The organism is Flavobacterium psychrolimnae, from assembly GCF_003312425.1.
Classification (GTDB): domain Bacteria; phylum Bacteroidota; class Bacteroidia; order Flavobacteriales; family Flavobacteriaceae; genus Flavobacterium; species Flavobacterium psychrolimnae.
In genome coordinates this window covers 230685-288355 of record NZ_QNUX01000001.1, presented here as the reverse complement: position 1 = coordinate 288355, position 57671 = coordinate 230685, and the positions used below count along the sequence as shown (strand labels likewise).

At 33.2% G+C, this 57671-nt stretch carries 64 protein-coding genes and 3 tRNA genes (2 of these 67 cut by a window edge); 33 read left to right on the top strand and 34 right to left on the bottom strand.

Annotated elements, in window-relative coordinates; all coding sequences use genetic code 11:
* The 4 genes from DR980_RS01305 to DR980_RS01290 all read left to right on the top strand — a co-directional run.
* Positions 1-54: the final stretch of an aldo/keto reductase gene (locus DR980_RS01305; protein ID WP_113633453.1), read on the top strand. 984 nt of this gene lie to the left of the window's left edge; the window shows 54 of its 1038 coding nt (coding positions 985-1038); the start codon falls outside the window, past its left edge; its stop codon occupies positions 52-54.
* A gap of 54 nt (positions 55-108) precedes the next feature.
* On the top strand, positions 109-1023 hold the full coding sequence (locus DR980_RS01300; protein ID WP_113633452.1) for a helix-turn-helix domain-containing protein: 915 nt from the start codon (positions 109-111) through the stop codon (positions 1021-1023).
* 184 nt (positions 1024-1207) lie between these two features.
* Complete coding sequence (locus tag DR980_RS01295) at positions 1208-1603, top strand: ribosomal maturation YjgA family protein (RefSeq protein WP_113633451.1); 396 nt, start codon at positions 1208-1210, stop codon at positions 1601-1603.
* A gap of 88 nt (positions 1604-1691) precedes the next feature.
* Positions 1692-2111: a DoxX family protein gene (locus tag DR980_RS01290; protein ID WP_113633450.1), complete on the top strand. Its 420-nt coding sequence runs from the start codon at positions 1692-1694 to the stop codon at positions 2109-2111.
* 66 nt (positions 2112-2177) lie between these two features.
* Here DR980_RS01290 and DR980_RS01285 read toward each other — a convergent pair whose 3' ends face one another.
* Positions 2178-3026, bottom strand: a complete 849-nt coding sequence (locus tag DR980_RS01285) for an alpha/beta hydrolase (RefSeq protein WP_113633632.1) — start codon at positions 3024-3026, stop codon at positions 2178-2180.
* A 211-nt stretch (positions 3027-3237) separates the two neighbouring features.
* Between DR980_RS01285 and DR980_RS01280 the strand changes: the two genes are divergently transcribed.
* Positions 3238-3675 (top strand): DoxX family protein, encoded by a 438-nt coding sequence (locus tag DR980_RS01280; RefSeq protein WP_113633449.1) that lies wholly within the window; start codon positions 3238-3240, stop codon positions 3673-3675.
* A 105-nt stretch (positions 3676-3780) separates the two neighbouring features.
* Here the strand turns inward: DR980_RS01280 and DR980_RS01275 are convergent, their stop codons facing one another.
* The gene (locus DR980_RS01275) at positions 3781-4158 is read right to left on the bottom strand and encodes a hypothetical protein (protein WP_113633448.1); all 378 of its coding nucleotides are present in this window, start codon (positions 4156-4158) and stop codon (positions 3781-3783) included.
* A 372-nt stretch (positions 4159-4530) separates the two neighbouring features.
* Between DR980_RS01275 and DR980_RS01270 the strand changes: the two genes are divergently transcribed.
* The 6 genes from DR980_RS01270 to DR980_RS01245 all read left to right on the top strand — a co-directional run bounded on the left by DR980_RS01270 (position 4531) and on the right by DR980_RS01245 (position 7646).
* On the top strand, positions 4531-5100 hold the full coding sequence (locus tag DR980_RS01270) for a Crp/Fnr family transcriptional regulator (RefSeq protein ID WP_113633447.1): 570 nt from the start codon (positions 4531-4533) through the stop codon (positions 5098-5100).
* Between the two features lie 62 nt (positions 5101-5162).
* Positions 5163-5702, top strand: coding sequence for a heme-binding protein (locus DR980_RS01265; RefSeq protein ID WP_113633446.1), 540 nt, complete (start codon positions 5163-5165; stop codon positions 5700-5702).
* An 18-nt stretch (positions 5703-5720) separates the two neighbouring features.
* On the top strand, positions 5721-6128 hold the full coding sequence (gene uraH, locus DR980_RS01260; protein WP_113633445.1) for a hydroxyisourate hydrolase: 408 nt from the start codon (positions 5721-5723) through the stop codon (positions 6126-6128).
* 161 nt (positions 6129-6289) lie between these two features.
* Positions 6290-6574, top strand: a complete 285-nt coding sequence (locus DR980_RS01255) for a rhodanese-like domain-containing protein (protein ID WP_113633444.1) — start codon at positions 6290-6292, stop codon at positions 6572-6574.
* 1 nt (position 6575) lies between these two features.
* A complete protein-coding gene (locus DR980_RS01250; RefSeq protein ID WP_113633443.1) occupies positions 6576-6896 on the top strand; it encodes a rhodanese-like domain-containing protein in 321 nt (106 codons plus the stop codon).
* A 174-nt stretch (positions 6897-7070) separates the two neighbouring features.
* Entirely contained in the window at positions 7071-7646 is a 576-nt protein-coding gene (locus DR980_RS01245; RefSeq protein WP_113633442.1) for a YciE/YciF ferroxidase family protein, read from the top strand.
* Positions 7647-7778: 132 nt separating this feature from the next.
* Here the strand turns inward: DR980_RS01245 and DR980_RS01240 are convergent, their stop codons facing one another.
* The 3 genes from DR980_RS01240 to DR980_RS01230 form a co-directional block, all read right to left on the bottom strand.
* Positions 7779-8873 carry an alkene reductase gene (locus DR980_RS01240; protein WP_113633441.1) on the bottom strand — a complete coding sequence of 365 codons (1095 nt, stop codon included), beginning with the start codon at positions 8871-8873 and terminating at the stop codon, positions 7779-7781.
* Positions 8874-8899: 26 nt separating this feature from the next.
* On the bottom strand, positions 8900-9400 hold the full coding sequence (locus DR980_RS01235; protein WP_113633440.1) for a hypothetical protein: 501 nt from the start codon (positions 9398-9400) through the stop codon (positions 8900-8902).
* Positions 9401-9486: 86 nt separating this feature from the next.
* Positions 9487-10074, bottom strand: coding sequence for a Crp/Fnr family transcriptional regulator (locus tag DR980_RS01230; protein ID WP_113633439.1), 588 nt, complete (start codon positions 10072-10074; stop codon positions 9487-9489).
* 150 nt (positions 10075-10224) lie between these two features.
* Here DR980_RS01230 and DR980_RS01225 point away from each other — a divergent pair, with 150 nt between their 5' ends.
* Positions 10225-11076: a transketolase gene (locus DR980_RS01225; RefSeq protein ID WP_113633438.1), complete on the top strand. Its 852-nt coding sequence runs from the start codon at positions 10225-10227 to the stop codon at positions 11074-11076.
* 115 nt (positions 11077-11191) lie between these two features.
* Entirely contained in the window at positions 11192-12145 is a 954-nt protein-coding gene (locus DR980_RS01220) for a transketolase family protein (RefSeq protein WP_113633437.1), read from the top strand.
* Between the two features lie 65 nt (positions 12146-12210).
* Here DR980_RS01220 and DR980_RS01215 read toward each other — a convergent pair whose 3' ends face one another.
* Complete coding sequence (locus DR980_RS01215; protein WP_113633631.1) at positions 12211-13212, bottom strand: FKBP-type peptidyl-prolyl cis-trans isomerase; 1002 nt, start codon at positions 13210-13212, stop codon at positions 12211-12213.
* 79 nt (positions 13213-13291) lie between these two features.
* Between DR980_RS01215 and DR980_RS01210 the strand changes: the two genes are divergently transcribed.
* Both DR980_RS01210 and DR980_RS01205 read left to right on the top strand, forming a co-directional pair.
* The gene (locus tag DR980_RS01210) at positions 13292-13681 is read left to right on the top strand and encodes an RNA-binding S4 domain-containing protein (RefSeq protein WP_113633436.1); all 390 of its coding nucleotides are present in this window, start codon (positions 13292-13294) and stop codon (positions 13679-13681) included.
* A gap of 69 nt (positions 13682-13750) precedes the next feature.
* On the top strand, positions 13751-14251 hold the full coding sequence (locus DR980_RS01205; protein ID WP_113633435.1) for a phosphoribosyltransferase domain-containing protein: 501 nt from the start codon (positions 13751-13753) through the stop codon (positions 14249-14251).
* Here the strand turns inward: DR980_RS01205 and DR980_RS01200 are convergent.
* Positions 14243-14761 carry a shikimate kinase gene (locus DR980_RS01200; protein ID WP_113633434.1) on the bottom strand — a complete coding sequence of 173 codons (519 nt, stop codon included), beginning with the start codon at positions 14759-14761 and terminating at the stop codon, positions 14243-14245. The genes DR980_RS01205 and DR980_RS01200 overlap by 9 nt on opposite strands.
* Positions 14762-14887: 126 nt before the next feature.
* Between DR980_RS01200 and DR980_RS01195 the strand changes: the two genes are divergently transcribed.
* The 3 genes from DR980_RS01195 to DR980_RS01185 all read left to right on the top strand — a co-directional run bounded on the left by DR980_RS01195 (position 14888) and on the right by DR980_RS01185 (position 15197).
* Positions 14888-14960, top strand: a tRNA-Lys gene (locus tag DR980_RS01195).
* A gap of 39 nt (positions 14961-14999) precedes the next feature.
* A tRNA-Lys gene (locus tag DR980_RS01190) sits at positions 15000-15072 on the top strand.
* A 42-nt stretch (positions 15073-15114) separates the two neighbouring features.
* Positions 15115-15197: transfer RNA gene (locus DR980_RS01185), tRNA-Leu, on the top strand.
* A gap of 478 nt (positions 15198-15675) precedes the next feature.
* Here DR980_RS01185 and DR980_RS16295 read toward each other — a convergent pair.
* The 5 genes from DR980_RS16295 to DR980_RS01170 all read right to left on the bottom strand — a co-directional run bounded on the left by DR980_RS16295 (position 15676) and on the right by DR980_RS01170 (position 18366).
* Entirely contained in the window at positions 15676-15822 is a 147-nt protein-coding gene (locus DR980_RS16295) for a hypothetical protein (protein ID WP_167400521.1), read from the bottom strand.
* Between the two features lie 11 nt (positions 15823-15833).
* Positions 15834-16007, bottom strand: a complete 174-nt coding sequence (locus tag DR980_RS16290; RefSeq protein ID WP_167400520.1) for a hypothetical protein — start codon at positions 16005-16007, stop codon at positions 15834-15836.
* A 90-nt stretch (positions 16008-16097) separates the two neighbouring features.
* Entirely contained in the window at positions 16098-17000 is a 903-nt protein-coding gene (locus DR980_RS01180) for a DUF6371 domain-containing protein (RefSeq protein WP_113633433.1), read from the bottom strand.
* A gap of 61 nt (positions 17001-17061) precedes the next feature.
* The gene (locus DR980_RS01175; RefSeq protein ID WP_113633432.1) at positions 17062-18096 is read right to left on the bottom strand and encodes an AAA family ATPase; all 1035 of its coding nucleotides are present in this window, start codon (positions 18094-18096) and stop codon (positions 17062-17064) included.
* A 3-nt stretch (positions 18097-18099) separates the two neighbouring features.
* Positions 18100-18366 (bottom strand): helix-turn-helix domain-containing protein, encoded by a 267-nt coding sequence (locus DR980_RS01170; RefSeq protein ID WP_244199231.1) that lies wholly within the window; start codon positions 18364-18366, stop codon positions 18100-18102.
* A 403-nt stretch (positions 18367-18769) separates the two neighbouring features.
* On the opposite strand from DR980_RS01170, the gene DR980_RS01165 reads away from it, so the two are divergent.
* The 7 genes from DR980_RS01165 (at position 18770) to DR980_RS01140 (ending at position 26665) form a co-directional block, all read left to right on the top strand.
* Complete coding sequence (locus DR980_RS01165) at positions 18770-19237, top strand: hypothetical protein (protein WP_146779207.1); 468 nt, start codon at positions 18770-18772, stop codon at positions 19235-19237.
* Between the two features lie 7 nt (positions 19238-19244).
* A complete protein-coding gene (locus tag DR980_RS01160; protein ID WP_113633429.1) occupies positions 19245-19448 on the top strand; it encodes a hypothetical protein in 204 nt (67 codons plus the stop codon).
* Entirely contained in the window at positions 19441-19596 is a 156-nt protein-coding gene (locus tag DR980_RS16285) for a hypothetical protein (RefSeq protein ID WP_167400519.1), read from the top strand. The genes DR980_RS01160 and DR980_RS16285 overlap by 8 nt, the downstream gene beginning before the upstream one ends.
* A gap of 353 nt (positions 19597-19949) precedes the next feature.
* A complete protein-coding gene (locus DR980_RS01155) occupies positions 19950-22751 on the top strand; it encodes a class I SAM-dependent DNA methyltransferase (RefSeq protein ID WP_113633428.1) in 2802 nt (933 codons plus the stop codon).
* Positions 22752-22753: 2 nt separating this feature from the next.
* A complete protein-coding gene (locus tag DR980_RS01150; protein ID WP_113633427.1) occupies positions 22754-24709 on the top strand; it encodes a DEAD/DEAH box helicase in 1956 nt (651 codons plus the stop codon).
* A complete protein-coding gene (locus tag DR980_RS01145; RefSeq protein ID WP_113633426.1) occupies positions 24702-25904 on the top strand; it encodes a GIY-YIG nuclease family protein in 1203 nt (400 codons plus the stop codon). Before DR980_RS01150 ends, DR980_RS01145 begins: the two co-directional genes overlap by 8 nt.
* A gap of 251 nt (positions 25905-26155) precedes the next feature.
* On the top strand, positions 26156-26665 hold the full coding sequence (locus DR980_RS01140) for a tyrosine-type recombinase/integrase (RefSeq protein ID WP_208630781.1): 510 nt from the start codon (positions 26156-26158) through the stop codon (positions 26663-26665).
* A 77-nt stretch (positions 26666-26742) separates the two neighbouring features.
* Here the strand turns inward: DR980_RS01140 and DR980_RS01135 are convergent, their stop codons facing one another.
* Both DR980_RS01135 and DR980_RS01130 read right to left on the bottom strand, forming a co-directional pair.
* Positions 26743-27465, bottom strand: a complete 723-nt coding sequence (locus DR980_RS01135) for a hypothetical protein (protein WP_113633424.1) — start codon at positions 27463-27465, stop codon at positions 26743-26745.
* A gap of 21 nt (positions 27466-27486) precedes the next feature.
* Entirely contained in the window at positions 27487-28746 is a 1260-nt protein-coding gene (locus tag DR980_RS01130) for a phage integrase SAM-like domain-containing protein (RefSeq protein WP_113633423.1), read from the bottom strand.
* Between the two features lie 632 nt (positions 28747-29378).
* Between DR980_RS01130 and DR980_RS01125 the strand changes: the two genes are divergently transcribed.
* From DR980_RS01125 to DR980_RS01110, 3 genes are all read left to right on the top strand, one after another.
* On the top strand, positions 29379-29771 hold the full coding sequence (locus tag DR980_RS01125) for a hypothetical protein (RefSeq protein WP_113633422.1): 393 nt from the start codon (positions 29379-29381) through the stop codon (positions 29769-29771).
* A gap of 643 nt (positions 29772-30414) precedes the next feature.
* Positions 30415-31206, top strand: a complete 792-nt coding sequence (locus DR980_RS01115) for a sensor histidine kinase (protein WP_113633420.1) — start codon at positions 30415-30417, stop codon at positions 31204-31206.
* A 3-nt stretch (positions 31207-31209) separates the two neighbouring features.
* Positions 31210-31878 carry a response regulator transcription factor gene (locus DR980_RS01110; RefSeq protein WP_113633419.1) on the top strand — a complete coding sequence of 223 codons (669 nt, stop codon included), beginning with the start codon at positions 31210-31212 and terminating at the stop codon, positions 31876-31878.
* Between the two features lie 64 nt (positions 31879-31942).
* Here the strand turns inward: DR980_RS01110 and DR980_RS01105 are convergent, their stop codons facing one another.
* Positions 31943-32599 carry a DUF547 domain-containing protein gene (locus DR980_RS01105; protein ID WP_167400518.1) on the bottom strand — a complete coding sequence of 219 codons (657 nt, stop codon included), beginning with the start codon at positions 32597-32599 and terminating at the stop codon, positions 31943-31945.
* 35 nt (positions 32600-32634) lie between these two features.
* Positions 32635-32775 (bottom strand): hypothetical protein, encoded by a 141-nt coding sequence (locus DR980_RS16280; RefSeq protein WP_167400517.1) that lies wholly within the window; start codon positions 32773-32775, stop codon positions 32635-32637.
* 168 nt (positions 32776-32943) lie between these two features.
* Here DR980_RS16280 and DR980_RS01100 point away from each other — a divergent pair, with 168 nt between their 5' ends.
* Positions 32944-34203, top strand: a complete 1260-nt coding sequence (locus DR980_RS01100; protein WP_113633417.1) for an asparagine synthetase B — start codon at positions 32944-32946, stop codon at positions 34201-34203.
* Positions 34204-34330: 127 nt separating this feature from the next.
* Here DR980_RS01100 and cphA read toward each other — a convergent pair whose 3' ends face one another.
* Positions 34331-36955: a cyanophycin synthetase gene (gene cphA / locus DR980_RS01095; protein WP_113633416.1), complete on the bottom strand. Its 2625-nt coding sequence runs from the start codon at positions 36953-36955 to the stop codon at positions 34331-34333.
* Positions 36956-37226: 271 nt separating this feature from the next.
* Here cphA and DR980_RS01090 point away from each other — a divergent pair, with 271 nt between their 5' ends.
* Positions 37227-38099, top strand: coding sequence for a cyanophycinase (locus DR980_RS01090; RefSeq protein WP_113633630.1), 873 nt, complete (start codon positions 37227-37229; stop codon positions 38097-38099).
* Between the two features lie 57 nt (positions 38100-38156).
* Positions 38157-38999, top strand: a complete 843-nt coding sequence (locus DR980_RS01085) for an isoaspartyl peptidase/L-asparaginase (RefSeq protein WP_113633415.1) — start codon at positions 38157-38159, stop codon at positions 38997-38999.
* 1 nt (position 39000) lies between these two features.
* On the opposite strand, the gene DR980_RS01080 is transcribed toward DR980_RS01085, so the two are convergent.
* From DR980_RS01080 to DR980_RS01020, 12 genes are all read right to left on the bottom strand, one after another.
* Positions 39001-39813 carry an endonuclease/exonuclease/phosphatase family protein gene (locus DR980_RS01080; RefSeq protein ID WP_167400516.1) on the bottom strand — a complete coding sequence of 271 codons (813 nt, stop codon included), beginning with the start codon at positions 39811-39813 and terminating at the stop codon, positions 39001-39003.
* A gap of 134 nt (positions 39814-39947) precedes the next feature.
* Positions 39948-40397 (bottom strand): hypothetical protein, encoded by a 450-nt coding sequence (locus DR980_RS01075; protein WP_113633414.1) that lies wholly within the window; start codon positions 40395-40397, stop codon positions 39948-39950.
* 580 nt (positions 40398-40977) lie between these two features.
* Positions 40978-41265 (bottom strand): hypothetical protein, encoded by a 288-nt coding sequence (locus DR980_RS01065; protein WP_113633412.1) that lies wholly within the window; start codon positions 41263-41265, stop codon positions 40978-40980.
* A 234-nt stretch (positions 41266-41499) separates the two neighbouring features.
* Positions 41500-41784, bottom strand: coding sequence for a hypothetical protein (locus tag DR980_RS01060; RefSeq protein ID WP_113633411.1), 285 nt, complete (start codon positions 41782-41784; stop codon positions 41500-41502).
* Positions 41785-41992: 208 nt separating this feature from the next.
* Complete coding sequence (locus tag DR980_RS01055; protein WP_113633410.1) at positions 41993-42661, bottom strand: DNA-binding transcriptional response regulator; 669 nt, start codon at positions 42659-42661, stop codon at positions 41993-41995.
* Positions 42662-42672: 11 nt separating this feature from the next.
* The gene (locus tag DR980_RS01050; RefSeq protein WP_113633409.1) at positions 42673-44391 is read right to left on the bottom strand and encodes a tetratricopeptide repeat-containing sensor histidine kinase; all 1719 of its coding nucleotides are present in this window, start codon (positions 44389-44391) and stop codon (positions 42673-42675) included.
* A 153-nt stretch (positions 44392-44544) separates the two neighbouring features.
* Positions 44545-44889: a 50S ribosomal protein L20 gene (gene rplT / locus DR980_RS01045; RefSeq protein WP_035633036.1), complete on the bottom strand. Its 345-nt coding sequence runs from the start codon at positions 44887-44889 to the stop codon at positions 44545-44547.
* A gap of 172 nt (positions 44890-45061) precedes the next feature.
* Positions 45062-45259 (bottom strand): 50S ribosomal protein L35, encoded by a 198-nt coding sequence (gene rpmI, locus DR980_RS01040; RefSeq protein WP_022827375.1) that lies wholly within the window; start codon positions 45257-45259, stop codon positions 45062-45064.
* A gap of 99 nt (positions 45260-45358) precedes the next feature.
* On the bottom strand, positions 45359-45916 hold the full coding sequence (gene infC, locus DR980_RS01035; RefSeq protein ID WP_379852977.1) for a translation initiation factor IF-3: 558 nt from the start codon (positions 45914-45916) through the stop codon (positions 45359-45361).
* 16 nt (positions 45917-45932) lie between these two features.
* The gene (gene thrS / locus DR980_RS01030; RefSeq protein WP_113633408.1) at positions 45933-47879 is read right to left on the bottom strand and encodes a threonine--tRNA ligase; all 1947 of its coding nucleotides are present in this window, start codon (positions 47877-47879) and stop codon (positions 45933-45935) included.
* A 236-nt stretch (positions 47880-48115) separates the two neighbouring features.
* Positions 48116-48748 carry a hypothetical protein gene (locus DR980_RS01025; protein WP_113633407.1) on the bottom strand — a complete coding sequence of 211 codons (633 nt, stop codon included), beginning with the start codon at positions 48746-48748 and terminating at the stop codon, positions 48116-48118.
* The gene (locus tag DR980_RS01020; protein ID WP_091171887.1) at positions 48745-49248 is read right to left on the bottom strand and encodes an RNA polymerase sigma factor; all 504 of its coding nucleotides are present in this window, start codon (positions 49246-49248) and stop codon (positions 48745-48747) included. Before DR980_RS01020 ends, DR980_RS01025 begins: the two co-directional genes overlap by 4 nt.
* 353 nt (positions 49249-49601) lie before the next feature.
* Between DR980_RS01020 and DR980_RS01015 the strand changes: the two genes are divergently transcribed.
* Entirely contained in the window at positions 49602-50906 is a 1305-nt protein-coding gene (locus DR980_RS01015) for an NAD(P)/FAD-dependent oxidoreductase (RefSeq protein WP_113633406.1), read from the top strand.
* Positions 50907-51128: 222 nt separating this feature from the next.
* Here the strand turns inward: DR980_RS01015 and DR980_RS01010 are convergent, their stop codons facing one another.
* Complete coding sequence (locus DR980_RS01010) at positions 51129-52190, bottom strand: DUF3810 domain-containing protein (protein ID WP_113633405.1); 1062 nt, start codon at positions 52188-52190, stop codon at positions 51129-51131.
* A 109-nt stretch (positions 52191-52299) separates the two neighbouring features.
* Here DR980_RS01010 and DR980_RS01005 point away from each other — a divergent pair, with 109 nt between their 5' ends.
* On the top strand, positions 52300-53763 hold the full coding sequence (locus DR980_RS01005) for an aminoacyl-histidine dipeptidase (RefSeq protein WP_113633404.1): 1464 nt from the start codon (positions 52300-52302) through the stop codon (positions 53761-53763).
* A 284-nt stretch (positions 53764-54047) separates the two neighbouring features.
* Here DR980_RS01005 and DR980_RS00995 read toward each other — a convergent pair whose 3' ends face one another.
* The 4 genes from DR980_RS00995 to DR980_RS00980 all read right to left on the bottom strand — a co-directional run.
* On the bottom strand, positions 54048-54386 hold the full coding sequence (locus DR980_RS00995) for a DHCW motif cupin fold protein (RefSeq protein ID WP_113633403.1): 339 nt from the start codon (positions 54384-54386) through the stop codon (positions 54048-54050).
* Between the two features lie 133 nt (positions 54387-54519).
* Positions 54520-55287, bottom strand: coding sequence for a carboxypeptidase-like regulatory domain-containing protein (locus DR980_RS00990; protein ID WP_113633402.1), 768 nt, complete (start codon positions 55285-55287; stop codon positions 54520-54522).
* Positions 55288-55375: 88 nt separating this feature from the next.
* Positions 55376-57319 (bottom strand): DEAD/DEAH box helicase, encoded by a 1944-nt coding sequence (locus tag DR980_RS00985; RefSeq protein WP_113633401.1) that lies wholly within the window; start codon positions 57317-57319, stop codon positions 55376-55378.
* Between the two features lie 201 nt (positions 57320-57520).
* A protein-coding gene (locus DR980_RS00980) for a non-canonical purine NTP diphosphatase (protein WP_113633400.1) crosses the window boundary here: on the bottom strand, positions 57521-57671 show its 3' end. It continues 428 nt past the right edge of the window; only the last 151 of its 579 coding nucleotides appear in the window; its start codon lies off the right edge, out of view; it ends in the stop codon at positions 57521-57523.

Below are 57671 nucleotides of genomic sequence, written 5' to 3'. Positions count from 1 at the left end.
TTGGAAATAATGACAATGGACAGAAGTGCAGGAGTTGATTTTCAAAATGCTTAATTTTACTAAAATAACAAAGTAGGCAGTATAAACCACTGTCTACTTATTTTACTTATGAAAAACAAAGAGCAAAATATAAAAAAACTGAATTCGGTTGCAGCATTACATTCTTTGATGGGATTGAATAGTCCGTTGAATCCATTGATTACTGTTATTGACCATTCTATAAAATCAAATACTAATCAATCTCAAAATGGAAAATTATTATTTGATTTTTACAACATAACACTAAAAAGGAGTTTTAAAGGGATATTAAAATATGGTAAAAACGAGTATGACTTTGACGATGGGACAATGTCTTTTATTGCGCCAAATCAAATAATTAGTGTAGATAGTGAAGAAAATAGAAACAGTGATGGTTGGTCATTATTATTTCACCCCGATTTAATAAGGCAATACCCATTAGGAAAAGCGATTAAAAACTATGGATATTTTTCATACGAAGTAAACGAAGCACTTCATCTTTCAGACGAAGAAGAAAAAATAATTGAAGCAATCGTTCAGAATATTCAAACGGAAATAAGTTCAAGATTAGATAATTTTAGTCAAGATGTAATTGTTTCAAACCTTGAATTGCTTTTAAATTATTGCAATCGTTTTTACAGCAGACAATTTATTACAAGAAAAATGGCTACTACCGATTTGCTGTCCAATTTTGAAAACATATTAGACAAACATTTTAATCTCGATTCAGATTTGCCAATACCAACAGTTGAAAAATTAGCAAATGAACTCCATGTTTCCTCTTCCTATTTAAGCGATATGTTGCGAAGCTTGACAGGCCAAAATACACAGCAACATATACACGAGAAGCTTATTGAAAAAGCGAAAGAAATTTTAACAACTACAAACCTGACGGTAAGTGAAATTGCCTATCAATTAGGTTTTGAGTATCCTCAGTCATTTAGCAAACTATTCAAGAATAAAACCAATTTGACACCAATGGAGTACAGACAAACATTTAATTAAAGTATTAAGTTTATGAAACTAATATTATTTTTATGCTCCCGAATACTTTTGTCTTACTGAACATAAAAAATAGACAATTTCCAATGATGAAATACAAAAATCAGTATTGAAAAAACAATACAAATTAGTGAGCAACAAAAACGAATGCTATAAAAAGTAAAATCCTAGATAATTTCACCGCAAAATGTTTCAATTCAACCGCAACTATTTTATACTTACAATTTTACTTTTCCTGACAGAAATCGCCATTGCTATGTATGTTCATGATGACTTTATAAGACCTTATTTCGGAGATTTTTTAGTGGTTATTTTACTCTATTGTTTTGTGAAATCCTTTGTAAAAGTTTCGGTTTTGGTAGCTGCAAGTCTTGTATTGGTTTTTTCATTCGGTATCGAAATCGCGCAGTATTTCAACATGGTGGAAAAACTGGGACTTCAACATACTAAAATTGCAAGAGTTGTGCTCGGGAATTCATTTGCATGGATGGATTTGCTTGCCTACGTTCTTGGAATTTTAACCGTAATTGGAATTGAAACATTCCATTTAAAACGAAAGAATAAAATCCATAACCAGATGTAACTTTCGGTAAAATACGTTATTTCATGCAGCAAATTCTTGTGAAAAAATCTTATGTTTGTCTGAACACGATTTTAAAAACTTAAAAAATATGATTCGAAAATTATTTTCCTCAAGTTCATGGTCCGCTAATGCAACAGATTGGGCTTCGCTTATTTTACGATTAACATTTGGTTTATTGATGTTGAGTCATGGTATTCCAAAATTGATGAAGTTAATGGATGGCAACATGGAATTTGGTGATCCAATAGGCATCGGAATTCCGGCATCATTAGCTTTGACCGTTTTTGCCGAAGTTTTGTGCTCCGCATTACTAGTAATTGGATTATGGACCAGACTGGCGTTGATTCCGCTTATTATAACCATGGCGGTTGCCGTATTTATTGTTCACATCAATGATGATTTGGGAACTATGGAATCTGCATTACTGTATTTACTGTCTTATTGCGCGCTGTTTTTATTGGGCGGCGGTAAATATTCTGTTGATGCTGTTTTGAAGAGAAAAGCATAAACCGATTCTTCTTATTCTTAGGATTTAAATATCATTACCTTAATCATGCTGCTCCTATCAGTATGGTTAAGGTTTTTTCTTATTGTGCAGCTTCATAAAAGCAATAATTTCATAAAAGCGATTGCTCCAAGGCGAGAAATACTGAAGCACCATTGGGACGTGCTTTTTATTCAACCGTATTGGTGTCACATCGGGTTGGAAAGGTTGCAAAGCAGTTATAAAACGACTGTTGGCAATTTTTATGGAATTATATGTTTTGTCTCCAACATAAATTAAAAAAGGTGGCGTGTTTTTATTTAAAAAATAAATAGGCGAAGCATCTTTCCATTGCTCCGGATTTGAGGTCCAAGTTGCCAAATAATCGTCTTTTTCCGTTGGTGGATTTCCTTCTAAATAATTTTTCATATCCAATCCTGCTGCATCATTCAGGATTATTCCGGCAATAGTTGAAGAATCAATTCCATATTTCGGATTCATGACGGCCAAAGCTCCAAGATGGCCGCCTGCCGAATGACCCGTGATGTAAATCGAATTGGGATTACCATTGTACTGGCTGATATTCTTTTTTGTCCATTGAATTACGGACACAATTTGCCGCGTCATATCATCGTAAGAAGCCTTAGGACTCAATGTATAATCTGGGATAACTGTAATCACTCCTTTACTTGCAAAATTTCTGCCCAACAAATCATACGTCCCTTTCCGACCGCTGTTCCAATTTCCTCCGTGTACAAAAATTAAAACAGGAACCGCTGTCACACTTGATTTTCGGGGAACAAAAACATTCAGTTGTGGTGGTTTTGCAATGTTTTTATCAGTAGAATTGAGATACGAGATATCAGTATTTTTTTTTGAACCACAGTTGACTAAAAGAAAAGCATTCAGTAAGACGATAACGAAGAAGGAGAAACGCATATTCATTTTTTTTACGAATATAAGATTTTAAAAAATTACGAAACTTAATTTAGATTTAAAAGGTAGTTTTCTTGAGTAAAACGTTTTTCATTTCCTTTAATACAACTATATTTACTTCTAAATTTTCTTTTACGAATGTTACTAAAATTTTTCTCCATAAAATAATCAGAGCATCTTTTCTGTCTTTATTTTCATAAAAAATTAAATACAAATGAACACTACAAATACCCAAAATCTAGAAAAAACAAGTGTAGCTCAAAACATAAGTCGGTATATATTAGGATTATTCCTTACCACTGCTGGAATTAGTCATCTTACTTGGAGTCGAACAGAATTTTTAGCGCAAGTACCACCGTGGATTCCTGTAAACGCCGATTTAGTGGTTCTGATATCAGGAGTAGTTGAAATTGTTTTAGGTTTATCCCTAATTCTGTTATTTAAGTATCGCATCCAGGTTGGATGGATTGTAGCTGCTTTTTTTGTTCTTGTCTTTCCGGGAAATGTTGCGCAGTTGGTCGAACATAGAAATGCTTTCGGACTCAATACAGAACTATCCAGATGGCTCAGACTTCCACTTCAACCACTTCTCATTCTAGTAGCCTTATGGTCAACTGGCGCTTGGCATTCATGGAGGAAAAATAAAAATTAAACAAAGAAGTCCACTATATTTTGCCTTTTAAACTTCAAAACGGTACTGTACCAAACAAGATAGGCTGCCCTTGCGGACAGCCTATCTACATTTATCACAGAGAGATTAGTTGAATTGTGAAGCCACATATTCAATTAAACTTTCATCGCTCATTTTATTAGAAGTACTTTTTTTTGTCTGTACATTTTTGTATTGTGGAGTTTCTCTCAAATATTTAATAAATTGTTCTTGAGCAACACCAGGTCCAGTGATGTGTAATTCATCCACATTTTGCATGTGCGCAGTAATGTTTTTGAATAACTTGTGAAGTGAATCTCTTTCTGCATTATTTGCCGCGTTTTCACTTGAATTTCCTCCTTGACCTTCTTCTTTTTCGTGTCCTAAAACTACGAAATCTCCAGAATCTACATTTTCTCTACCTACGATAGTTGCATGATGTGAATCCATCCACACTCCGAATTGTTTTTTACTTTTGTCTGACATTATATTCTATTTATTTTTATTAATATTTGTATTATTAAATTGTCAAAAAGCATGCAATGACAATTCAAATACTTATTCTTTTAAAATTAGCGTATTTTTTTGACAAAAAGGGAATTAGTTCTGAATTTACTTTTTAATTAACACAATTCATTTGTACTATTTTAAAAATAAATCGATTCTTGGCTTTAATAAAAAAACTGCTGTATTCCTAGTTCATTATAGGTAAGTCATGGAATAATCTGACGCTAATCATTAGTCATTTTGAGTTTTTCTGTATCAACCTGCTTCGCGTCTTTATGTTGAATTACTTTGCCAAGAATCTATTGTTTGTACCTTTACTTTCAAAAAATAAAAAAACTAAATCACAATAAGATGTACGAATTACTAAAAAAGTATATCAGCAACAGAGCACAAATCAATGATGAACAAATGGATTTCATCTGTTCCTTTTTTAAACCAATGCAAACTAAGCGCAATGAAATTTTAGTACGTTATGAGGAGATTTGCCAACAATATTATTTTGTAAACAAAGGCTGTATCAGAATTTTCACTATTAATAAAGAAGGGATTGAAACGTCACGATTTTTTGCTTTTGAAGGCGGTTTTGGAACAGCTTTACCTAGTTTTATTGATCAACAGCCCGCTTACGAATACGTACAAACGATAGAAAAATCAGAATTATTGGTGATTTCCAGAACGGATTTTTATTATCTTGTATCTGCAATACCAGAATTTGGACTGATTTACAGAGCAATTCTGGAGTTAGGTTTTATAACGGCTCAAAAACGCATTTACGGTTTTCAGGGATTTGATGCCTTAGAAAAAGTAAAATGGATTATTGAAAACCAACCTCATTTTTTATTGCGTGTTTCTAATCAAATGGCGGCTTCCTATTTAGGGATTTCTCCTTCTACCTTAAGCAGAATAAAATCCAAACTCTGAAAACGTTGACATAGGACAAGCTTTTTCACACGACTCATTTTTAATTTTGTAAAAAATTAATCATGAAAATCAACTCTTATCTTTTAGTAATCCTCATTCCGCTATTTTCGTTGGCACAAATCAGCAGTAAAAAAAGTACCGATTTCACTAATTTAAATACCAAAACAGAAGGAAATTATACGACCCAATCCGTTCAGCTAACGCTCAAAACTGCATTTCAAATAACAGAACAAGCCCGAGAAGCAGCAAAAAGCTTGGGGAAAAATGTTACCATCGCAGTATTGGACGCATCAGGGCAAATTATCATCCTCACTCGTGGCGACGAAGTGGGACCGCACAATACGGAAGCCGCCAGAAGAAAAGCGTACACCGCATTATCTACTAAAACTCCCACGCTTTTATTATCAAGAAATGCCAGATTAAATCCGGATACCCAAAATTTAGCCACATTGCCGGAACTTCTATTATTAGGCGGTGGTTATCCGCTTTGGCACAACGAAAAAGTCATTGGAAGTATTGGTATCGGAGGTGGAAGTCCTGAAAACGATGATTTAATTGCCAAATCAGGTGCAATTGCAACCGCACAAATCACAACTCATTAATTTTAAACATAAACAAAAATGAAAAATTTACTATTTAGTTTACTTTTTACGGCTGTAGCAACAGCAAGCTATTCTCAAAATAATACCTACCAATTGTCTAGCCATATTTTAGACATTTCCAGCGGAACTGCTGCAATTGGCGTCCCGGTTGTATTAGAAAAATACGATGAAACCACTAAAATATGGTCGTATGTGGATGAAAAAATAACAGATAAAAATGGTAGAATTACCGATTTTCTGAATTATAAAGAAACAAAAAAAGGAATTTATAAACTTAGATTCTTGGTAGCAGACTATTTCAAAAGCAAAAAGACAGACAGTTTTTATCCGTTTATTGAGGTTGTTTTCCAAATTAAAGATACCAACCATTATCATGTTCCCATCACGCTTTCCAGCTATGGATATGCAACATATAGAGGCAATTAGTTTCGTTTGATTATTTTTGTAAGTTCCAAAAAAAGTCAAACGATTCCCGAAATGCTTTCCGAATTTTGTTGTTAAATAAATATGATTCATAACTTACGTAGTCGTAATTTTGTAGTATTAGAATTTATACAAAAGGGGAATAATCGTTAAAAAATAATAAAATGGAAGTAGCAAAAATTATCAAAGAGAAACTGGGAACCATTGTAGATGTGCGTTCCTATGATGAATTTATGGGTGGTCATGTTGCGGGATCCATCAATATTCCGTTGAATGAAATTCCGCATAGAATGCAGGAAATACAGGAACTCAAAGCACCATTAGTACTTTGCTGTGCCTCTGGAAATAGAAGCGGACAGGCACAAGTTTTTCTGACCGCGCACGGAATCGAGTGCTACAATGGCGGTTCGTGGCTTGATGTGAATTATCTTCAATCCCAAATCGTGTAACATGATAAACATACTCAAAAAAATATTTGGGCTTGGCGCCAAAGTCGATTATCCGGAATTAATTCAGAACGGAGCTATTGTCGTTGATGTGCGCAGCAAAGCAGAATATCTGGCAGGACACATTAAGGATTCCCTGAATATTCCCGTGGATTCGCTACGCAACAATCTGTTCAAACTGAAAGATAAAAACCAACCTATAATTACTTGTTGCGCTTCTGGAATGCGAAGCGCCTCGGCAAAAAGCATTTTGAAATCTAATGGCTATACTGCAGTATACAATGGTGGAGGGTGGAGCAGTTTAAAAAATAAAATAGTACGCTAATAGAATTTTTGGTAATAGTAAATAATACTATTCGTATTTACAATTAGTTAATTAACAGTTGATTAAATTATAATTTATCTAATTTTATTCCACTTAAAAAATTTAAGTGAATGAGTTAGATAGAAAAATAGTATCTATTATTTCTATACAATTTAATCTTAAAAAACTAGCGTTATGAGAACTGCAATTAGTAAAAACGAAGATGTAAAAGGTGCTATGCAAGCAAAAAGCAATGCCGCACATGGATTAAGAGATTTATTTGAAAATGGATTGAAAGACATCTATTGGTCTGAAAAAGTTTTGACTAAAACCTTACCAAATATGGTGAAAAATGCTTCAACACCAGAATTAGTAAACTCATTAAAAAGCCAATTAAATGAATCGAAAGAACATGTTTCTCGCTTAGAGAAAATTTTTCAAGAGAATGGTATGAAACCAACTGCAAAAAAATGTGATGCCATGGAAGGTATTCTAAAAGAAGCCGATGGTCTAATTAAAGAAACTGATATAGGTGCAGTACGAGATGCAGGAATTATTGCTGCGGAACAAAAAGTGAAACATTACGAAATAGCAACGTATGGTACTTTGCACGCCTTTGCTAAAACACTGGGAGAAAACAAAGCTGCCAATTTGCTTGCAATGACACTCGATGAAAAGAAAAAAACAGATGCAACATTAACCGGAATTGCAATGTCAACCATCAACAATCAAGCTCACAAAGCAGATGCGATTACAAACATTAAAGCATAATTTTGATACTAAAACAGCTTAATCACTGTTTTTCCTACTACTTAAAAAGCCCGCATTTGCGGGCTTTTCTGTGAATTATAATCTGACTTGAATAAAATGTAATCTGTTTTTATAGCTAATGAAAAATTTAAATTATTCAGCCATCGCCGGATAATCAGTATATCCTTTCACGGTATCGGTGTAAAAAGTAGTTTGATCTGGCGTGTTCAATGGTGAATCAGTTTCAAAACGAGCCACTAAATCAGGATTGGCAATAAATGGAACTCCATAAGCTACAAGATCAGCATAGCCATCTTCAATAACTTTGATACCCGTTTCTTTTGTAAAACTTTTATTGATTATTAAAGTTCCTTTGTAAAACGGTCTGAAATGTTTGGCCACTTCAGTAACAGCAAAAGGTATCTCACTTACATCAGTGAAAGGCTCCGTTAAATGGATATAAGCCAAACCGTAATCATTCAGTTTATTGATGATGTACTCATAGGTTGGAATTGTCTCTTCATCCAGCATCATTCCTTGCGCATTGTGCAACGAAGGATTCAAGCGAACACCAACTTTAGCATAATCAATAACTCCTTCTAAAGCATCTAGAATTTCAAATAGGATTCGGGATTTGTTTTCAATCGAACCACCGTATTCATCCGAACGATGATTGGAATAGCCATTAAAAAACTGTTGCAACAAATACCCGTTGGCTGCATGCAATTCGACACCGTCAAAACCTGCAGCAATTGCGTTTTTAGCTCCACTTTTGAAATCTAAAACGGTTTGTTTGATATCTTCAATCGTCATTTCTTTTGGAACAACTGTATCTACAAAACCATCATTTGTGTACGCTTTTGCGAAAGGATTCAACGCTGACGGTGCGTGCGGCAATTCGCCGTTATGCAAATCCGGATGCGACAATCGGCCTGTGTGCCATAACTGTGCGAATATAGTTCCTCCTTTTTCATGTACTGCTTTGGTAACTAGTTTCCAACCTTCAGTTTGCGCTGCACTGTAAATTCCGGGTACATTGATAAAACCAACTGCTTTTGTACTCACAAAAGTTCCTTCGGAAACAATTAAACCTGCTGTAGCTCTTTGCGCATAATATTCTGCCGTAAGCGCTGTAGGCACATTTCCTTCATTATTAGAACGGCTTCGTGTCATTGGTGCCATCACCATTCTATTTTTTATAATACTGCTTCCTAATGTATAAGGTTGGAATAAAATTGATTTGCTCATTTGATTTTTTTTAAATTAATGTTAGTTTATAAAATATTGGCTTTCAAGCCAATACTTGTAAATAGTGTCAAAATAGTCTTTACGGCTTCCTTATCGTTTCCGTTCAAAAAAAGGGAATTGTTATAATCAACCGCTGATTCGAAACTCTGAACAACTTTAGAAAAAGGAAAGAAATGCTGCAATTTGTCAAGAGTACTTTCGAAATTAATCGTGTTCTTTTTGTTTTCCAAAAAAAGTACAATCTTGCCTGTAGCCACATTTCTAATTTTTTCGATCAGATTACCATCAGTTGCCGCAGCATTTGAAAGTATAATAACATCTGCTTCCCAACTGGCATTGGTTGGACAAATCATTATCTCCGCTTTTGCGTTTGAATATTCTGAAAGTATTTGAGAATAAACGGTATTCAATACGACAGCATCATGATCAAACAGCAAAACGGGATTGGTTTTGGCAATTTGCTTCGCTAGAAAAATACTGTTGCTTTCTGAAACACCAAGTACTGCAAATGTTCTTCTATTTGACATCGATTTTTATTTACTTGGCAAATTTAAGGCTGTACTAGTGAAGTTTCCGTTGATGTAAAACAAGAAATTCTATTGATCTACATCAATTAAAAGGAACTCCGAGTATTAATTTGTTTGCGAACCCGACTCAATGTTTCCGGTTTCAGTCCAAGGTAAGAAGCAATCATGTGTTGGGGTACACGTTGAACAATTCCGGGATAAGCCAGTCCCAAATTGGTGTATTTCTCTTCGGCTGTTTCTGTTAAAGCCGAATTTATTCGAGCTTGATTTGCGATGTAGGCATTTTGCAAAAGCAAGCGTTGGTATCTTTCGAACATGGGGATTTTATCCATTAATGCTTCTCTTGCTTCAGTGGTCAGCAGTAGCAATTCAGAATCCTCAAGCGCTTCAATGGTGTAAATAGAGTTGCTGTTGGTCAGAAAACTGGACAGATCTGTAATCCACCAGCCTTCAATCGCAAATTGTACAATGTGTTCATTTCCTTTTTCATCCATGGAAAAAGAACGAAGAATTCCTTTTTCAACAAATGCATTGTAGATACAAATGTCTCCTTCCTGCAACAAGGTTTGTTTTTTACGCAACTTTTTTGGGATAAAAAACGTTTTGCATAACTCCATTTCTTCTGGGGTTAGTATCACTTTTTCCTGAATGCTTTTGAATAATTGTTGAAACATGGCTGCAAGATACTAAATAGTGTTAAAAGTGAAAAATAGTGTTGGTGCCAAAAAATAGAATCCTTAATAACTATTGATAAATCTAAAAATGGAACCTTATATTAATCAAATTATCTGATTATATTTGCGCAGTCTAATTTTAACACACAAATGAAACCGAACACACAACAATTAAACGATTTAACAATCCAAGTCAGAAGAGATATTCTTCGAATGGTACACGCAGTCAACTCAGGTCACCCAGGTGGTTCTTTAGGTTGTGCTGAATTTCTGGTAGTTTTATACCAAAATATCATGGAACGTAAAGAAGGTTTTGATATGGACGGAATTGGAGAAGATCTTTTCTTCCTTTCAAACGGGCATATTTCACCTGTATTCTACAGCGTTTTAGCAAGAAGCGGTTATTTTCCGGTATCAGAACTGGCTACTTTCCGTTTGATCAATTCAAGATTGCAAGGACACCCAACTACACATGACGGTTTACCGGGAGTGCGAATTGCATCTGGTTCTCTTGGACAAGGATTATCTGTAGGGATTGGTGCGGCACAAGCTAAAAAATTGAATGGTGACAACCATATTATTTATACGCTTCACGGTGACGGTGAATTGCAAGAAGGTCAAAACTGGGAAGCCATCATGTATGCTTCTGCAAAAAAAGTGGACAATCTTATTGCTACAATCGATTTAAACGGAAAACAAATTGATGGTTCTACTGACGAAGTTTTAGCTATGGGAAGTATTCGTGCTAAATTTGAAGCTTTTGATTGGGATGTTTTAGAAATTGAAAAAGGTAACGATATCGAAGCTATCATTGCCGGTATGAATGACGCCAAATCAAGAACCGGAAAAGGAAAACCAGTTTGTGTATTGTTGCATACTGAAATGGGTAACGGAGTAGATTTTATGATGTACAGTCATGCTTGGCACGGTAAAGCGCCTAATGATACGCAACTTGAAATTGCTTTAGGTCAAAATTATACTGAAGGAGAAAGCGATTATTAATCCCCTCCTAGCCTCCCCGAAGGGGAGGAAAAGCTACAAAATTGTTAAATAAAAATATAAAACCCTATTTACCCCAATAGGAGCTCCCCTCCTTTGGAGGGGTTGGGGGAGGAAAATGAAAAAATATACAAACACAGGAAGTAAAGATACTCGCTCAGGTTTTGGAGCGGGAATGACTGAATTAGGTCAAAAAAACGAAAATGTTGTGGCACTTTGTGCGGATTTAATAGGTTCCTTAAAATTTGACGATTTCAAGAAAAATCATCCGGAGCGTTTTTTCCAAATTGGAATTGCAGAAGCGAACATGATTGGAATTGCAGCAGGTCTAACCGTAGGAGGAAAAATTCCTTTCACAGGGACTTTCGCTAACTTTTCTACAGGAAGAGTCTACGATCAAATCCGTCAATCGGTGGCGTACTCAGAGAAAAATGTAAAAATTTGTGCTTCACACGCTGGATTAACTTTAGGTGAAGACGGTGCAACACACCAGATCCTTGAAGACATTGGTTTGATGAAAATGTTACCGGGAATGACTGTAATCAACACCTGTGATTTCAACCAGACTAAAGCGGCTACATTAGCAATTGCAGATCATCATGGCCCTGTTTATTTGCGTTTTGGTCGTCCGGTTGTACCTAACTTTATGCCAGCAGACGAGCCTTTCGAAATAGGAAAAGCAATTGTTTTAACTGAAGGTTCTGATGTAACTATTGTTGCTACCGGACATTTAGTTTGGGAAGCTTTAATCGCGGCTGAAGCATTAGAAGCAAAAGGAATTTCGGCTGAAGTAATTAATATTCACACCATTAAACCATTGGATGAAGAAGCAATTTTGAACTCATTGGCAAAAACAAAATGTATCGTTACTGCTGAAGAGCATAATATTCTTGGAGGTCTTGGCGAAAGCGTTTCTAGAGTTTTAGCTTTAAACAGTCCGTTACCGCAAGAATTTGTGGCAGTGAATGACAGTTTTGGAGAATCTGGAACACCAGAACAATTAATGGATAAATACAAATTGAACAACCAAGCAATTGTTGAAGCAGTTGAAAAAGTAATGAAAAGAAAATAATCTATTCATTTAATAGCAAAAAAAATCCAGTTCAAACGAACTGGATTTTTTTTGAATTGTATTTTTTAACTACATTTCACTAAATGTCTTTTGACTCTGTCAGGATTAGTAGTATTACCGTCACAGCTTGGGATAGACTCAAAAGGAATTAAAACACCATTAGAACCTGTAATTTCCGTTCTGGTACTTACCCCATCGCCATCATCATCCGTATCTAAATAATTAGGTATTCCATCACCATCTGTATCGTCCAAATTTGTTTCAGGTGTCGTTGGGTAGTTTACTGTATTCCTGTAATCATAAACATATCCATCTCCATTAATATCTTCTTGGAAATTCATGATTCCATCACCATCCGAGTCAAGTCTGTTAATTTCATACAATTTAAAACTAAATATTAATGGTGCATATGCCGGAATACTATTACTCCCTACATTAAAATATCCTAATCCTGATGGAATAAACATTACTCCCGCGCCAAAATCATTGTAAGAAACAGTTCCATCAGCATTAGATGAATACGTTCCAGTTTTAAATTTTGGGAAAATTTCTCCCCAACCAGAAATTGTAGTCGATAAATTAAAAAACTGTTGTGGATTTTTTGATAATTCAAAAAAAGTAGTGGTTAATGTTTCCACTTCGGCAACTTTTTGTCGGAATAAATAGTCCCCTTTATACGCTGCCAATACACCATCAACATTAGAAGGTGATGCTCCTGTTCCTTCTCTTAAAACTAAGTAATATAATTTATAGGTAATATCGTGAAGTTTTACATCTCTACTCAAAAGTTTTGGATATGTAGCGCTATTCAAATAAGAATATATAGACGGTTGGGTTCCGCCTGCAGCAATCTTAGTAAATATAACATCTTGATCGTCTTGAAAACCAGCGTGGTTGACTACAGTAATGTAATATGTTTTTAAATACTCTTCAATATCTGTTAAATCAGTTGCATATTGCACTGCAAATTCTCTTGGCGGGGTAATTTCCGCAGCATCATCCTTTGAGCATGAAAATAAAGAGACAGTTGTAATTAATAGAATAAAATAATACTTAAATTTGTTCATTATAGCTAATTTTTTAAGTGCGCAAGATACAATTTTGATTGATTTTTGTAAACTATTTAACTCCGATTTTAGAAAATTTATGAGAATAGATAAATATTTATGGTGCATGCGGTATTATAAAACGCGAAACATGGTTACCGAAGCCTGTAAAAAGAATCATGTCACGGTAAACGGCCTCGTTGCTAAACCATCAAAGGAAGTTTTTCCTACGGACAAAATCACTTTTAGAAAAGACCAAATTACCCAAATTATTACGGTTTTAGACATTCCTGAAAATCGTGTCGGGGCAAAATTGGTGGATATTTATAGACGAAATGATACTCCGGCTGAAGCATATCAACATTTGGAACTTTTAAAATTATCCAAAGAACATTATCGAAAAAATGGAACCGGAAGACCAACCAAAAAAGACAGAAGAGATATTGACGAATTTGGAAATGAAATAATCACCGATGAAGATGATGAGTAATAGTTATTTACTTATCAAATAATTATTTCAATTTTAAACAGTGAAACCGTTAAACAACAAACTAAAATAATGAGCAAAAATATCATTTTAACAAATCAGGAAATAGAACATAAAATAAAAAGAATTGCCTACCAAATCTACGAAACCTTTGTAGATGAGAAAGAAATTGTAATCGCGGGCATTGCTGCTAACGGTTTTACATTTGCAAAAAAAATAGCATTGGCTCTGGAAACAATATCGCCTATTAAAGTTTCGCTCTGCGAAGTACAAATCAACAAACAGAATCCACAACTTCCCATTCAGACTTCATTATCAAAAGAACAATATTCTAATAAAGGACTTGTTCTTGTTGATGATGTATTAAATTCAGGTACGACATTAATCTATGCCGTAAGACACTTCATAGACGTTCCTTTGAAAAAATTCAAAACGGCCGTACTTGTAGATAGAAATCATAAGAAGTACCCCGTAAAAGCCGATTTCAAAGGGATTTCTCTTTCGACCTCATTATTGGAGCACGTGCAAGTTGTTTTCGATGAAAACAATGACAGTTATGCGTATTTAAGCTAAAAGAGCTATAATATCCAGAACGGTCTGATCAATGGTTTTATCATCTACCACAACTTTATATTGTGCTTGGTTGTAATAAAAACTTCTTTCAAAGAGGTGCATTGCAATAAACTCTTTCATCTCCTCATCACTTTTGTTGGCGATGAGGGGTCTTTTGCTTTTATTAGTAGACAATCTTTTAAATAAAGTCTCAATTGACGCTTTAAGATAAATAGAAACAACATTATCTGATTTTAATAGCTCATGATTATTGGCATAACAAGGCGTTCCTCCGCCCAAACCTATAATTAATTGCTCCGGCGAATTTAATAATTCGATAAAAACTTCGTGCTCTAACTTTCTAAAATAAATTTCTCCATGCTTTTCAAAAATGGTATTTATGGCCAAATTAACCTTTTCTTCTATCTTTTTATCCAAATCCACAAATGGGATTCCAATATTTTTTGACAACTTATTTGCAATAGTGGACTTCCCGCACCCCATATAGCCTAATAATATAATTTTTCTCATGAAATAAAACCTTATAAACTAAGGCGTTAAGATTTATTGTTTAAAAAAGACAAATTTATAATAAAATTGCTTGGAAAACTCCAAAATAAGTCCTTATATTTGCACCCGCATTCAAGGAAAGAATATGACTCGATAGCTCAGTTGGTAGAGCACATCACTTTTAATGATGGGGTCCTGGGTTCGAGCCCCAGTCGGGTCACAATTTTAGTGATCAACACATAATTTTCTTGAAAGCATTGACTCGATAGCTCAGTTGGTAGAGCACATCACTTTTAATGATGGGGTCCTGGGTTCGAGCCCCAGTCGGGTCACAAAAGGTCGAGTAATTTATTACTTGGCCTTTTTTATTTTAAGGCCACGTGGAGAAACGGTAGACTTGCCAGCTTGAGGGGCTGGTGCTCGCAAGGGCGTGTGGGTTCAAATCCCACCGTGGTCACAAATAGCATTGATTTTATTGACTTAACAATTATTTTGCTACACATCTGCTACACAAATTAAAGAAACGCTTTTAATCAAAGCGTTTTTTTTATGCAATAGTATAGTTCTTTTAAGTTTATTAGTTAAAATCCTAAACAGAAGCAAAAAAAAAGGAAGTACTAAACTTCCCTTTTATGATTTCTCCACTTCCCGTAAATCATTTATTTTTTCACAACCTTAAACAAACATTCAACCATATTATAGTTGAGGTTAATAAAAGCTCTATTATTGACTTTGCGTTAAATAATAACAAAAAAAGAGCAACCGTTACAGTTGCTCTTTTTTTATTAAATACTTGTGCTTAATTAGCAAAATCTTCAATCTTTTTTCTCACAATGACAATTCCATTCCCATTCACTGCACTGTTTACAATAAATATACATTTTGTAAATTGTTTTCCTAACTCTTTTCATTTTAATTTGGTTTATATTATTAAATTATTTTGGTTTCTTTTGAAAAAAACCTGTTGCTCCACCACGACCCTTAGTTGATTTTGGCTTTTGATAGCCACCACCTTTACCTTCCCACCAACGATGCCCTTCTTTCAAAGGCACTGTTTCTTTTAAACAATCAAACCATCCCATAATAATAATTTTTAATCGTCATCATTATTATTATCATCAAAATTACCATAAAACCCGTCATTGTAACCTGTTTCAAAATCACCACCTTCGTCATCATCAGTTCCATTACGACTATTATCTTCGCCATAATACTGATTGTTTTCTTTGTCCAATTCATCTTCTGGATTCTTAAAAGAGTATTCCATAATGTATATTTTGTAAGTTATAAGAGTAAAATTAAGTAATAATATTTAAAAATTGAACAAATAATTTAAAAAAACCAACTAATTTTAACATTATCTTCCGTTTTCTATTTGTTTAAATTTTTCATTTATTAATACATCGGCTAAATCAGTACCATCGATATAATTACTTTTTTCTAACCAGTCATTAACCACAATATCAAAACCAAACTTATTTAACTGTTTTGATTTAATTAGCCAATCATTATAATCACTTTTATCTGGAAATGCAATGATTTCATAGTGTTGAATCGGCTTCAAAAAACCGTATTTAAACCCGCTTTTACTACCAGTTGCTAACCATGTATAGTTTGGTTTAAAAATACTCATTATTACAGCTGTCTTTTCGCTCTCGACTAATCCAATTGCTTTTACTTTAATATCTTTAATAAGATGTAACCCAAATAAACATTGATTAAGATTGAATTCGTTTACAATTCCTTTTCTTTTTAATATACTATGTACCCAATCAATTGAAGCTTTGCCATCATTGCTTTTACTTCTTTTTCCTGTTTCTGGATTATATGCTAATATTTTACCAGCGTGCACACGCTCATAGTTGTCAATTTGCCAAAAAACTGACGCACCATTCCAACGTTTAGAGCTACATATAAAATACTTTAACACAGCCTCTTTAACTTCTTTTGCTGAGAAAATAGAATTTAAGAATTGAATAAAATTATTTTGAGAATTAACCATGAAACTTTTTTCAACTAATTCCAGACCATGAAAGCTTGCTACAACTGGAGCAACAGTTCGTTTATATTTTAAACTTACAATATCGCTATTTGGTGCGCTATAATAACCACAACTACTTTCACGGTCACACCTTCCTAAACCATCGCTTAAATAAGATTGAGTTTCAGTCTCAATGAATTTAACGAATGCTTTCTTTTTGCATTTTGGACAAATAAACTTTCTACTACTCTTGTCTAAACTATATTTATAATTTTTCATTTTCTTCCTTTCTTACCGTTCACGATTTTCATCTCTAAAAGTGTGAACATCGTGAACACTTTTAGAGTTTTAAATACTTGTTTACTGCTCCTAAAGAAATATTCAACTCTTTAGAAATTTCTCTTTGGCTTTTACCACTATCACTTAATTCTTTAGCAAGTTCAATAACCTCATCTCTATCTGATTTACTTGACTCTTTTAAGTGAGTTCTTTCTTCATCAAAATCTAAGAATTCAAACTCCAGAAAATTGTGAGGTTTTACTATTTGACAAACACAAACATTTTCCGCTCCATAAATCTCTTCAGTATTTCTTTGTTTAATTTGTTTAATATATCTTAGATTCGAATCTGCTGTACTTTGACCAATAGTAAATGAACTATCGCAAAAATTCATTAACATTTTACTACCAGCTAAATCATTTTTAGTTATCGCTTTAGACATATCTCTTTTAGGAGTATGTGCCAAAACCAACATTGATAAATCATATTTACTTTTTAGTGCTTTCAATTTCTTCATCAGAGGAAGCGCATCTTTTGCGGATTCATTACCACTTGTAAGATATGTTAGGTTATCTATTATTATAGTTTTAGCCCCTGTATTAACAATTGACCACTCTAATGAATTTAAAACATACGTGTGATAATCTGTATTTGGCGGTAAGTCAGCATCACTATTTTGCTCTATTCGAATAAAACCATTATCGAAATAATAATGTTCATCAAAATTTTTCGAATATCTAGTTTCAAATTGTTTAGAACCAAGCTCGAAATCAAGATACAAAACAGCATGTTTTTCAGCTTCTAATTTAAAAGGGTGTATCTCCTTATTTTTGCTTATGCTATCAGCTATTTGTACCGCTAGAATTGATTTACCAACATTGGAATCAGCAAACAGAATACATAATTCACCCTCGAACCAAAGCTCACCGAAAAGCATTTTTGGCACAGGTTTGTTTTTTGCTTCTTCTATCCATTCATTACCAGTTTTGATTGTGAACAAACCAATATTTTCATTCTTAACTATATTATTACTTGCAGTCATTGCTTTATCAATTACATTACTTAATACCTCTAATCCGTTGTTTACACTTTCCATAGCTTATGAATTGATTGGTTTAACAGCTTCTAATACTTCATCTCTTTTGTAGTAAACACGGTTTCCAATACCGTAGCTTTTAAGTCTTCCGCTTTTTGTATGTTTCCAAAGACTTGTTTTATTGAAGGAAAGAAGTTCACAAACCTCATCTCTAGTTAATAATGGGTTCGCTGGTTGAGCTTGTTCCTGAGGGTTTATAGCTAACATTGACTTTAATACTTCTGCTAGTTGTTCAATTGTGATTCCCTGTAAAAAAATTTGATTGTTCATAATTACCATGTTTTAATTTCTATGGTACAAATGAAGATTAGGGATTTTCTAGGGTTTCCCTAATTCGAACAACCAAAACTTAAACGCTTGATTTTATTGATAATAGGTGCAATAATATATTTATCTTTAATTAAATGCTTAGCTAAAAATTGACCTCAACTAAGACCCAATAAAAATAAAAACAGCTTTTTTTCGTCAAAGTGCATCTTTTTTAAAAGTTTCACATATTTATAATAAGACAACAGAAATAACACAAGAGATTAAGAACCTCTCTTGACCTTATTATATCCAATTTAGAATGAAAGAAAAGTTTAATGAATTAATCAACAATGCAAATAGTAAAAGATACAAGACTTATTACAAGCTTAACCAGTTACCACAGATAACAGGTTTATCAATAAGAATGTTGAAATACAAAATGATTAAAATCAAAGAAAAATATGCAGGTGTGACCAGTTTACTAGATAAAGACGGTAAACAATGGAAAATACATTACTCAATCATTAACGAGTTTATGCCAATCAACAAACGAAAAAATTATACTGAAAATAACTATGATTGGCAAACCTTCGTTTCATGGAATCCTTTTGAAAACTATGACAAAGAATATCATCAAGAATTGATTTATCAGATAAAAAATGAAATGCCAGATAAATACATCAAGTACACAATAGAACTAGATGGAAGAGGATTCAACCATGTTCATTTTATCACAGATGGTAAATTACCCGAAGTAAAAACTATAGTTGAAAATGTGATTTATAAGTACTTTTCCTGGACTGAAATCTCTTTTGAAGCTACAAGTATAACAAACAAATATAACAGCGTAAACTACGCTAATAAAGCACCCATAATAACAGAAATAATATAATACTACAATGAAAGAATATGAAATAACAAATTTTGATTTCAGTCCACAACTAAGAGAATTACTGAAAAACTATTGTGAACTAGAATATGAAGAAAATTCAATAACAGATGATTGGCACTTGTGGCAAGAATACCAATTATTATTGAAAGACAATAAATTGAATCTGCTTTTTGAAGCGGAATGTTTAATAAATAAATTGAAAGATGAATAGTATTGACGACAAAATCAGACTAAAACAGATGGAAATTAGTATTGAAGAAAATCCAGAAAGAAAAGCGGAACTACATACCCAAATGACCAAATTACAATTTCAAAAAGAAATTGCTGTGATAAGAAAAAAAATAGAGCAGTTAGGATAGTCCTCCCTTCCGTCCTCCCTCCGTTCTAAAATTCAATTGTTCTAGTTATCCGCCTCTTGCAGGTAACTATTATTAGGTAAGCTGTAACCTTACATCAGATTGCCTTTTAAAATTTCTAGACCAAAATCGCAAATAATAGTTCCAAAAGTGCAATTTATAGGTACTTAACGGTTCTATATCGTAGATAAATGCTCCTGTATTTACTCTAACGTTTTATTTAAAAAAGCCACTATTTACTATCAATAGTGGCTTTTTTAACGATGATGCTCGTGAACCGTTTTAAATATTTCGAAATAATATTTTCAATGTATATAAATGACTATTTTTGAAGATTAAAGCAATTAAATCTTACAATGAACGCATCTCAAATAGAAAAAAATATAAGTGAATTAGTAAAATCAATAGATAAAGAAAATTTTATTTTTGATTTATTAGTTGCTTATGGAATTTCCAAAACTTCAATAACTCGTTTAAAAAAAGGTGATTTCAACTTGTCTAAAGTTGAGGGTGAGGTTTTATACAAAAAGAAAGTCTTTTTTAAAGAAGTTGCTTCTGATAAATTATTAACTACTATTGACGATTTAACCAAAAACGAGGAGGATTTAAAACACAATCCTCGTTTCGTTATCGTTACTGATTATAAGACTCTTCTAGCAAAAGACATTAGAACAGGCTTAACGCTTGATACTCCAATTACTGAAATTAATAAAAGGTTTGATTTCTTTTTACCTTGGGCAGGACAAGAAAAATACCAGTCTAAAAATGAAAATCATGCAGACAGAAAGGCTTCATATGAAATGGCCAAGCTATATGATATTTTGGTACACGAAAACCCAAATATTTACGATGATGGTGGCCATAATTTAAACATATTTTTATCAAGATTATTGTTTTGTTTCTTCGCAGAAGATACTGGAATATTCAATGAAGAAGGTATTTTTACCAATACATTAGGCCAACACACCAAATCTGATGGTAGTGATGTACATTTATTTTTAGATAGGCTATTCAAAGTATTAAACACTGAAGACAATAGCGCAGAACCTGATTATTTACAAGTATTCCCTTATGTGAATGGTGGTTTGTTCGGGAGTCATATAGTTTCCCCAAAATTTTCATTAAAAGCTAGAAAGATAATTCTGGAATGTGGTGAACTAGATTGGTCTGAAATCAATCCAGATATATTTGGTTCTATGATTCAGGCCGTAGTAAATCCTGCATATCGTAGTGGTTTAGGAATGCATTATACCTCTGTACCAAATATCATGAAAGTGATTGAACCTTTATTCCTAAATGAACTTAGAGAAGAGTTTGAAAAAAGCAAAGGAAAACCTAACCAACTAAGAAAATTAATTTTTCGAATTTCTAAAATTAAATGTTTTGACCCCGCCTGTGGTAGCGGTAATTTTTTAATTATTGCTTATAAAGAATTAAGAGCTTTAGAAATAGAAATTATCAAGGAAATTAATGAACCACAAAGCACGACTATAGTTGATGGTAGCCAATCTAAAATACATTTTACAAAAGACGGACACGAAATAGTAACAAACGCTCCACAAGCGAGAATGAATTTTAATGGTAGGCAAACTGAAATTTGGTTTACTGAAATAAAATTATCCCAATTCTATGGTATTGAATTAGATGATTTTGCTCACGAAATGGCTATTTTATCACTTTGGTTAGCCGAACACCAAATGAACAAAGTATTTGTTGATGAACTGCATGATTACGGTAGAGCCAAACCCATTTTACCACTTAAAGAAGCAGGTCATATAACTCAAGGTAATGCTACAAGATTAGATTGGAAAACAGTTTGTCCAATTGATTTAACTGATGAGGTTTATATTTTAGGAAACCCTCCTTATTTAGGTTTTAAAGGTTGGGATAAAGAGCAAAAAAGTGACGTTGAAATTGTTTTCAATGGAATGGGAAATATGCAAAGGTTAGATTATATAGGATGTTGGTTTAAAAAAGCAACTGACTATATTGTTAATCTTAACTCAAGTTTTGCATTTGTTTCAACAAATTCAATATGTCAAGGAGAGCAAGTTCCATTATTATGGCCATACATATTTGATAAAAACTTAGAAATAAGTTTTGCTTACTCCTCTTTTAAGTGGAATAATAATGCCAAATTAAATGCTGGTGTTTCGGTTATTATTATTGGTATTGAAAATAAAGGGAAGAGTAACTTAAAAAAAATTTTTACGGATAATAAAATATTAACAGTTAATAATATTAACCCATACATCACTGGTGGTTCTAATATTTTTGTAAGTCAAAAGACCTCTTCAATCTCCAATTTACCAGAAATGGCCTTGGGGAGTAGTGGTATAGATGGTGGTTTTCTTATTTTATCAAAAGAAGATAGAACGGAATTTATCAATTCAGACAAAAATTCAATTAAATTTATCAAACCTTTTTTAGGAGGAAATGATTTTTTGAATCGACTAGAAAGATACTGTTTGTGGATAGACGATGAAGATATTGAAGAAGCAAATAATATTACGTTAATTAAAAATAGAATTGAAAAATGTAAAGAATATAGAATTAAAGGTGGTAGAGATGCAAAAAAAGCTGCATCGGTTCCTCACAGATTTTTTTATCGAAAGTATCAAGAAAGCGAACCTCTAATTCTACCATTTACGAGTACTTCCGTTCGAAATTATCTACCTGCTGGTTATGAGAAAGCAGGTACAGTTATCAGTAACGGAATGTTGGTTATTTATGATTGTGAACCATTTGTTTTAGGTATTTTAAGTTCTCAATTACATATGATATGGGCTAAGGCTGTTGGAGGAAAAATGAGAGACGATATTAGATATTCTGTCAATTTAATTTATAACACCTTTCCATTCCCCAAAATTACAATTAAGCAAAAAGAAATAATTAACCTCCATATTTTTGAAGTATTAGACGAAAGAGCAAAGTTTTCTGAAAAAACATTAGCTCAATTATATGACCCAGTTAAAATGCCAAAAGGATTAAAAGAAGCACATCATCAATTAGACCTTGCTATTGAAAGATGCTATCGTCCACATAGACCCTTTGAAAGTGATGTAGACCGTTTAGAATATTTATTCAAAATGTATGAAGAAATGACTACCAAAAATAGTTTGTTTCAAAAAGAAAAGAAAACCAAGAAAGCGAAATAATTATGCCAGATATAGTTCACGTTAAATACAACCAGACAGGTAAAAGTAAAAAAACTAATGAGTTTGGTATGAGAGAAATGCAGGAAAGAGCTTTCGAAGCTCGTACTGCACAACATTTATTAATCAAAGCACCGCCAGCATCGGGTAAATCAAGAGCCTTAATGTTTATTGGTTTAGATAAATTAGTAAATCAAGGTGTTAAAAAAGTTATTGTTGCTGTTCCAGAGCGTTCTATTGGTAGTTCGTTTTCGAATACTGATTTAATGAAAGATGGATTCTTTGCCAATTGGGAACCAAATGACATGTATAATCTTTGCACACCAGGTGGTGAAGGCAGTAAAGTGAAAGCCTTTAGCAATTTTCTTGCAAGCGATGAAAAAATATTAATTTGTACACATGCAACCTTGCGTTTTGCCTGTGAAGGAATTGATGAAAAAGTTTTTGATAATACTGTAATTGCAATTGATGAATTTCATCACGTTTCAGCCGATGGTAATAATCGTTTAGGAGAAGTACTACGTTCTATAATGGCAAAGTCAAAAGCACACATTGTAGCCATGACTGGTTCTTATTTTCGTGGTGATAGTGTTCCTGTATTGTTACCTGAGTTAGAAGCACAATTCACTAAAGTAACTTACAATTATTATGAACAATTAAACGGATATGAGCATTTAAAATCCTTAGGTATTGGCTATCATTTTTATCAAGGAAAATATTTTAAACCTCAAGAAGACACAGGTCTGTCAGCTATTGCAGAGGCATTAAAAGAAAATCAAAAAACAATTATACATATTCCAAGTGTTAATTCTGGAGAATCATCAAAAGACAAGTACGAAGAAGTAAGCCATATAATTGAGGCCATAGGTGAATTAGAATATCAAGATTCTATTACAGGAGTATTACATGTTCGTAGTTATAAATCTGGCAAACTTTTAAAAATAGCAGATTTAGTTAACGACAATCAAAAAGAAAGAGATAAAATTCAAGAGTATTTAAGAGTTTCAAAAAATGCTGATGATGTAGATATTATAATTGCATTAGGAATGGCCAAAGAAGGCTTTGACTGGCCATTTTGCGAACATGCTTTAACAGTAGGTTACAGAGGTTCATTAACTGAGATTATACAAATTATTGGCCGATGTACCAGAGATAGTGAGAACAAATCACATGCTCAATTTACAAATCTTATTGCTCAGCCAGATGCTGAAGATGGAGAGGTAAAACTATCCGTTAATAACATGCTTAAAGCTATAACGGCTTCATTATTGATGGAACAGGTATTGGCTCCAAATTTCAAATTCAAACCAAAATTTCCTGATGAAGATGAATCAGAAGACGATGATGAAACTATTAGAATAAAAGGATTTAAGAAAGCTACATCTCAACGAGTAAAAGACATTGTAGAATCAGATATTAACGACTTGAAAGCTAAGATTCTTCAAGATGATAAAATGATTAAAGCATTGCCAGGAAACGTTGACCCCGAAGTTATCAACACGGTGTTGATTCCAAAAATCATTCGTGAAACATATCCAGATTTAACTGAAGAGCAAGTTGAAGAAGTGAGACAATATGTTGTAGTTGATTCTGTTATTAAAAACAGTACCATTGAAACTCAAGGAGACAAACGTTTTATCAGAATGGCAGATAGTTTTGTAAATATTGATGATATAAATATTGATTTAATTGACCAAATAAACCCATTCCAAAAAGCATTTGAAATTCTTTCAAAATCAGTTACTGCATCAGTTTTCAAAGCTATTCAGGAAACTATTGATGCTACAAGAATTGAAATGACCGAAGAAGAAGCTATTGTTTTATGGCCAAAAATTAAAAATTGGAGAGCTACAACAGGAACAGAACCAAGTATTCAATCTTTTGACCCTCAGGAAAAAAGAATGGCAGAAGCTGTAATATATTTAAGAGAACTTTTAAGAAAGAAAAAAGCTAATGGCTAAAAAGTTAACATTAGAAGATATTTTTAATGATGATGAATTTGGACTTTTAGAATCAAAAGCTAAAGTTTCCAATGTTAAATCAGAGGATGAGCGATTAATTGAATCGTTCCTAGAAATTAATGCCTTTTTTGAAAAGAATAATAGAGAACCTAAAGCTGATGTTTTTGTTGTATCTGAAAGAAGTTTAGGAGTTGCATTAAGAGAATTAAGGAAAAACAAGAAAAAAATTGAAATTTTAAAGCCTTACGACACTTATAATTTGTTAGGGAATATTACTGTAGAAATTAATTCTATTGATGACATTTTAAATGATGATGAATTTGGCTTGTTAGATACCGATGATACATTAGAAATTTTCAAACTTAAAAATATTCCAAGTTCAAAAGATAGAGAAGAAGCGGACTTTGTAGCAAGAAGAAAAGCTATGAAAGATAAAGATTTTGAACCCTATGAACATAAGTTTAAAGAAGTACATAAAGAATTAAGAGAAGGAAAAAGAAAACTATCTGAATTCAAAGACGTAGAACAAAACCTTGAAAAAGGCAAATATTATATATTAGATGGTATTCTACTGTTTTTAGAAGATGATGGTATTGAAGACAGATTGATTAAAGACAGAATTAGAAAAGATGGCCGTACCAGAATCATATTTGAAAATGGAACAATCAGTAACATGTACTATCGTTCATTAGCAAAATCACTGTATAATAACGGTAGAATTGTTTCTGATACTGATTCAGATGCAGAAAATGAATTGTTTAAAAATGCTAATTTGGTAAATGAAGACGATTTAGAAACAGGTTGGATTTATGTTTTGAAATCTAAATCAAGTAATAAAGCTATTTCTGAAATTAAGGATTTATATAAAATTGGTTTTTCTAAAGTTGATGTAAAACAAAGAATAAAAAACGCAGTAAAAGAACCCACCTACTTACTTGCTGAGGTTGATATTGTTTCAACTTACAAGTGTTATAATGTAAATCCACACAAATTTGAACAACTATTACATCGCTTTTTTGCTGATGTTTGTTTGAATGTAGATATTCATGATGATAAAGGAAGAAGAATTACTCCTAGAGAATGGTTTGTTGCTCCATTCACAATAATTGACAAAGTAATTGATTTAATTCTCGATGGAAGTATTGTCAATTATAATTATGATGCAACAAATAATTCTCTCATACAAATAGAATAAAAAACATCTGCACATATAAAATTTAAAAAAGTTTCACTTCTAACAATAGTGAAACTTTTTATTTTAACTAAACCCTTGCTATTAAAGGGCTAAGGTTGTTTTAAAGAAATTCACAATTAAAAAAGTTTCACTTTTATTTTAATTTTATTGTTTTTGAAACTTTTATTGCTATCTTTACAGTAATAAATAATAACACCATGAGCCTTAAAAATTCTATCACAACTAGCGACTATCTAAATTTTGATTCAACATTGAACAAAGCAATGAAAATCATCAAAACTGAAAAAAACTATAAATTAGGATTTTTAGTGGTTTTTGGTATAAATGCAGGATTGAGAATTTCTGATATTCTGAAATTGAAATTTGAAGATTTAGAAAACGATTCAATTTCATTAGTAGAATCTAAAACTAATAAGAAGCGTGTAATTAGATTAAATGACAATATTAAGAATGCTTACGAAGTTCTTAAAACAAGAACAGATGTGAGAACTGGTTATATTTTTACTAGTAACCAATCAACAGTAATAACGGTACAATATGTAAACCGTAAACTAAAAGAAATGTTTGCAACCAAGAACGTTGCAATCAGCAGTCACTCATTGAGAAAAACTTTCGGTCGTCAAGTATGGTCTAACAATAATGAGACTGACAAAGCTTTGCTTTATCTTAGTGAACTATTCAATCACTCATCGCCAGCGATAACAAAAAGATACTTAGGAATCAGACAAGAGGAACTGGATGATATATACATGAGTTTGTAGTGTTCATGTTCACGGTGTTCACGCTTTTGAAGTATGAACACCGTGAACAAAAAAATAACACAATAGAACAAATTCATTTAATTATCAGTACCATTCTTTATTGAAAAACCGATTTTTATTAAATGCGCCTCAACAGCCATTACATTCTTAGATGAATTTAACGGATTGTTTTTATTTTCTAAATCGTTACCTAAAAGCGGATTCAATAATGGTTGAATTGAACTTGGTTTTGCATCAATAATATGACCCAAAATATTTGCCATGCTGTTTATAGATGTATTAAAAGGTCTCTCCTTTTTAAGGAAATCAATAACGCCAAGTTTTTCAAGAAATAGGATTCTTCTAATTATTGGAATATTATACTCCTCCATTAATTCTTCGTAAGGTTCTGATGATATTTTTTCATCTCCAACTTGATTTCGCTTTATTTTACTATAACTAAGACGAGTCAACATGTTAAGCTCAGGAAAGAAGTGAGTTATCTTATCTAGAAATTCATTAATAAAACTTTTATCAATATACTCACAAAACGTTTCTATTGTATCTTCTATATAGTACATATAATAGTCTCCGTCTAAAAGTGTATTGTAAACATGCTCAATATCTTTACTGTCCACATCACTATGAAGATAAACTTCTGCTTTAATTTTTAACAAATGATGCATAAAAAAATCTTTTCTTAGAAAACGTAAAAGATTTATATCCAAATCATTTGTCAAATCATAGACCGTTCTAATTCTCTTAAAAGAAGTTAGTTTGTCAATATTTTCATAAAAATCAATTATCTCTGTATTAGTCACAATCTGTATTTTTAGTTGGTTCTATTTATCCGCTAATCTACCAAAATATTCCAACATTTGATGTGCATTTTCATAGGTGGTTTTCCCGATATAAGATAAGAACATCCTTTCCGTACCATGTGCCGTAATGTTCATTAAAATCGGTGTTGGAATCCTAGTGTAAAAATTGGTCGCAAAAGAACGTCTGCAAATATGACTACTTACAGCTTCATGTTTTGGCGAAATTTTAATCACACTAGGTTCACCTTGCGTTTCTTTCTTTCTCCATTTCGTTGGAGTGTTCAACTCCGCTTCTTTACATACATCTTTAATATACTCATTGAAACGTGACAATGATATTTTATAAGGCATACCACTTTCTACTATTTCTATTGCTTTAGGTAATAATGGAATAGCAACTAGTTTACCCGTTTTTTGTTGTTTTAATTCAATGATTTTTGCTCCAGAAATCTCTTTAATATTGTTTTCTGTAATACTCAATAAGTCGCCAGCACGTTGTCCAATCAAACAACCTAACAACAACCACTTTCTAGCATTTATCAACGCTTCTCTAGTAAGTACAGCCTTTTTAATAGATTCCTGTTCTATTTCACTTAAAACAATTATATCCTGAGGTTCTTTACTTTCAGACACACCCTTGAAATTCTTAACCTGTGTTGAGGTTTCAATATCATTCTTAAAAGCATCTCTGCACACTGTTCTAAAATTTGCAATGTTCTTTCCGACATAATTAGTTGAATATCCTTTTGCAAACATCCACATTTTGTATTTTTCAAGAAATTGCAAATTTACCTCTTTGACCAGAATACTTTTACCTTTCAAAACCTCAACTTCATATTTTAAAATGGTATTCTTGAAAAGTTTTAAATTTTGAACACGACCGTTACTTAATCCAAGCTCTTTTTTTTGATTCTGCTTGTATGGTGCATCATCAATATATTTTTGAATATAGTTTGTTAAAATATCTAAATCAACAACAGCAACTTTATTATTAAAAATATCAATTTTAGCCTGTAGCCAATCACCTGTAAATTCAACACCTCCACTTACCGCATTGTTATAGTGTTTTTCTAAATGTATTTTTAGTTCAGCTAATCTAATGTTGAGTTTTTTCGACTCGTTGTCTTTAAGTCGACTTTGCTCTTTTTCAGCATTCCAATCTTTGAAGTTTATCACAAAGCCTGTTTTTCTCCAAAGTCTTACTTTTTGACTAATGGAGTAATAAACATAAATATTTGAATTGTCGCTTTCATTGCGTAATTTGAACTTTAGAGTAGCCATGATATTTAAAAATTTAAAAAACCAAATATATACATCTTGCTACACTTTTGCTACACTTTTAGTGTATTCATGCGAATTATTGCGAATCGGAACGGAAACAAAAAGCTTGGAACCCTTTATATATAAGCATTTTTGGTTTTTTAGATTTTGCAGAAATACACCAGCTTTGTCCCCACCGTGGTCACAATAAAAAAGAAAAGCCTGCAAAGTGATAATTTTGCAGGCTTTTTTGGGTTCGACAAAATTGTCGATAGTTTTAATTGATTAAGAACTCCATATGTTTGCTGAGTTTACGATTCAAATCCTTGCAAGTATTGTATGTTAAATTTCAAAAGCTAGTGAGCCTTATCGTGTTGGTAATTTAGGGTAAGGTACTTAGCTTTGTTGAGAATTTTTCATAATTCGCTGTTCTATTTTTGTTAACATATTCAGTCACAATAAAGAGAAAAGCCTTCAAAGTACTTATAGGCTTCCCCCCAAATAGTGTCCAACCTTTTAGGAGTAGTCTAAACGTATATTTAGGCTTTTTAATTTAGTATTAGATACGATGAATTTTGTTAAAACAATAAAAAATAGTAGTTTAGCTAACGATTTTTAATTTCAAAAATATTGTAGACCAAAACTCAAAACCTATGTCACAAAAAACTACTTCAGAAGGGAAAATTCAAGGAAAATCGATTAATTCTATTCCATTAAAAACAGCACAAAAATGGGCCAAACGTTGGACTAAACGAGAAGGTAATTACAACAAACACCATCATGTCAATGCTTTTTTGATTCCAAAAGTTGATTTACTGGAAGTTTTAGCAGAAGGAGTAGATGCGGTGAGAGCTTATATTGGAGTGGATGATGAAGGTGTTGAAAAATTAATGATTGTAGGAACAAAATTCAATCCGGAAACAGGAATTTATGTAGATATGATTACTGTTGGGGTTGGAAATTCAGCAGGAGGTGAAGATAATATATACGATTTTACAGAGCCTTGCCCGCCAGCGAGTGATCCTGAAAGTCCTTTAAATTCCTAATTGACATGTGGAGATTATTTGCAGATATTGGTTACTTAATTTTATTTCTTAACCTAATTTTATTTATTAAAGGTGCGAGTAATGATGGGAAAGCGTACTCAATTTTTACATGGTATCTTGGTGTAATTTTTTTAGTCCAAGTTACTTCAATGACCTTGAAAAAATTCAATATTAATAACTTATATCTCTCGCATTTTTATTTTATCGGCCAGTTTACACTTCTGAGTCTTTTTTACATAAATATTTTAAAAGGAGAATTACAAAAAAAAATAGTGAAAGTCTTTTTAATCATAGTCTTGTTAGCATTAGCAATACAATATGCCATTGACTTTTCTTTGTTTTTAAAATTTAATCTTTTCGAAATATTCATTACTTCCATATTATTGATTCTGTATGCCACTTTTCATTTTTACAATATGTTAAATGAAAAAAAAGAGTTCTATTTCATAAATATGGGCATTTTATTCTATTTGTTCGGCAGTACAATTTTGTTTCTGGTAGGGAATCTGACGATTGTTTTAAGTCCAAAAATGAATAAAATTACATGGATTTTGAATAGTATATTGTATGTTTTGTATCAGATTTTTATACTGGTAGAATGGAAAAAAAGTTTTTCTAAAAAAAGAGAATTTAAAACAATTTTATGAAAGTCAATACACTGCAGGAAAGTGAAATAATTGAAATCATAGTGTATAGTTTTATCGCTTTCCTTCTGATGGGATTGGTTTTGATATTGTTTTTTTATTTTTCAAGAAAGAAAATTATTCAAAAGGAATTAGAAAAAAAAGATTTAGAAATTCAGTATCAAAAAGAGCTTTTAAGTGCCGTAATTATTACTCAGGAAGAGGAACGCAAGCGTATTGCGCAAGATTTGCATGATGACATCAGTTCTAAACTGAATATTGTTTCGTTGAACTCGCATTTGTTGACCACACCTAATTTATCTCAAAACGAGATTCATGAAATTACAGCAAACATTATCAATCTAACCGGTAAAGCTTTAGATAATTCAAGAAAAATTGCACACGGTTTGTTGCCTCCCGTTTTAGAAAAATTTGGACTTCATGCAGGAGTCGAGGAATTATGTTTGGAATTTAGCAGTTCCAAAGCCGTAAAAGTAAATTATGAAAACAAAACTGCATTTGATATTAAAGACATTGATAAACATTTGCATGTTTTTAGAATTTTGCAGGAACTGATGAATAATTCGCTTCGGCACGGAAAAGCAACCGTTATTGCAGTCCTTTTTGAAGAGAAAAACGGAATCAAAAACTGTTATTATTCAGATAACGGAATTGGTTTTGAAATGAAATCCGACGAAAATAAAAAAGGATTAGGAATGAAAAATATAGAAAGCAGAATTGCTTTTTTAAATGGTAAAATGACTTTAGAATCAGCATTAAACAAAGGAATTTCGGTAGTTTTTAATTTTTAAAAAATGAGCAAAACTATAAAAATAATATTAGTGGATGATGAAATTCTTTTTAGAAAAGGAATTTCTTTTTTATTGGGTCGTGAACCAAATATTGACATCATTTTTGAAGCGTCAAACGGGGATGAATTGATTTCTTTTCTCCAAAACAATAAAAATAATCATCCGGATATTATCATCATGGACTTAAAAATGCCAGGAATTAATGGTGTTGAAGCAACTAAGATTATTCATGTGGAATTTCCAAAACTAAAAATCATAGCACTGACCAGTTACGATTCAAAGTCTTTTGTTGCCAATATGGTTGATGTAGGCGCAGTTTCGTATTTGATAAAAAATGCAACCCCGCAAGAATTGATTACAACTATAAATGAAGTTGCTGAAAAAGGTTTTTACTACACGGATTATGTCATGAAAATTATTCAGGATGATGTCTTGACTGCTAAAAAAACAAAGAGCGCTTTAGATAGTAATTTTTTGACAGCTCGTGAATTTGAAGTATTAAAACTGATTTGTTCACAAAAAAGTACGGCAGAAATTGCCGAAAAGCTATTTATAAGTCCAAGAACGGTAGAAGGTCATCGCAACAATTTATTATTGAAAACAGAATCCAGGAATATTGCTGGTTTAGTGGTTTATGCTGTTCAGAATGAAATTCTGGATTTTGAAGTATAATTTTTTTTGAAAATTGCGTTAATTGGGAGATAAACGGCAATTGCGATGCATTAATTATTGTTTTTTATTTTGCAGTGTTTTTGAACTGAAGTGTATACCCTTTCAAGTCTTTTTTTAAACTTGCTTGTAATAGTTTTTTAACAGAGCGCATACCTCCAAAATCACGATAATAAGAGAATAAAAATTTTGATGTTCTGATTAATTTTAATTTTGTATCGAATTCAGTTTCAGATTGAATGAAATTGTGGGTAATTTGGACGAGTTGGTTTTCAATTATTTCACTATCGTAATGATCAATGGTAGTTTTTTCTAAAGAAATACTGCGTAAAGCAAAATGGATTCTGTAATCCAACTCCCGTACCGCAAACGTTTTTATAAAATCAGAATAAAATGGATTCGTAAGATATCCAAATCCCATTTTAAATTTGGATTTTCTTAAAATCCCATGTTCAATATCGTTTAATGACAATTGAGAACGAGCAATTTTTATTCTTTTCAAGTTGAAAATTGAAGCGTTGTCAGTAGATTCTTTTGAAATAATGAGATAATACGCATTGTAGATATTTATCCAAAAGGTCTTTCTTAAATCATCGCTATCCAGACTTTTCTCCAGTTTTGCTGCCCGGATATAGAAAAGTTGTCTTCTCAGCAAGGTCGAATCGCCATCTGATTTTGCAGTGACGAGAATTTCTTCTGATAAAGCGGTGTAATAATTTTTCAAAACAATTTCTATTTTTTGAGAATGATTTTGATTAGTTATAGACTAAGATGTTGGTAGCAAAGCATGTAAAAAGTTATGATAAGGATTACTAATAAACACAATCCTATTTTTTTTAATAAATTCAGAAGATTGAACGGATCATTGCTTTCGTTTGGATTCATTATTAAATTTTTCATTTTGGTTTATTAAAGGATATCTGCGAATTTATAATTAAGAAATAATTTGGCTATGCGTATTTTTACGTGTTTTTTAGAAAAGCGATGAAAAAGCTTCATTTAAACGTTAAATTTTATTCATTTGAAGTCCTTACTTTCTATCTTTGAGATAAAAAAAATTACTGCAAGATGCTCAAAAAACTCTTCTATATATTCCTTTTTCTATTGTCTATAACTGCCAAAGCTTCTTTTATTTTGGTTCCAATGGATGAAACTACACAACAAAACCATTTGAAAGCATACGGAATTACATTTTGGTGTTTGGACAAAAATTACAAAGCAAGTTGGTTACTTAATTATCGCGGAGGTTCCTTTTTATTGCCTGATGCTGAGGAAATCCGAAAAGAATGCCAGATACGCGGTGTCAGTTTTGAAATAATTTCTGATGGAGAAGAGTTGGCTATCTTGAATGAAATCTCTAGTCCTTCCCAGAATATGGAATCAGTGGTGCTAGAAAAAGCACCTAAAATTGCGGTGTATACTCCTAAAGGAAAACAGCCTTGGGATGATGCTGTGACTTTAGTTTTGACGTATGCTGAAATCCCTTTTACTGCAATATATGATGATGAAGTATTAAGCGATCAACTGCTACTATACGATTGGCTACATTTGCATCATGAAGATTTTACGGGTCAATACGGTAAGTTTTACGGGGCTTATAAGAACGTACCTTGGTACATCGAGCAAAAGAAAGAGGCAGAGACTTTAGCAGCTAAATTAGGATATGCTAAAGTTTCTCAGGAAAAGGGAGCTGTTGCTAAAAAAATCAGGGACTTTGTAATTGGTGGTGGATTTATGTTTGCCATGTGCTCTGCAACGGATAGTTTTGATATTGCTTTGGCAGCGGATGGCGTAGATATTTGCGAAGCAATGTTTGATGGAGATCCGAGTGAAGGAAATTACCAATCTAAAATGAATTACAGTAATTCATTTGCTTTCAAAGATTTTACATTGGAAAGAAAACCGGAGCAATATGAATTTTCGGATATCGATATGACTTCAAAAAGACGAATTCCTATGGAGAAAGATTATTTTACTTTAATGGAATTTTCGGCTAAATGGGATCCAATTCCTAGCATGCTTTGTCAAAATCATACACAGTTGGTCAAAGGGTTTATGGGGCAAACTACCGCATTTGATGCGCCCTTAATGAAATCAAATGTGTTGGTTATGGGAACTTGTGAGTTAAATGGGGAAGCACGTTATATTCATGGTCAAAAGGGCAAAGGAATGTTTACATTCTACGGTGGTCACGATCCGGAAGATTTTCAGCATCAGGTGGGTGATCCTCCAACAGTTTTGGATTTGCATTCTAATTCACCTGGATATCGTTTGATTTTGAATAACGTTTTATTTCCTGCAGCCAGAAAGAAAAAGTTAAAAACATAATATACAACAAAAGCCAATCGGAATTCGATTGGCTTTTGTTTTTAGCCCTGATGGTAGTGGCATCCTTTGTTTGCCTTCTTTAGGCAAACAAAGATATAACGGACAGCAGGATTAGCTTCTAAAAAAATTACACCACTCCATGTTCATTTTCTTTGTCTAAATATTCTTGTACAATATCAATTGCATTGGTCACTACGTCACTTAAAGCGGTGATGAAACTTCCTTCTTCAGCAGAGTTTATAGCATGTTTTATAGCTTCAGTTTCTTTAGGGATAATTTCATAGGTTACCGTTTTACCGGAAGCTTTGATTCCATCAAGAATTAGATTAATAATTTCATCTTCGGTTCTTCCTCTCAGGTATTTTTCTTGTCGGATGATGATATGGTCAAACATTCGGGCCGCAATGTGGGCGCATTCCCTGATGTCTTCGTCTCGGCGATCACCAACACCTGCTATAATTCCAATTTTCTTGGTAGCATCTACGCTTTGAAGGTATTCTTCGACACCTTTATAACCGGATGCATTGTGAGCAAAATCAATAAGGACTTTGAATTTTTTGAACTCAAAAATATTCATACGACCTGGAGTTTGTGCGGCACTTGGAATGAAAGTCTGAAGAGACAAACTGATATCTTCAGTTTTAAAACCCCACAAATAACTCGCTAAAGTAGCAGCAAGGACATTGGCAATCATGAATTTTGCTTTACCGCCTAATGTTAAAGGTACATGAGTCGCACGCTCAATTCGGATTTTCCATTCTCCTTTTTTGATAGTGATATAGCCATTTTCGTAGACTGCAACAGTTTTTCCTTCGGCACAAAGTTTCTTGATAAAATCGCTGTCTTCGCTCAAACTGAAATAAGCTACATTACAATTCAGGTCTTTTCCTAATTTTATACAATGTTCGTCGTCACCATTTAGAACAGCCCAACCGTTTTTCTTGATACTTTTGACCACTGTTGCTTTAACTCTGGCTAAATCATCTAAAGTGTGAATGTCACTTAAACCCAAATGGTCTTCCTGAATATTCGTGATTACCCCGATATCACAGCGACTGAAGCCCAAACCAGAACGAAGAATTCCGCCTCTTGCAGTTTCCAGAACTGCGAATTCTACAGTTGGATCTCTCAAAATATATTCGGCACTAAGAGGTCCTGTTGTATCACCTTTTTCCATCATGTGGTTTTGAACATAAATCCCATCTGATGTGGTGAAACCTACTTTGAAACCATTATTTTTTACAATATGTGCCAATAGTCGGGTAGTGGTAGTTTTTCCATTAGTTCCCGTTACGGCAATTATAGGAATACGACACGATTTTCCCGGAGGATATAACATGTCAATTACCGGTGCAGCCACATTTCTTGGCAATCCTTCAGAAGGCGCAAGGTGCATTCTAAAACCGGGAGCCGCATTGACTTCAAGAATTACGCCGCCATTTTCTTTTAAAGGTTGGGTCAAATTTTCGGCCATTATATCAACTCCGCAAACATCAAGTCCAATCACTCTTGAAATTCTTTCTGCTAGAAAGATGTTTTCTGGGTGCATCATATCAGTAACATCTACAGATGTTCCGCCGGTACTTAAATTTGCTGTTGATTTCAAAACTACAATTTCGCCGATTCTAGGAATCGTTTCCAATGTATAGTTTAGTTTTTCCAATAGATCTTCTGTATCTCTGTCAACATCGATTTGAGTCAGCACATTTTCATGTCCATAACCTCTTCTTGGATCCTGATTGGTAATTTCAATTAATTGCTGGATGCTGTCCGTTCCATTTCCTATTACGTGAGCCGGAACTCTTTTTGCGGCAGCAACTAATTTATTATCGATAACCAATATTCTAAAATCGAAACCGGTTATAAATTTTTCTACAATGACGCGTTTGCCGTATGTTTGTGCAAAAGCTAAACCCGCCACTGCATCTTCCCAATTGGTAACATTGATGGAAGCACCTTTTCCGTGATTTCCGCCCAAAGGTTTTAGAACAATAGGATAGCCAATTTTTTGAATCACTTCGGCTAAACTTTCCTCGTCTACACAAATACTTCCACTGGCCACTGGGATAGAAGCCATTTCCAACATTTTTTTAGTCTGCTCTTTATTGCAGGCAATATCTACTGCAATACTGCTGGTTTTACATGTAATGGTTGCCTGAAAACGCATTTGATTGATACCATATCCAAGTTGTACCAATGAGTTCGTTCCCAGTCGAATCCAAGGAATATCTCTGGCAACAGCTTCTTCTACAATACTTCCTGTACTTGGGCCAAGTCTCACACGTTCGCGGATTTCACGCATTTTCTGTAAGTCGGCATCAACATCATATTCAGTTCCGGCAATTAAAGCTTCGGCAATGGCAACAGAGGATTCCGCAGCAAAAAGTCCTACATTTTCTTCAGTATAACTGAAAACTACATTATAAGTTCCTGGAGTCTTGGTTTCTCTGGTTCTTCCAAAACCGGTTTCCATTCCGGCAAGAGACTGAATTTCAAGTGCAATGTGTTCAATTACATGTCCCATCCAGGTTCCACGTTCTACTCTGGAAAAAAATCCACCACGACAACCTTCTGAACAACGATGCTCAATCATCGAAGGAAACATTGCTTCGATTCGTTCTCTAAATCCGTCAATTTTATTGGTGGGGAATTGCTCCATTTCTTCTAAATCCAAGCGCATTTGGATTAATTTTTTTCTTTGAATACTCCAGATATTCGGACCACGGAGGGCTTGTACTTTGATTATTTTCATAAAAACGGAAAGATTATTTTTTGTGTAAAAAAATAGTTGAATACAAAGGCTTAATTTTCATTTTTAACCAGTATTGATTTGGATAAAAAAAGTAAAGTACAATCTAATAATTCAATCTAAATAAGTTAGAATGCAACTAAAGTAAAGTTTTTACGATAGGAATCAAAATTTATTCTTTAAAAATTAATTATTAGTAGCTCTGTTGGCAATTTTTGAAAAAAAAAGTACAAGTTCAAATGCTCTTTTTTATCTTTTTGGTTATTTTTACAAAATGAATATACTTGGAAAACTAATAATAATAGGCGGTGCAGTTGATAAAGGAAGTTTTACGGAAACCGATTTAGATAAAAATGCAACCAATAATTTAAACTTTTTTGAAGCTGGAATTCTAAAAAGGATATTAAATGAATCAAAACATAAAGAAAAATCACGAATAGAAGTTATTACAACGGCCTCTGTTATTCCACGCGAAATAGGACCTGAATATGTCAAGGCTTTTGAATATTTGAATGCTAAAAATGTTGATATTCTCCATATTGAAAGGAGAGAACAAGCCGCTGATCCTGAGGTTTTAGCACGATTGCAAGCAGCAGATATTGTTATGTTTACCGGAGGCGATCAGTTGCGATTGAGTTCTATTCTAGGAGGAACACCGTTTCATGATATGTTATTGGATAAATATCATAATGAAGAATTTATTTATGCAGGAACTTCGGCTGGAGCAGCTGCAGCTTCTAATAACATGATTTATCAGGGAAGTAGCTCCGAAGCGTTATTGAAAGGCGAAGTAAAAATCTCAAGCGGATTGGGTTTAATTGACGGTGTTATTATTGACACTCATTTTGTGCAACGCGGTAGAATCGGCAGACTTTTTCAAGCTGTTGTAGGGAATCCGAGAGTGCTTGGAATAGGTTTAGGTGAGGATACAGGATTGTTGATTACTAATAATAAAGAAATGGAAGCCATAGGTTCCGGCTTGGTTATTTTAGTAGATGGTCGTGAAATAAAAGACACTAATTTAACAAAAGTAGAATTAGGGCAACCCATTTCAATCTCCCATTTAGTAACCCATGTGATGAGCAAGTTTGACACTTACAATCTTGAAACGCATAAAATGCACATTCAATCTTCACATTACTTATAATAGTTAGTTTGCGAATAACAGATTTATATACAGTAAACTAAAAGGCTTCAATCAATTATGAAATTAATTATACATGGTGGTTTTTTTTCGGAATCATCAACCAACAACGAAACAAAAGTTGCCAAGCAAAATGCATTAGAAAGAATTGTAAAAGATTCCTACGCATTTTTACAAACGCATTCCGCATTAGAAACAGTTGTTTATGCCGTTTCTCTTTTGGAAGATGACGAATTATTCAATGCCGGAATTGGATCTCAAATACAAAGTGACGGAAAAATCAGAATGAGTGCCGCCGTTATGGATGGGGAAACTCAGAAAATGAGTGGCGTTATCAATATTGAAGAAGTGAAGAATCCTGTTCAGGTTGCCCAATTATTGATGCAATATGACGACAGAGTTTTAGGCGGAAGTGGAGCTACTAATTTTGCACGGCAACATGGTTTTGAACCTTTTTCAACCGAAATTCCACAAAGAAGAGCAGAGTATGAAGCGAAACTGAAATCATTGGGAACTGGAACTGTTGGTTGTGTAGCTTTAGATGCCAAGGGAAAAATTGCTGTAGCAACTTCAACTGGAGGAAAAGGATTTGAAATTCCTGGACGCATTTCTGATTCTGCCACTGTAGCTGGTAATTATGCTAATGCATTTTGTGGTGTGAGTTTGACAGGAGTGGGTGAGGATATTGTGAGTAATGCCACTGCAACAAAAATTGTAACTCGAGTTACCGATGGTTTTTCATTACAAGAAGCTTTTACTAAAACGTTCAACGAATTAAAACCTTATGATGGTTTTGCCGGTGCCATTGCTATTGATAATAAAGGAAATATATTTCATAAGGATTCTCACCCGAGTATGGTTTTTGCCAGTTTTGACGGCGATCAATTTGAAGTTTTTGATTAATTTAGTTCAAAGAAAATTCAAACCAAATAGGAATATGATCAGAGATTATTCGGGCTTCTTTTAAAGAATTGAAGTTTTTATAAAACGGAATAATTCCTGAATTGATAGTATTTACTTTCGAAGATTTAAAATACATATTATCAAATTCCGAAGCCAGACAATTATTATTTTTACATTCTTGTTTCAGCGATGTTTTTTGACCAATCAAAATAGAAGTGTATCCCATTTTTTTCAAAGGATTAAAAACGGTGTGTGATTGAGGACAATTGAAATCCCCAGCAAAAATTAAGTTCAAATTTGGATATTCATCCGGTAAATACTTGAAATATTTAATCTCTGTTTCAGGTTGTCTTTTCTTTGTAATTGCATGAAAATTCACGACTGTAAATTGTTTATTCTCATACTCAAACGTACAAAAATAGGGTTCTCTGTCAATCTCCAAATGGTATTTTTTTTCGAGCCACGCTCTTCCTATTTTTGTAACCTTGCTTGTTTTCCAAATAAATGCGTAACGTTCGGTTTTGTAAGCGCTGCTGCTGGTAGGATCGCTAATTACATAATCCCATTTCGTGCCTTTGCGATTCAGTTCATCTGCTAATCGGGCCACAGCCTGTGCGCCACCATATCCCGCTACGACTTCCTGAATGGCTATTATGTCATATTCTCTAAGCGAATTTGCAATGTAGTTGATTGTTTGTTCAGACTTTGATTTTCCAAAGTTTTCGATGTTCCAGGAAACGAGTTTCGTTTGGGAGAAAATATAGAAGGGAATAAGGACGAATAGTGCCGAATAAAGCGCTCTTAATGTAGTCAATTTTAGTAATTGTTATGTGTGTTATAACTTGTAAAATTAAAACAATTCAAACTCAGATTGCGCAGTGTGAGTGACATTTTTTCAGTTGTATATTTTATTGAAGTCAAATTTTTTTTTTGAAGGATTCCTCCGTTTTAGACAACTGATTCATACTGAACTTTAATTAAAGCTTCATTACTCTTTTTTATTTTATAATCGTAAATCTCTTTGCGAATGTCATTTACAAAATCTATTGTTTCATGTTTGGATTTGATATCTACTCTTTTTTCAAAAATGGCACCGTTTTTTAAACGTATTTTTAGACCATAGCTTTTGTAATCATTCATTTTTAAAATGATAGTAATTACTAATAAGAAAGCTATTAACAGGATTAAGTCTATTTGGAAATAGATATAGCTAAATCCAGCTAATCCTATTGAAAGTGCAAAAATTAGGGCAATGTAAATGGTTTTCATTTTGTTTACTGTTATGTAAACTTGGTCCAAATCAGAAAACAAAATTTGCTTTTTTTCTTTTGTTTTAAAGATTAAAAGTATCCCGTTTTCAGTTAATGATAGTTTTATGAAATTATTTTTTAAAATCATGGTTGTTCTTAATCTTTATTGAATTAATTATAGATGATGAGTTTTTTTTGAAAGACTTTATAAAGTCTTGTTTGAAAAGAGGAATATTATTTATTTTTCCATAAATGATATACTAAAAATACCAGCCAAATTGCACCTAGTATCATAATTCCGATTTGAACAGCAAAAAGTAAATGGAGGTTAAGAAGGACTACTGATGTCATTATTTGTTTTTATTTTTGTAAACTATTTATGTTTAAAAATATTATTCTATTTTAGTTTTAGGACTTGCATAGCTGTCTTTATAATACAGGATTTTTCCTTTATTGTGCCTTGAGGAATGTTGTTTAAAATTTTTATTTTGGGAGGTATCAAACTGGTTTTTTATCGTTTTTTTTTCGAAAAATTCCTAGAAAGTTTCCTGACATCTTCATCAGAATCATATTTCCGGTCGCTTTGTACCGTTATTAGGATACTGTTTTCTCTGTTGGTACTTGAATTGTTATTCTTATGTTTAGTTTTTGTTGGATAAGAAAAAATCAAAATTGTTAGTATAGTTACCAGTAAAATATTTTTTTTCATTTCGTCTTTTTAAAAAGATTTACTCACAACAAGCAGTTACTATTTTTAATTGAATCTTTAATATTTTTTTTATCTGACTTTGTGTCAAAATTTTTTTATCGTCCGCTTTTTTAAGTTTCTTATATAAAGCCTCTGATTTGATTTTCATGTAAGGATACTTGGATAACGAAATACTATTTCCTTGAAGCGATTTCTTATAATCCTTAAGGTATTCTTTTACATAATTATCATAATCTTGAAGTATTTTATTCCATTTTTCAATTGTATGATTTTCAGTTTCATTGTTCAGCACTTCGTTTTCTTTCATGACTAAATTATTTGCAAAATCATTTAGGTTTTTTACTTTTATCAAAGGTAAAGGCAATAAAATTCCGTTCCTTACGGTAAACCGTATTGCACCGAAATAATTATTTGAATCCGCTATAAGTTGTTTTTTTTGAGGTCAAGAATTATGTAGCGGTTAAAGGAAACCACGTTTTGCTGAAAATTGTATACCCGAAAAATTTATTTTCAGTTATATACTTATAGGTAAAAAAGTGTATTATTTGATCCAGTTGCTTGCTATCCAATCTTGTAATTGAGCTTTGTAGACTTCATTTTCTAACGCTGCATGTTGTAAGAAACTTTCAACTTTTTGGAAACTTGCTTTGGTTTGAGGAACTTTATATTTTTCTAAAAACTGATTACAGAAATAGATTACTTCAATTTCTTCTGTTTTGTCAATGTACATACCGTCAAGTATTTCGAAATGTTCTGGATTATTTGCCAAATCGATTTTTTGTGAATATCCAGTAAATGCTAAGTCGTCTTTTGTGAAATTGGCCATTTTAAATGATCTTAAAGTTTGTTGTGGCAAACCTAATATCTTTTAAAATCTTATCTTTACGGAAAACCGTAATGGGAGTGTTTTTTTGTGCAATTTTAATAAAAATGTATTTTTTCTTTTAAGAATCATTTTTTGTTTAAAATGCACTTTTAAATATAATTCGGATTTTATGCTGGTGAAGTAATTATCTTAATTAGGTAATGCCGGATTATACCAGTCCTAAATCTTTTGTGATAGCTATCAAATGTACATTGTTACTTGCTTTGAAGTATATTTTTAATTTATTGATGCGTTTTTCTAAGCTGCTGCTACCATTTGGAATAATTCCTGAATCCTTGAATTCGGTCGAGATATCGTCTAGTGTGAAACCTTTGGCTAATGATTTCAAAAGGGTAATATCATACGATTCGATTTCAAAGAGTGATTTATCTCTTAGTGCATATTCAATCTCTGAGGTGAGCTCAATTTCTTTATTATTATAAATACGCTGAATTGCTTTTTTAAGCTCCGGAATGCTGTCTCTACCTTTAGAAACATAGGCGTTGATTCCTTGGTTTTTAAAAAGTGACTTAATTCGGAATGATTTATCTTCAATAGAAAATACTACTGTTTTTATATCTGGCTGTACTTTTTTTACTGCTTCAATCAGTTCTTCGCCGGAAGTTAGTCGGTTATCTCGATGATCGGGTTTAAATGATAAATCGCTGATAAGTAAATCATAAGGTACATTATCATCTAGTGCTTTTTTTATTTTCAAAAAAGCATCGTCACAGTATTTGGAATGATGAATTTCTGCAACAGAAATCTCATTCAGTGCTTGAATAACACCAACGCTTATGGTGTCTAAATCCTCGGCAATCAATACTTTATTAAACATAAGCTACAGTGTTATATTGGAAAATCTAAACTTACTCTAAATCCTTTATTGGATTTAGTATCAAAAGTAATAGTTCCTTTTATAGCATGAATACGGTTTTCCACATTGAGTAACCCATTTTTAGAAATTAATTCAGAATTTCCTATTCCAACCCCGTTATCAGTGTAGTCAATTTGTAATTTATTTTCATTTTTTTTGAAAGTTAATACTACTAAACTGCATTTACTATGCTTTTTCATGTTCACCAGCAATTCTTGAACTACGCGATACACAATGATTTTTTTATGGTTTTCTAACTCAGTCCACTTTATTGTATCCACACCATTTATTAGTACATTGACCAATGGCGTGTTAAAACCGGACATCATGTCTTTTAAATGGGATATAAATGCGAGTCCGGTATCGATGTTGCTATTTTCTCTTGAAATGTTTCGGGTACGAATATAAATGGTGTCTAAACTGGAAATTAAAATTTCTTTGTTTTGAGTAGTTGATAGATCTTGAGTTTCGGCGAAAGCCATAGTTTGATAAACATCATTGGCCAATTCGTCATGAAGTTTTTTAGATATACGAGTTTCGGTGTTGTAAGATGCTTTAATTTTTTCTCGTTTATTTTTGGCAACAAGATAATTGGCTATTGAAACAATTAAGATAATAAATAGGACCAGTCCAAAATACAAAATCTGATTTCTATTTTCCTGTTGTTCTAATTGAAGTTTTTTTTGAGATTTTAGTTTTATATTTTCCTCTTTCTCTCTCTTAAAATCATATTTGATTTTAGCAAATTGATTTTTAGCTTTTTGTCTCACCTTAGTAATACTGTCATTGATATGAAGATAAGTGAGAGAATATTTTTTGAGTTCATCTCCTGATGTGTTTTGTATTAATAGTTTTAAACATAATAGTCGATCGTCAGCATGGTTTACTTGAGTTGCTTTTTTGTAAGCAAGTAAAGCATACTTAGTAGATAAAATTAAATTACTAGTTTTGTGATATTCAGCTAAATTATAATGGCTAGACAGTATTTCCCGGTTTTCTTTATTTAGCTCTCTTATTTTTAATCCTTTGTTTAAATAATAAAGTGCTTTTGAACTTCCTAATTTATTATAATTATGTCCCAAATTATTAATAATTCGAGCAAATGCCTCACTATTATTTTTAACTTCTTTTTTAATAGTCAAGGGTAAGAGAATTTGAATTGCTGTTTGATAATCACCTTTTTCAGTGTAAGCTAAACTGATATTGTTAATAATGTCAGATTCTACTTCTTCATCAGTTTTTGAGTTTATTGCTTTTTTGTAATAGTATATTGCATTATCATTATCAAATATCATTAAATAATTGTTTCCAAGACCAATGTAAATATTAGTTTGTCCGTATGGATATTTAGTTGTATTTTCTAATAAAGGTAAAGCTTCAATAGATGTAGTCTCACTACCGGAATAATCGCCTAAATACGTCTGAATCTGAGCCATCCAACTTATAGAATGAATAATCCTTGAAGTGTCTTTTTTTATTTCAGCAGCAAATTTAGCTTTATTGAAGTAATAATAGGAGCTATCAAATGCTTCGTTTTCATAATGTTTGTGGCCAATATCTATGAGTCGGTTGATTTCTGTGAGATCTTGTTTTTTAGAAGAATTATTTCTCTTTTTTTTCTCACAGGATTGTGTGAGAAAAAGCAATGCTAAGAATAGATAAAAAACCAGGAAATATTTTTTTTTAAACATCATTGCGCGAAATTACTGAAATTAATATTAAAACAGTGTTTAGCGGATTGCTATAATTTATTAATTTTTAAATGTCTTTGTAAACAAAAAACCCCAATCTTTCGATTGAGGTTTCTATATAAGTAAGTAATCTAAATTGAGTTGATAAAACGTTTATTTTACTTTATTAAGTACTGCTTTGAAAGCTTCTGGGTGATTCATTGCTAAATCTGCAAGAACTTTACGGTTCAATTCGATTCCGTTAGCTTTTACTTTACCCATGAATTGTGAATAAGACATTCCTTCCAATCTAGCTCCAGCGTTGATACGTTGAATCCATAATGCACGGAAATTTCTTTTGTTCACTTTTCTATCACGGTAAGCGTAGCACATTGCTTTCTCTACCGCATTCTTAGCAACTGTCCAAACGTTTTTACGTCTACCAAAGAAACCTTTGGCTTGCTTCATTATTTTTTTTCTTCTTGCTCTTTTAGCAACTGAATTTACCGATCTTGGCATAATTTTATTGTTTTTTTGTAGCAGGCGGCTTGAATTTAATCAAAAGCACTTAATGGCCATACTCCAAGGTTATTTTTAAATTGTTTTAACCTAAAGACTATTTAGTCAAAAGTATTTAAAGTAGAATGTCAAAAGTCTTTAAGACCTTTGGCTTTATAACTTTAAGACTTAATTAAATAATTCTTAATTGTTGTTTGATGCTTTTCATATCTGTTTTGTGAACTAGCGCTGAATGTGTCAAAGCTAATTTACGTTTTTTAGATTTTTTAGTCAAGATGTGACTTTTAAAAGCATGCTTTCTTTTAATCTTTCCAGAACCAGTAACTTTAAAACGTTTCTTGGCGCTAGATTTGGTTTTCATTTTAGGCATTTTTTCCTAGTATTTTAATTTATTCTTACTTACTTATCTTTGTTTCAAGTTTAAAGTTTCAGGTTTAAAGTTATAAAACTGATCACTGCAAACTGAATACTATTTTTTCTTCTTCGGAGCAATGAACATAATCATTCTCTTTCCTTCCAGAACTGGCATCGCTTCTACTTTACCAAATTCCTCAAGATCGGTTGCTAATCTTAATAATAAGATTTGACCTTGATCTTTGTAAATGATTGAACGCCCTTTAAAGAATACGAACGCTTTTAGTTTTGCGCCTTCTTTTAAGAATTTTTCAGCATTCTTTCTTTTAAACTCATAATCATGCTCATCTGTTTGAGGTCCAAAACGAATTTCCTTAACGACTACTTGCGTAGATTTCGCTTTCAGGATTTTATCACGTTTCTTTTGCTCGTAAACAAATTTCTTGTAATCCATTATTTTACAAACTGGAGGTTCTGCATTAGGAGAAATTTCTACTAAATCCAGTTCAAATTGATCCGCTAATCGTAAAGCTTCCGAAAGTTTAAAAACTCCAGGTTCGATATTTTCACCTACAAGTCTTACTTCTTGTACACCACGAATAAGGTTATTTATTCTGTGTGCATCCTTTTTTTCTACGCGAGGTTGATAACCTCTGTTGCTTCTTATTGCTATGACTTTATAATTTAAGTTAAACTGTAAATACTTTTAATGTTTTGCTGATTTCTTCGTTTACAATAGCAACAAATTCTTCTATTGTAACGGTGATATTTCCTTTTCCTTCTTGTCCATGACGACGGATAGAGATTGTACCATTTTTCTCTTCTTCCTCACCTACAATCAACATAAACGGTGTTTTTTGCATTTCGGCATCTCTAATTTTCTTCCCGATTGTCTCGTTTCTATTGTCGATTAGGGCGCGAATTTCGTGATTTTCTAGCAAATCTAAAACTTTTTTCGCATATATTTCATATTTCTCGCTCAAAGACAATATTATAGCTTGTTCAGGCATTAGCCAAAGTGGGAAATTTCCTGCTGTGTGCTCTAATAATATAGCTATAAAACGTTCCATTGATCCAAAAGGAGCACGGTGAATCATGACCGGTCTGTGCAATTCGTTGTCAGATCCTTTATATGTCAAATCAAATCGTTCCGGCAAGTTATAATCTACCTGAATCGTTCCTAATTGCCATTGTCTTCCCAAAGCATCTTTTACCATGAAATCCAATTTTGGGCCATAAAAAGCAGCTTCACCATATTCAACTACAGTATTCAAACCTTTATCGGCAGCGGCATTGATAATTGCATTTTCAGCTTTTTCCCAGTTTTCATCTGTACCAATGTACTTATCACGATTTTCCTTATCTCTCAATGAAATTTGAGCTGTAAAGTTTTCAAATCCTAATGAACCAAATACATAAAGTACCAAGTCAATTACTTTCTTAAACTCTTCATCCAGTTGTTCAGGAGTACAAAAAATGTGTGCATCATCTTGTGTAAAACCTCTAACACGAGTTAAACCGTGTAATTCACCACTTTGTTCGTATCTATAAACGGTTCCAAATTCAGCATAGCGTTTTGGTAAATCTTTGTATGACCAAGGTCTTACGTTGTAAATTTCACAGTGATGCGGACAGTTCATAGGTTTCAACAAAAACTCTTCTCCTTCAGCGGGAGTGTTTATCGGTTGGAAGCTATCTGCACCGTATTTTGCATAATGTCCGGAAGTTACATACAATTCTTTCTGACCAATATGTGGCGTAACTACTTGTTCATAACCCGCTTTCTTTTGTGCTTTTTTCAAAAATTGCTCAAGACGATCTCTTAATGCTGCACCTTTTGGTAACCACAATGGTAAACCAGCTCCTACTTTTTGTGAGAAAGCAAAAAGCTCCAGTTCTTTACCTAATTTTCTATGGTCACGACGTTTTGCTTCTTCCAGTAATTCTAAATATTCTGTAAGTTCTTTTTGTTTTGGGAATGATGTTCCGTAAACGCGCGTTAATTGTTTGTTTTTTTCGTCACCACGCCAGTATGCTCCGGCCACACTCATAACTTTCATAGCTTTGATGATTCCTGTGTTAGGAATATGACCACCACGACATAAGTCAGTAAATGTATCATGATCACAAAAAGTAATCGTTCCGTCCTCAAGATTCGAAATTAATTCGGTTTTATAAACGTTGTCTTTGTATAATTCTAATGCATCAGCTTTAGAAACGGGACGTAATTTAAATTCATGTTTTCCTCTTGATATTTCAAGAACTCTGTCTTCAATTTTTTTGAAATCAGCATCAGTGATTTTATTATCTTCAAAATCTACATCGTAATAAAATCCATTAGAAATTGCTGGTCCCAGTGTTAATTTAATCCCAGGATACATTTCTTCAAGAACCTGTGCCATAACGTGTGAAGTCGAATGCCAGAAAGCTTTCTTTCCATCAGCGTCATTCCAGGTATATAAAGTAAGATTTCCGTCCGTCGTCAAAGGAGTAGTTGTTTCAATAGTTGTGCCATTAAAAGATGCAGAAATCACATTTCTGGCAAATCCTTCACTGATGTTTTTTGCAACATCCATTGGAGTTACTTCAGGAGCAAACTCTCTAATTGACCCGTCGGGCAAAGTAATCTTAATCATTGTTTGATATTTTAAGAATGCAAATATAGACCATTACAAAAACACAAACAATATATATGTAAGGTTTGTTAGTCTAAAACTAATAATCTAAAGGGTTTGTAAGAATCAGTGCCGTATTAAAAAATATTTTTGGTCAATTATGCACCAAACATAATCTGAGAATAGATTAAATAATCTTTCTTGTTTCAAATGCAAGGTGTCATGTAGTTCCTTTTTTTAGGAAAAAGAACGAGTTTTTATAAATCGATTTTCTTTAATTCTTTATAATTGGCATATAATTTACGCAATAAAGTGCCGTATAATACTCTGTAAAACAGCCATAACAAACCGAATAATGCAATGCTAAAAATACTTAAGACGGCTATTGTTATTGCCATCACTTTGCTATTGCCATTAATTTGATTTTTCAAAGCATCCATTTCAGGATTATAAGCAAATGCAATAATAAAGCCAACAATTAAACTAAAAACAAGCATCGCTAAATTATACCAAACATAATATTGAACCGTTTTCCGGGTTTTGAGGATGTCTTGCATCAATTGCTTGGTTGATGCTGTGGTCGAAATCAGAATATAGTTTTTGTAAAACAAATAAATAAAAATCAAAATAACAGCGTAGTTAAAGTAGTTTAAGACTTCAAAATAGCCAATTAATTCTGTGTGTTTTATTTTTTCTAAATACTCATTAGAGTCAAAGCAAACGCTAAGACAGGTCCATAATAAAACTTCCAAAATGCTTATAATCAAAATCCACTTCACAATCGAAGATGATTTTTTATGAATCATTTTATAAATCTCGATTTCCGATACCTGCTCAAAAGAGTTATCGCTCTTCTGCCAGTCTTTTTTTAATAAATCCAGCTCTTTCATATTCCTAATGGATTTAATATTTTCTTTAATTTCCCTTTTATTCTATTCATTTTCACCCTCGCATTTACTTCGCTAATCCCCAGTGTCTCTGATATTTCCTGGTAATCCTTATCTTCCAGATACATAAATATCAACGCCTTTTCAATATCATTCAACTGGTAAACCGCTTTGTACATTAATTTTAATTGTTCTTCCTCTTCATAGTCGTATTCCACATCATTCAGGAAATGTTGTCGTCCTTCAAATTCGATAGTATTTATGGATCGTTTTGTTTTTCGGTACAATGTAATCGCCGTATTTAATGCGACTCGATACGCCCAAGTAGAAAATTTGCTGTCACCCCTGAATTTTGGAAAAGCCTTCCACAACTGAATCGTAATTTCCTGAAACAAATCCTTGTGTGCATCATCGCCATTAGTATATAACCTACAAATCTTGTGGATTATATTCTGATTTTCCTGCAACTGCTTAACAAAAGAATGTTCTAGATTATCACTCATATATACGTTAGTAAGTCTCTACTGGTTTTTGTTACAAATTAAGGGAATAAAATAATACTTCTCAAATTTGTCATTGCGAGTTACAAAGCAATCAGGAGCACAACACTAATCATTTCATAATTAAGACTCGTCCCGCTGTACATTGCAATCTTTCTAGTCCTGAACTTGTTTCAGGATACTGAAACAAGTTCAGGACTAGAAAGGATTTCCATTGCAATCGGGGCTAATTTACACGTTTAGTTTTATAAAGATCATTTCCAAAGAAAACAATAATTTCGATACTATTTGATGAAATTCAAGAATAGAAAACTTTGTATCTTTGATTCTTAGCAACTTTGAACTTTTTTACAATCATGAACATCCCAAATTCAACTTTACCCAGAATAGTAATTATAGGAGGTGGTTTTGCCGGAATTGCATTAGCCAAAAAATTAAAAAATAAAAAAGTTCAGGTTGTCCTTTTAGACAAACACAATTACCATACTTTCCAACCTTTATTATATCAAGTTGCCACAGGCGGACTCGAAGCTGGTTCCATAGCATACCCAATCCGAAAAGTAATTCAGGAGTACGATGACGTTTACTTTAGGCTCACTAACGTTCAAGAAATAGACACTAAAAATCAAAAAATAATTACCGAAATTGGCGAATTAAGTTATGATTATCTCGTGATTGCCACGGGTTCCAAAACCAATTATTTTGGCAACAAAGAAATCGAGCGCAACAGTATGGCCATGAAAACCATACCGCAATCGCTGAATATAAGAAGTTTGATTCTTGAAAATTTTGAGCAAGCAGTTTTGACTACCGATGTAGCTGAACAAAATAGTCTCATCAATTTTGTACTTGTAGGTGGCGGACCAACAGGAGTAGAGCTTGCGGGAGCTTTGGCCGAAATGAAAAAAGCCATTCTGCAAAAAGATTATCCCGATCTTGATATTGCCAAAATGGAAATTAATCTCATTCAAAGTGGAGACCGAATCCTGAATACCATGAGTGAGAAATCCTCTCAAGCTGCCGAGAAGTTTTTAACCAGTTTGGGTGTAAAAATTTGGAAAAACGTTCGCGTGACTAATTATGACGGACGAACCATAACCACAAATTCCGATTTGATTTTTGAAACTGCAACGGTAATCTGGACAGCAGGCGTTCAAGGAGCTCTTGTTGCTGGATTAGATGGGAAATCCTTGGTAGAAAAAGTAGAACGCATACGTGTCAATGAATTCAATCAAGTAGTGGGCTATGAAAACATTTTTGCAGTAGGAGATATTGCTTCCATGGAATCCGAAACGTATCCGCAAGGACATCCCATGATGGCGCAACCCGCCATGCAGCAAGGGGAATTATTGGGTGAAAATTTAATAAAATTAATTGAAAACAAACCCATGGAAGCTTTCGAATACAACGACAAAGGTTCGATGGCAACCATAGGAAGAAATAAAGCGGTGGTCGATTTGCCTAAATACCATTTTAATGGCGTTTTTGCCTGGTTTGTCTGGATGTTTGTCCACTTGTTTTCCCTTATTGGATTCAAAAATAAAGCCGTCGTATTCCTGAATTGGGTATACAATTACATCCGTTTTGATCGTGAAGGAAGATTAATCATTAGACCTTACAAAAAGAAAAGTTTTACCACTTTTACGAGTGATGAAGTGTAATTGTCGAAAGTCTAAAAGTCAGATGTCGAAAGTATTTTTAAGTTGTTCGTCATTTGTCTTTAACTTTTTTGCTTTCATTAGCATCCGATAAAAATCAAATTAAGTCACTTAAATAGCGTTCTAAATTCTCTTTATCTCTTTGTGAATATTTAAATATCTCAAAAATTAGTATTAGAAGGATAGTCATTTGACTTTAAGACTTTAGACTTTCAAACTTTAGGATTAAAAATCTTTTTCTTTGTAATAATTCACCATCAAATTCACAAATTTGCTGTACCCTTCCATGCCGTCTTTTTGTTGGTTTACTTTCAGGAATTGGTCGTAAAAAGCATGAAAACCTTTATCGATAATAGTGTCGTATTGTTTCCAGAAATTTTCACTTTCTTTATAATTTTTCAAAATACCAGGATGAACAGTTTTTAATAATTGTTTAAAAACAGCCTTGTCTCGTGCTTGCCAATTCCCTAAACAATAGCGTAAAGACATACTGTAACCTGAATATTGAATGTATAAATCATCATTTTTTACAGAAGCTAAAAACCCAATAAAGTTGCATTCGCTTTCGCTTGCGTAACCCATTTGGTGTGCCATTTCGTGATTCGTGGTCATAGGGAAGCTGTACATTGGACCCAAATAATTAACCTGCGCTTCATTGGTAAACGGATTTAGATAACCTCCAAAACCCATATAGGTCAAAGGCAAACTAATCAATGATTTCTTGGTGCTTAACTTAGAGTAAGAAAAATAGGGATATTCCGCGGATAGGTTTTTATACCCATTCAGACTCATTTCAAAAACCTGTTCTTGCGAGTACGGAAATACCACTTTCAAGCTGTCGTTTTTTGTGATTTGGTAATGAACAGCATTGGTTTTAGCAATTATTTTTTTTGTGAAAGCCAATAAATCATCATCCGAATAGTCTTTTTGAATTTCCATTTTTTCAAAAAGCGGTTCACGGTAATAATTGAGCGCCCAAAGAACATGAAATAAAAAGTAAAAAACCGAAACAAAACTCAAGATGCTCAAAACAGTGTCTCTCCAATCGGATTTCCAGGTTTTTCGTTTGTTCCAAATCCATTTTAAAATAAATAAAATAAGAATAAAATAAAGACAGTCACCTACAGAAAAAGGAATTCCACCCAAAATAGTTCTTGAAAATAGCGAAAGTATCGGGTATAAACCGTTGCTATACCAATCTTCTATCTGTTTCGGGTAAAAGGGAATTATTTGCAAAAGCAGTATTTGGATCAGTAGGAAGGAGGAAAGGAAATATTTTGTTTTCAATGTTTGAATTTTGGAAATGTAAATATAATTACAATATCAATTACTATCATAACGAATTTAAACTTTGTAACTTTGGGACTTGTAAATGTTAAACCTCAAACAAAAATAAATGAGTCAGGAAATAAGAAATCTGGAACCAAAAGCTCTTTGGAACAAGTTTGCCGATTTGAATGCCGTGCCTCGTCCTTCTAAAAAAGAAGAGCGTGTAATTGAGTTCATGAAAAACTTTGGAAATAATCTAGGATTGGAAACTTTCGAAGATGAAATTCGCAACGTAATCATCCGCAAACCGGCAACTGCTGGAATGGAAAACCGAAAAGCAATCGTGCTTCAAGGACATTTGGATATGGTGCATCAAAAAAATTCGGATACCGTTTTTGATTTTGATACACAAGGAATCGATATGTATGTTGATGGAGATTGGGTACGTGCTCGCGGAACCACTCTTGGTGCTGATAACGGTTTAGGAGTTGCCGCTATTATGGCAATTTTAGAAAGTACTGATATTCCGCATCCTGCTATTGAAGCTTTGTTTACCATTGACGAAGAAACAGGAATGACAGGGGCGTTGAACTTAAAAGGAGGCATTCTGCAAGGTCAAATTCTTTTGAATATGGATACGGAAGAAGATGATGAAATAGATATTGGCTGTGCGGGAGGAATTGATGTAACGGCTACTGCTGAGTACGATGAAGAGGAAACGCCGGAAGGTTCTGTAGGATATACGATTACTGTAAAAGGCTTGAAAGGTGGGCATTCTGGAATGGATATTCACAAAGGGTTGGGTAATGCCAATAAAATCATGAACCGATTATTGTTTGATGGTTTTGATAATTTTGGTTTGCAAATTTCAGAAATAAAAGGAGGAAGTTTACGCAATGCGATTCCGCGTGAAAGTGAGGCAAAAGTAATTATTGCCGAAGTGTATGATGAAGCTTTCGTTTTTGACATGCAGCAAATTGTAAACGAAATCAAAACAGAGTTTAAAACAACGGAACCAAATTTAGAAGTTGTTTTTGAAAAAATGGAGGCAACTCCTGCTAAAGTAATGCCGACAATTGCTCAGTTTTACTTTGTAAGATCGATGTATACTGCTCACAACGGAGTGTACAGAATGAGTGCTGATTTTGATGATTTAGTAGAAACATCGAATAACATTGCTAAAGTAATTGTTGGAGAAGGACAACTTTCAGTACAATGTTTAACGCGTTCTTCTGTTGAAACATCTAAATTTGATTTGGCGAATGCGTTGCGTTCTGCTTTTGAATTAATGGGATGTGAAGTAGAATTTTCAGGTTCATATCCTGGTTGGACACCAAATTCAGAGTCAGAGATTTTGGATGTTTTAGTTCCAATTTATGAGAAGCAAAACGGTGAAAAACCAAAAGTAGTGGCGTGTCACGCAGGATTAGAATGTGGAATTCTGGGAACTAATTATCCAGATATGGATATGATTTCTTTTGGACCAACGATTCACGGTGCACATTCCCCTGATGAAAGAGCTAGTATTTCTTCTTCTCAGAAATTCTGGAAATTTGTGTTGGAAATTTTAGCGAATATTCCGGTGAAATAGTATTCAGTTATTGAAAAAATGGTCAGTGTTCAGTTGTTTAGGAGTCAGTATTTATAACTGAACACTTCTTTTTAAACTGAACACTGACCATTAATTATTAGTCTCTTTTCGGAGCGTTCTTCTTGTCTCTCTTTTCTTCTTTCTTTTCTTTAGCCGTTTTCAAAGGCTCTTTTTTCGCAGTTTTTTTTGCGTCTTGACTTTTTGCCATGATATAGATATTTAGGTTATGTTTTTAATTCTTGATTCAGGTAAATGTATATAATATTTTTGATTTGTTTTAAATATTATTTTAAAAAATCCCCATCGATGATTAATAATTCAACGCCATTAGCGGCTATAGACCGATGTGAACTTTCATTGTCTGAGACTATATAAGTCATTCCTTTAGAAAGTAGAACTTTTTCTCCAGATTCTAATTCACTAATAAAATCTCCTTCAAGACAATGTACAATATGGCCTTTCTGACACCAGTGGTCTGCTACATACCCTTTGGAATACGTTACTTTGCGAATTCTAAGTCCATCTAATTGTTTTGTTTGCCAATGCGCAATTCCTGTTGTGCCGATATGTTCGGTTTTTTCTATTGAATCCCAATCAATAGTTTGAAAAGGTATATTAGACATATATTTTACTTTTTAAATTGTTGAAATTTTGATTTAAATGGTATCACTCCAAAATAAAATTCCCCAATTTCTTTTAGAATTGAGGAATGATTTAATTTGTGAAAGCTTGTTTGCTAGGATTTAATTATATGTTTTATTTTTTCTTTAAAACTTTATATTCTTCATAACAGCCGCTGATAGCGTCCATAATCTGTAAGTCGTTAGCTGTTTTTATAAAGGATTCCGAGTAGTTACAACGCTGTAAAATCTCAGGTATTTCATTTTTATCAATACCTAAAAGTACGGCTATAGTTTCTCTGTCAAATTTTGATTCCAGAAGATTACGCACCGTATCATCTTTCTTCATTTCTTTGAGTTTTTTGAGCTCTTTTGGATTGTTACCAAAGAAATTATACAGCATATCGGCTGGATTAAAGATGGAACCAAGAACTCTTCCAAACGCATTTGGCGAATATTCACCCGCTTCATATCCTTGTGTTAAACCTGAAATACTGTAACGATAGTTTTCTTTTACGGGAATAATTTTGGTATCAACTTCAAGATATCCGGTAAGATTAAATGGTCTTATTACGACTTCTTCAAGTGCTATAGCTTTTTCGGTAAGCTGAATTTTAGTACTTTTATTTTTTATCCAGTCATTAGTCACCCTAACGCGAAGGGATTGAAATCCCAGACTGGTGATGTGAAGTGTGTCGTTCACTTGAACGTCTATCTCAAAAAATCCTCCTGAATCAGTTGTTGCGCCTCTAACTTTATTAATATTAATAATATTTACACTAGATAAAGGTTGTCTGGTAGTATTACTGATGATGATACCATTAACTTTTTGGGAGGCTTCTTTAACTTGCGCAAAAGCGCTTACGGACAGTACTAAAAAAAAGAAAACTACAAAATATTTCATAAACTGATTTAAGACTTTAAAAGTAATAAAACAGGATTAAATATTTTGTAGTTCCAGTATATAATTATAAGAAAATTAACAATGAATGTTAGTCTCTTCTTGGTCTTCTTGGTCTTGGTGAATCACCAAAGCTTTCAGAACGTCTTGGTGCTCTATCAGACGAACCTTCAGTTCTAGGTCTGTCAGATGAAAAACCACCTTCTCTTCTTGGAGCAGCACTTCTAGAATCGCTTCTTCCGCCAAATCCACCTTCTCTAGGAGCTGAATTTCTGTCGCTTCTGAAACCACCTCCACCAGAACCTTCTCTTCTTGGTGCAAAACTACCTTCTCTTCTTGGAGCTGAACTTCTTCCGCCACCAAAACTTCCACCAGAACTTCTTCCGTTATGGTCACGTCTTCCGCCACCATCGTTTTTAGAAATTTCAACATTGATTCTACGTCCTTCTAATTGTACGTTGTTCAATATTTCCATTACTTTATCAGTATGCTCAGGATCAGTGTTAAAGAAAGAGAAACCTTCTTTTACATCTACTTTGAAAACGTCATCACGACCTAAGTCTAATGTTTCTTTCAAGTAATCTTTCAATGACATCCAATCAAAGTTATCTCTAGAACCTATGTTCACAAAATATCTCGTTGCACCACCATTGTTATTTTCTCTTGGAGCACCATCTCTATCGTCACGCTCACGTCTTTCAGAACCTGAAGCTTGATTAGAAATATCTCTTGTTTTCTTGTAGTAATTGATGAAACGGTTAAATTCAACCGATACCATTTTCTTGATTAATTCTTCTTTCGATAAATCTTCAAGTACGCTATTAATTGCTGGAAGGTAAGTGTCAATTTCATGATCAACTTCCGTATCTTTAATTTTAGTAGCTAAGTGTAATAATTGGATTTCGCAGATTTCAATTCCAGATGGGATTGTTTTTTCTTCGAATTTTTGCTTGATGATTCTTTCAATTGAAGAAATCTTACGCAATTCGCTTTTAGTTACAATTACAATAGATGTTCCTAATTTACCAGCACGACCTGTACGACCTGAACGGTGGTTGTACGTTTCGATTTCGTCAGGTAATTGGTAGTTTACTACGTGAGTAATGTTGTCAACGTCAATTCCACGAGCAGCTACGTCAGTCGCTACAAGCATTTGGATTTGTCTTCCTCTAAAAGATTTCATTACACCGTCACGTTGCGCTTGAGATAAATCTCCGTGCAATGCAGCAGCACTGTATCCATCTTCAACCAGTTTTTCAGCAACAGCTTGCGTATCTCTTTTGGTACGGCAAAAAACTACTGAGAAAATGTCTGGGTTAGAATCAGCTAAACGTTTTAAAGCTTCGTAACGGTCACGTGCATTTACAAGGTAAAATTCGTGAGAAACGGTAGCAGAACCTGAATTTTTAGCTCCAACTGTAATTTCAATTGGATCAGTCATGAATTGTTTTCCAATACGTGCTACTTCAGCAGGCATTGTTGCAGAGAATAACCATGTGTTTTTTTCGTCTGGCGTAGTAGAAAGGATGTTTACGATATCTTCGTAGAAACCCATGTTCAACATTTCGTCAGCTTCGTCAAGAATACAGTAGTTGATTTGAGAAATGTTTACCAAACCTCTATTAATCATGTCTTGCATTCTTCCTGGAGTTGCCACAATAATTTGCGCGCCTCTCTTTATGTCTCTCGCTTGTTCTGTAATGCTAGCTCCACCGTAAACTGCTACCACATTAATACCTTTTTCGTATTTAGAGTAGTTTTTAATTTCGTTGGTAATCTGCAAACAAAGTTCGCGTGTTGGAGATAAAATTAATGCCTGTGTGTTTCTGTTGTTGACATCAATTTTCTGAATAACTGGAAAACCAAAAGCTGCCGTTTTCCCTGTCCCTGTCTGAGCCAACGCAACCATATCTGTATCTTTTTCCAATAATAGGGGAATCGCTTTCTCCTGTACTTCGGTCGGATTTTCAAATCCTAGATCTAAAATCGCCTTCAGTAACGATTCACTCAATCCTAATTGTTCAAATTTATTCATATGTATTTTTAAAATAGGGTGCAAAATTACTGTTTATAATTCATATAAACTAATGCTATTTTAAGATTTAATGATTTATTATAATTTGATTATCAGAAAGTTATGTTTTTGTTTGCAAATTTGAGTTTTCAGTTTAGGCAATTGAGTGTGAAATTATGGCTTGAATTTCAATTTTTTGTTATAAAATGTTGTATTCAATCGTTATTTAGACTTTTTCAAAAAAGCGATCAATTCTTGTGTTGCCTTTCCTCTGTGACTTATTTTATTTTTTACGTCTAATGATAATTGGGCGAATGTTTGAGTAAATCCTTCTGGCTGAAAAATAGGATCGTACCCAAAACCCTGATTTCCA

Bases quoted from the DNA above. Each gene is read 5' to 3' on its own strand.
- DR980_RS01300 (WP_113633452.1), top strand. From the start codon at position 109: ATGAAAAACAAAGAGCAAAATATAAAAAAACTGAATTCGGTTGCAGCA.
- DR980_RS01295 (WP_113633451.1), top strand. From the start codon at position 1,208: ATGTTTCAATTCAACCGCAACTATTTTATACTTACAATTTTACTTTTC.
- DR980_RS01290 (WP_113633450.1), top strand. From the start codon at position 1,692: ATGATTCGAAAATTATTTTCCTCAAGTTCATGGTCCGCTAATGCAACA.
- DR980_RS01285 (WP_113633632.1), bottom strand. From the start codon at position 3,026: ATGCGTTTCTCCTTCTTCGTTATCGTCTTACTGAATGCTTTTCTTTTA.
- DR980_RS01280 (WP_113633449.1), top strand. From the start codon at position 3,238: ATGAACACTACAAATACCCAAAATCTAGAAAAAACAAGTGTAGCTCAA.
- DR980_RS01275 (WP_113633448.1), bottom strand. From the start codon at position 4,158: ATGTCAGACAAAAGTAAAAAACAATTCGGAGTGTGGATGGATTCACAT.
- DR980_RS01270 (WP_113633447.1), top strand. From the start codon at position 4,531: ATGTACGAATTACTAAAAAAGTATATCAGCAACAGAGCACAAATCAAT.
- DR980_RS01265 (WP_113633446.1), top strand. From the start codon at position 5,163: ATGAAAATCAACTCTTATCTTTTAGTAATCCTCATTCCGCTATTTTCG.
- uraH (WP_113633445.1), top strand. From the start codon at position 5,721: ATGAAAAATTTACTATTTAGTTTACTTTTTACGGCTGTAGCAACAGCA.
- DR980_RS01255 (WP_113633444.1), top strand. From the start codon at position 6,290: ATGGAAGTAGCAAAAATTATCAAAGAGAAACTGGGAACCATTGTAGAT.
- DR980_RS01250 (WP_113633443.1), top strand. From the start codon at position 6,576: ATGATAAACATACTCAAAAAAATATTTGGGCTTGGCGCCAAAGTCGAT.
- DR980_RS01245 (WP_113633442.1), top strand. From the start codon at position 7,071: ATGAGAACTGCAATTAGTAAAAACGAAGATGTAAAAGGTGCTATGCAA.
- DR980_RS01240 (WP_113633441.1), bottom strand. From the start codon at position 8,873: ATGAGCAAATCAATTTTATTCCAACCTTATACATTAGGAAGCAGTATT.
- DR980_RS01235 (WP_113633440.1), bottom strand. From the start codon at position 9,400: ATGTCAAATAGAAGAACATTTGCAGTACTTGGTGTTTCAGAAAGCAAC.
- DR980_RS01230 (WP_113633439.1), bottom strand. From the start codon at position 10,074: ATGTTTCAACAATTATTCAAAAGCATTCAGGAAAAAGTGATACTAACC.
- DR980_RS01225 (WP_113633438.1), top strand. From the start codon at position 10,225: ATGAAACCGAACACACAACAATTAAACGATTTAACAATCCAAGTCAGA.
- DR980_RS01220 (WP_113633437.1), top strand. From the start codon at position 11,192: ATGAAAAAATATACAAACACAGGAAGTAAAGATACTCGCTCAGGTTTT.
- DR980_RS01215 (WP_113633631.1), bottom strand. From the start codon at position 13,212: ATGAACAAATTTAAGTATTATTTTATTCTATTAATTACAACTGTCTCT.
- DR980_RS01210 (WP_113633436.1), top strand. From the start codon at position 13,292: ATGAGAATAGATAAATATTTATGGTGCATGCGGTATTATAAAACGCGA.
- DR980_RS01205 (WP_113633435.1), top strand. From the start codon at position 13,751: ATGAGCAAAAATATCATTTTAACAAATCAGGAAATAGAACATAAAATA.
- DR980_RS01200 (WP_113633434.1), bottom strand. From the start codon at position 14,761: ATGAGAAAAATTATATTATTAGGCTATATGGGGTGCGGGAAGTCCACT.
- DR980_RS16295 (WP_167400521.1), bottom strand. From the start codon at position 15,822: ATGGGATGGTTTGATTGTTTAAAAGAAACAGTGCCTTTGAAAGAAGGG.
- DR980_RS16290 (WP_167400520.1), bottom strand. From the start codon at position 16,007: ATGGAATACTCTTTTAAGAATCCAGAAGATGAATTGGACAAAGAAAAC.
- DR980_RS01180 (WP_113633433.1), bottom strand. From the start codon at position 17,000: ATGAAAAATTATAAATATAGTTTAGACAAGAGTAGTAGAAAGTTTATT.
- DR980_RS01175 (WP_113633432.1), bottom strand. From the start codon at position 18,096: ATGGAAAGTGTAAACAACGGATTAGAGGTATTAAGTAATGTAATTGAT.
- DR980_RS01170 (WP_244199231.1), bottom strand. From the start codon at position 18,366: ATGAACAATCAAATTTTTTTACAGGGAATCACAATTGAACAACTAGCA.
- DR980_RS01165 (WP_146779207.1), top strand. From the start codon at position 18,770: ATGTTGAAATACAAAATGATTAAAATCAAAGAAAAATATGCAGGTGTG.
- DR980_RS01160 (WP_113633429.1), top strand. From the start codon at position 19,245: ATGAAAGAATATGAAATAACAAATTTTGATTTCAGTCCACAACTAAGA.
- DR980_RS16285 (WP_167400519.1), top strand. From the start codon at position 19,441: ATGAATAGTATTGACGACAAAATCAGACTAAAACAGATGGAAATTAGT.
- DR980_RS01155 (WP_113633428.1), top strand. From the start codon at position 19,950: ATGAACGCATCTCAAATAGAAAAAAATATAAGTGAATTAGTAAAATCA.
- DR980_RS01150 (WP_113633427.1), top strand. From the start codon at position 22,754: ATGCCAGATATAGTTCACGTTAAATACAACCAGACAGGTAAAAGTAAA.
- DR980_RS01145 (WP_113633426.1), top strand. From the start codon at position 24,702: ATGGCTAAAAAGTTAACATTAGAAGATATTTTTAATGATGATGAATTT.
- DR980_RS01130 (WP_113633423.1), bottom strand. From the start codon at position 28,746: ATGGCTACTCTAAAGTTCAAATTACGCAATGAAAGCGACAATTCAAAT.
- DR980_RS01125 (WP_113633422.1), top strand. From the start codon at position 29,379: ATGTCACAAAAAACTACTTCAGAAGGGAAAATTCAAGGAAAATCGATT.
- DR980_RS01115 (WP_113633420.1), top strand. From the start codon at position 30,415: ATGAAAGTCAATACACTGCAGGAAAGTGAAATAATTGAAATCATAGTG.
- DR980_RS01110 (WP_113633419.1), top strand. From the start codon at position 31,210: ATGAGCAAAACTATAAAAATAATATTAGTGGATGATGAAATTCTTTTT.
- DR980_RS16280 (WP_167400517.1), bottom strand. From the start codon at position 32,775: ATGAAAAATTTAATAATGAATCCAAACGAAAGCAATGATCCGTTCAAT.
- DR980_RS01100 (WP_113633417.1), top strand. From the start codon at position 32,944: ATGCTCAAAAAACTCTTCTATATATTCCTTTTTCTATTGTCTATAACT.
- cphA (WP_113633416.1), bottom strand. From the start codon at position 36,955: ATGAAAATAATCAAAGTACAAGCCCTCCGTGGTCCGAATATCTGGAGT.
- DR980_RS01090 (WP_113633630.1), top strand. From the start codon at position 37,227: ATGAATATACTTGGAAAACTAATAATAATAGGCGGTGCAGTTGATAAA.
- DR980_RS01085 (WP_113633415.1), top strand. From the start codon at position 38,157: ATGAAATTAATTATACATGGTGGTTTTTTTTCGGAATCATCAACCAAC.
- DR980_RS01075 (WP_113633414.1), bottom strand. From the start codon at position 40,397: ATGATTTTAAAAAATAATTTCATAAAACTATCATTAACTGAAAACGGG.
- DR980_RS01065 (WP_113633412.1), bottom strand. From the start codon at position 41,265: ATGAAAGAAAACGAAGTGCTGAACAATGAAACTGAAAATCATACAATT.
- DR980_RS01060 (WP_113633411.1), bottom strand. From the start codon at position 41,784: ATGGCCAATTTCACAAAAGACGACTTAGCATTTACTGGATATTCACAA.
- DR980_RS01055 (WP_113633410.1), bottom strand. From the start codon at position 42,661: ATGTTTAATAAAGTATTGATTGCCGAGGATTTAGACACCATAAGCGTT.
- DR980_RS01050 (WP_113633409.1), bottom strand. From the start codon at position 44,391: ATGTTTAAAAAAAAATATTTCCTGGTTTTTTATCTATTCTTAGCATTG.
- rplT (WP_035633036.1), bottom strand. From the start codon at position 44,889: ATGCCAAGATCGGTAAATTCAGTTGCTAAAAGAGCAAGAAGAAAAAAA.
- rpmI (WP_022827375.1), bottom strand. From the start codon at position 45,259: ATGCCTAAAATGAAAACCAAATCTAGCGCCAAGAAACGTTTTAAAGTT.
- thrS (WP_113633408.1), bottom strand. From the start codon at position 47,879: ATGATTAAGATTACTTTGCCCGACGGGTCAATTAGAGAGTTTGCTCCT.
- DR980_RS01025 (WP_113633407.1), bottom strand. From the start codon at position 48,748: ATGAAAGAGCTGGATTTATTAAAAAAAGACTGGCAGAAGAGCGATAAC.
- DR980_RS01020 (WP_091171887.1), bottom strand. From the start codon at position 49,248: ATGAGTGATAATCTAGAACATTCTTTTGTTAAGCAGTTGCAGGAAAAT.
- DR980_RS01015 (WP_113633406.1), top strand. From the start codon at position 49,602: ATGAACATCCCAAATTCAACTTTACCCAGAATAGTAATTATAGGAGGT.
- DR980_RS01005 (WP_113633404.1), top strand. From the start codon at position 52,300: ATGAGTCAGGAAATAAGAAATCTGGAACCAAAAGCTCTTTGGAACAAG.
- DR980_RS00995 (WP_113633403.1), bottom strand. From the start codon at position 54,386: ATGTCTAATATACCTTTTCAAACTATTGATTGGGATTCAATAGAAAAA.
- DR980_RS00990 (WP_113633402.1), bottom strand. From the start codon at position 55,287: ATGAAATATTTTGTAGTTTTCTTTTTTTTAGTACTGTCCGTAAGCGCT.
- DR980_RS00985 (WP_113633401.1), bottom strand. From the start codon at position 57,319: ATGAATAAATTTGAACAATTAGGATTGAGTGAATCGTTACTGAAGGCG.